The organism is Streptomyces yatensis, assembly GCF_018069625.1.
GTDB classification, from domain to species: Bacteria; Actinomycetota; Actinomycetes; order Streptomycetales; family Streptomycetaceae; genus Streptomyces; species Streptomyces yatensis.
Genome location: NZ_CP072941.1, coordinates 1 through 57,671, shown reverse-complemented (window position 1 = coordinate 57,671; position 57,671 = coordinate 1). Strand labels below are relative to the sequence as shown.

Below are 57,671 nucleotides of genomic sequence, written 5' to 3'. Positions count from 1 at the left end.
CCCGCGTGCTGATCTGCGGCAGCCGCCGTTGGCCCTGGCCCGACACCATCACCACCCTCCTGGACCGCGCGGCGGGCCGTCACGGCAACGACCTCGTGGTCATCGAAGGCGCTGGCACCGGCGCCGCGAGCGCCGCCCACCACTGGTGCACCCTCCACGATCTGCCCGCCTGGCGCCACCGCTGCCACCCCCTCGCCCCAGCCCCCGGCCGTCGCACCCGCACCCGCTGCTGGAGCGAAGCCGAACGCAACCAGCGGATACTCCACGACGAAGGCCCCCGCCTGGTCATCGCATTCCACGAGAACTTCCACCCCGCCCACCCCGGTAGCACCAACGACATGAGCCGCCGTGCCCTCACTCTCGGTGTCCCCGTCTGGCTCGTGCCCACCGCCGACCCCGACAAAGGCCTGTGGCTGCACCTCAGCCACTACACCTGCCCGCCCCCTCCCGCACCCAGACCCGACCAGATCGAGCCCACCGCCGTTCCCCCCGCCCTCCCCGGCGCCAACTCGGCTCGTACCCACGTTCAATCGTGTCCCGCACCGACGTCCTCCTGACCCCGACCACCCTCCGACGCCGCGCCGACACACCTCGAGAAAGGAAGAAGCCTTCTGTGACCGCGCTACCCACCGCACCGCCCGCGGCCGGTGACCGGATCGACGGAGTCGTCGACCACCTTGTCCATGTCACCTACGACCACCACACCGTGCTCCGCTTGACCGTCGCCGACGACACACCCGACCCGCAAACGGTCACCGCGGTCGGGAAAGCCCTGTTCGGCACGCAGCCAGGGGAGAGCCTTCGCCTGACCGGCACCTGGACCCGCCACCCCCGCTACGGACGCCAGTTCAAAGCCGAGGTCTGCGAGCGCACCTGGCCGGCGACCCGGCGCGCGATGCGTCTCTACCTGGCCTCCGGACTGATCCACGGCATCGGCGAAACACTAGCCACAGCGATCGTCGACCGCTTCGGCGACCGCACCCTCCACATCATCGACACCGAGCCCCAGCGCCTGCTGGACGTCCACGGCATCGGCCCCACCCGCCTGGAACGCATCACCCAGGCCTGGCACACCCAGAAGGCCATCGCCGAGATCATGGTCTTCCTCCAGGGCCTGGGCCTCTCCGCCCACCTGGCCATCAAGGTCTACCAGACCTACACCGACGACGACCGCAACCCCATGGACGCCGTCCGCAACACGCCCTACCAGCTGTCCCGCGACATCCACGGCATCGGATTCGAAACCGCCGACCGCATCGCCCTGGCCGTCGGCATCCCCAAACAAAGCGACCAACGCCTCCAAGCCGCCCTCCTCCACACCCTTAACGCAGCCCGCGCCCGAGGCGACTGCCACCTGCCCGAACGTACCCTCCTCGCCCGCACCCGCCACCTCCTCACCGACGACGATCCCACCATGACGGACATCCTCGAAGACCCGGTCCTGCGCCAGGCCCTGGATACCCTCCGCGCCCGCGGCGAGACCGTCATCGAATCCCTGCCCGTACCCGTCCTCGAAGACGCCGACGTCTACCGCGCCGTCACAGCTGTCAGCCTCACCTTCATGCACCGCGCCGAGACCGGACTGGCCCAGGACATCCAGCGCCTCCACCACGCCCCGCCCACCCTGGCCGAGCACACCGACTGGACTAGCCTCCTGGCCCAGGCCGCCCCCAAGGACCTGACCGACGAGCAGCAGCAGGCCGTCCTGACTGCGCTCACCACACCGGTGTCGGTCCTGACCGGAGGCCCCGGCTGCGGCAAAACCCACACCCTGCGCACCCTGGTCACCCTCGCCGACCAAGCGGGCCTCACCATCGCGCTGGCCGCCCCCACCGGCAAAGCCGCCAAGCGCATGGAGGAGACCACCGGACACCCGGCCACGACCGTCCACCGCCTGATCAGCTCCCCGCCCGCTCCGACCGACCAGTCTGAAGAGGCCACGAGGCTGGAAGCCGCCGACCTCATCGTCATCGACGAAGCCTCCATGCTCGACGTCCAACTCGCCGCCCGCCTCACCGTGGCCATCCGCACCGGATGCCACCTGCTCCTGGTCGGCGACACCGACCAACTCCCCAGCGTCGGCCCCGGCCGCGTCCTGCGCGACCTCCTCGCCGTCCCCGACATCCCCCGCACCCACCTCACCCACATCTTCCGCCAGGACGACCAAAGCGCCGCCATCATCGACAACGCCCACCGCATCCTGCGCGGCCTGCCGCCCCTCCCCGCACCAGGAGTCTTCGGCTGTCACCCCCTGGAAAACCCCGACACCATCGCCGAACACGTCGTAGAACTCGTCACCACCCACATCCCGCACCACTTCAACGCCGTACCCGACGACATCCAAGTCCTCTGCCCCGCCCGGCGCCACGCCACCGGCACCCTCGCGCTCAACGCCCGCCTGCAGGCCCGCCTCAACCCACCCGCGCCCGATAAGCCCCAGCACTACCACGAGGGGCACATCTTCCGCCTCGGCGACCGCGTCCTGCAGGTCCGCAACCAGCCCCACCGCGGCAAGAACGGCGTCTTCAACGGATCCACCGGCACCATCACCGCCATCGACCCCGAGATCCACCAGCTCACCGTCACCCTGACCGACGGCGAGTCCATCCCCTACCTCTTCGCCGACCTCGACGAACTCCTCCACGCCTACGCCCTGACCGTCCACCGATCCCAGGGCAGCGAATACCCCTACGTCGTCATCCCCATGACCACCTCCGCCGGCCAACTCCTCCAACGCAACCTGCTCTACACCGCCGTGACGCGCGCCAGCCGCGGCGTCGTGCTCACCGGACAAGCCACCGCCGTACACCGAGCCCTGACCAACACCCACACCCGACGCCGCTTCACCGCACTCGAACATCGCATCCGCCAGCAAACCGCAGCCACCCTCCAACCGCGCGTCATCCAGGCAGCGGGACAACTTGCCTTGAGCTAGGGGATCCGCCTCAGGAACAACGTGCATGTCGGGAGACATCCGCTGTGAGCCACAATGCTGCGCCATCGGTTCCCATGACCTGTCCGCACGGCTGCTGCCGCAGCGCACTACAGTCCAGGCATGGACCCTGATACCGAGCTGCCCCACGACCCCGGCGGGGAGGGACAGCTGCCCACGGGTATCAAGCGGGAAATCCGTAACCGGACTCTAGCGAAACAGATTGCCGAGAGAGGCCAACTGACGTTCGGGCGAGACCGGGTGCTGGACTGCCTCCTCGCGGTAAAGCTGCCCGCCTCAGCCCGCAAGGCCCTGACCGCGGCGGGGCCAGGACGGGCAGCCCATGTCGCGCTTTCGGGGATCGAAACGCCGCAGGAAGCCCGCATCCACCTGTCGGTGGAACCCGCCGAGACACCGAACCTCGACGACCTCCCCTTGTGCGCCCGCGAAGCGCTGGCACCCTTCCTCACCACCCTGGCGTTTCCGGTGAGCGGGCACGGCACCGTCGATGAGCGCCTGCTCAACACCGGGCCGGTGCCACTGACGAAAGCGCGGCCTCGCACATGACGCGCATGCCACCCCGAGCAGAGACACAGACCACGTCCCGCGACGTCGTCGCCCGCGGCCGCGTCGGCGCGCACGCTCTTCCTCCGCTGGTCCCATACGTGCCGCCGATGGCCCGCGAACCGGTGTACTGCCCGTGCGGCCGCTCGGGTCCCACCGCTGAGTCCCTGTGCCGGCCCTGCCGTCAGCGTGCTGTAGAGGAGCACGGCGCGCGCCTTGCCGGGCTCCTCGCGCATGTCACCTACGACCATCGTGCAGTCCGCCTGAGCTGGACCGGCCCCGACGACCACCCCAGCGCGTTCACCCCACGCGTGCACTTCACCGCTCCCGACGTCCTTGACCCGTATGGGGCGACCATCGCCTTGCGCTGGTTCGACCACTGGGCCGACGGCCAGCTCATCGCCGCGTGCGCGGCCGGAGCCGATGACGAGCATCTGCTGGCACTGTCCGTGGCCCAGGCCCACTACGCTCTGGCCACGCTCGCGGTGCACGAAGTGGGGGAGTGGTACACCTACCGCGGACACCAGGTGTATCCGCCCCACCGGCCCGACCCCTACCTGCCGCACGACGAGGACGGCGGCCCCGACGGCAACGGGCAGGTCGTCCTGTGGCTCACCTACGGCGGTGCTTCTGGTCCCACCGGCGACAAGCCCCGAGCCAGCGCCATCCCCTGCGTGGCTGGCCGACCCGTGAACCGGGACGATATCGGCACTCTGCCGGGACAGACCCTGATCCTCGCCCCACACGCGATCACCGTGACCCCACCGCGCACCACCCGCACGGCCCATACTCCCTGGACAAACCCCCGGGACAGCGAAGACCCAGTGGAACTGGCGCTGCGCGACATCCACCAAGCGATGGTGATGTCCGAGCTCTCCGTCGTTGCCGCACACTTGCACCTATCCGGCGCACCCGTGCTCGCCCAAAACCCCGACCCGCGCCAGGGCGGGGACGGTATCGCCTGGGCCGCCTTTCTCACCTACGACGGATGACTCCAGGCAGACTTCGACGCACGCAGTGGTACCCCCCCAGCGCACGGTTCGCCGCCCAGCAGCGGGGTGGTTCCAGTGTCTGTCTACCAGATGCCTTCGATGACCTCGTCGAGGATGAGGTTCCACTGTGATTGCTCGTTTTCAAACGGCAGTGTGTCGAAGGCTTCGATCTGCGCTCGCAGCTGGTCGGCTTGCTCTTCGATGTCGGCGTCGTCATCCCGCTCTTGTTCGTCGAACTTTTTGAACAGGTGCAGGGCGTAGACGAGGGACTCGACGTCGCGGTGGAGCTGTGTGTAGGAGTCCAGGGGTTCACCCTCGCCGAATGCGTACACCTTGCCGTTCTCGGGGTCGAGGGCGATGACGGAGGCGGAGAAGTAGCCGAGTACCAGCCATGCCTGGCACTCCTTGGGCAGGGTGCCGTCCTCAGGTCCGAACCACTCGGCCAGGCTGACCGACTCGTCCTGGCCGACGCTGGCCTTGGACTTGAACCACTCCTCATCCGGGAGGCCGACGCTGCTGAGGAAGCTGGCGGTCCGTGTGTTGAGGCGGTTGTGCGGTGACTCGTAGCGCGGGAAGTACACGACGCCCGACAAGCCGAACGTGCTGATGAGTTCGTCCGGGGAGACAGCGAAGCTCATGCGGGGACCTCAGTGTGTTTCGTTACGGGGGAGTGGAGGCCGATACTAGCGGCCGTGGGCTTTCTGGAGCTCCTCCATATATTTCTGGTGCTCCAGGTCACGGCGATGCCGGGGGACGGTCTGGTCGTAGTCGTTCGTGTGATGCACCGTCTTGGCCTGCGGGAAGTGACGGTCCAGCCACCGGTCGCAGCTGGGTTTGAGCTGACAGGGCTCGCGTTCGGTGAAGACTTCTTTGAGGCCTGATTGCTTCCCGTTGTGCAGGAGGGGATAGCCGATGGAGCGTTCGGAGTGCATGCTCTTCTCGCTGTAGCCGACGAGGATGCTCTCTCCTTTGCCGTCAGGGTCGATGTAGCGGCCTGCGGCGTAATTGTTCCCGCTGTAGTCGTTACGCGCATAACGGGCGGCTTGGGTGGTCTGCCCGAGTTCGTCCGTGTAGGGGTCGACCTTGGTGGAGCGGACCTTCCCGGTGTGGGTGTTGGGAACTTTGGTGTCGTCTTGATCGCGCCGTGTTTGGGGACGCCACACCTTGCCGTTGTCGAGGATGCCGCCGAGACGGTCCTTGTCGGTGCTGTCGAGGCGGTGCAGATCGCCGTCGGCGTCCAGACGCTGGACGGTTCCGTCGGTACTGAGCAGGTACATGCGCGTGTCGTTATCGCCCCTGCACCTGTCGATTTCCTCTTTGGTCTTCTCGTCGTTCTTCTTGTGCCCCTTCTTGCTCTCGTCGATCTTGCCGCCGTGCTTCTCCAGGACGTGGACGGTCTCGTCGGCCTTCTTGTCGACGGCGTCCTCGGCCTTGTCCATCACGGTGGCCAGCTTGTGGAAGCGGCTGTCTTTCTTCACCGAGCTGCGGCGCTTGGATCCGCCCGTCTTGTGAAGGCTCTTCTTCTTGTCGAAGTTGCGCTTGGTCTCGTCGTAGCCGCCTGAGGCCTTCTCGAACTCGTCGAACTCGATGACCAGGTCCTGCGCCATATCGGCGCTGCCGGCGGCGTAGCGGGAGAGGTCGTTGTCGTCGTGGGCGTCGAGCTGATCGGTGAACAGGGCCTCGATCTTGTCGAGGATTACCAGCTCGATCTTGTCGGTGACGATCGAGGCGATCTCGGAGATGGCGTGGTTGATTGCCTCGTGCAGGGCCAGGCGGCAGGCGGCGATGGCGCCGGCGCTGAGCAGGCCGCTCAGGCCGGCGGTGAAGAACATGCCGATGATGCCTGCGGTAGCGGTCGCAGCGGTGGCGCTCAGTTCGGCGATGCACGCGATCTTGCAGCCTTCGATGAAACCCGCGCAGTCGTCGAGAGCGTCGGCGAGAGCGTCGAGCGCTTTGACGAACGTGGACAGGTCCTTGGTGGTCAGCTTGCCCCAGCGCCGGTCGATGGCGTCGACGGTCTTGCCCTTGCTGCGGCCGGCGACGAGGTGGGAACAGGCCTTGTTGCCTTCCACGATGACATCGCGGATGCCGTCGGCCAGGTGGCGGTAGTCCTTCGCGGTGTCGCGGACTTCGTCTTCGTCGATATTGGGCCATGCGACGCCGACGAGGTCGAGCACCTCGACGAGGTCGTCGGGCAGCTTCTTCCCCACGTCCTGGTCCCCCCGTAAAGCCAACCAGCCCACACTTGTCATATAAATGACATGGCGTCAAGCAACTACCGCGCAGATCAAGCCCCTGCTCCCACACCAACGGGACGCAGACACACGACCATCTCGTCAGTGCCAACCACCAGCTGACCAGCGGCAGTTGCCGCGAGCGAAAGGACCGGCGGGCCGGGACGGAAAGTACGCACCTGCCCGGAGCCCGGAACGTGGTACTCAACCAGGCCATCCGCCCACGCGATGGCCAGTACGGCTCCGCCAGAGGTCCGCGTGGCAGTCAACGCCGTGACCGGAAACGGCCGGGCGGCAACAGGAGAATCCAGCGGCTCTCTGCCGGGGGACCAGGCACGCACCAGGCCATCCACCCCGCCGCTGTACAGCAACGGCACAGCTTCCTCGCCCTCGGACACCCCCAGCTCAAGGACGGCCAGTGCAGTCACCGGCCCCCGATGCAGAGAGGCCACACAGGGCTGAGGCACCGTGCTCTGCGGACCGAAAGCATGGACGGAGCCGGTGCTGTCACCAGCAGCCAGGCACGTGAAGGATGCTCCCAGGGCGCGGCCGGGATGCCGGGACAGATGCTCCCGCGCCGTCTCGGCCAACTGCTCGACAGGCGTTGGCTTACTGGACAAAAAGGCCTCGATCCCCGAGGGCCTCGGTGCCGAAGGGACGCGCTCAACGTCCAGATGGCCCTGCCGGTCCAGCGCGAGCACCGTCCCGTCCGGCAGCGTGGTCAGCGTGCCCGCCGAAGGAATGGGCCGCGGCAGGCGGCCTGAGGGGCTCCCGTCAGCCGCGCTGATCCTGCGCACGACACCCTTATGGTCGGCCACCAGGAGCTCGCCCTCAAGGCACTCCGTGCCCAGCCGCCAGCGCGAAGGCGGGACCGGGCCACGGAGGGCTGACATCGCCGCTGACCCGGCTCCAGACCATGCGCCAGGGAGCGTCGGCAGCAAGCGCCGACAGATCCTCTGACAGCCGCGGGTCGGCCCTGTCACCGAGGGCAGCCTGGAGGACCAGTGCACGGTGGGGTGGGCGTGACTCGTTGCTGAGGGACTGGCCGGCGCGCAGCCAGGCGGTACGCAGCCCTGCGTGATCCGTGTAGCTGGTCTCGTACCAGGTGGTCACCTTCAGCGGGTCTCCGCTGATGACCTGGGCGGGATCATCTAAATCCGGCTGGCTTCCTCCCTCAGTGGCTTCCGCGTCCGGCTCCGGAGACGGTGCGGTCATGGGCATAGCGGCCCGCCAGGCCGCCAAGCGCTCAAGATCGGTCCACTGACCATGATCGAGGTCCATCACGGCAGGCGCGCGCGAGCCCAACCGTAGGGCCGCGGGACTGCCGCTGACCGCTTCGACCAGCAGACGTACGTGCCCAAGCCCCACCAGCGCCACCGCGAGATCGCCAAGTTCCTCAGGGGCCGCGGAACCATCCAGATCCGGCAATACGATCGTGACCGCCCGCTCGTCGGCTGCCAGAGCTGCCACCAACTCCCCGGGAGCGCGTGCGACCACCCCCAGCTGATCAGCCAGCATCCACACTGCCCCTCGCACCCCAAGGCCCTGCAACGGGACCACCGCGTGCACCCGGCGCTCCGGCGGCGTACCGGGACGCGATCCATGCGCCACCAACCAGGCCAGCAAGGCGGACTTACCGCAGCCAGTGCTCCCCGTGACCAGGCACATCCGAGGTGCCGCCGGGTCGGCCAGCCACGCCAGCAAAGCAGCCGCCGCCGGCTCCCGCCCGGCCGCAGGACGCTCCCACTTCTGGTCGTTCACTGACGCTCTGCCTGCTGGGCGGCGAACGTGATCAGCCCCCTGAGACCCTCCTCACGCGAATCCGCGTCGGAGCCGTAGTCAAAGCTGTGCGTGAATTCCGCATGCGGAAAAGTACGCTGCAGCCACACCGCGCAATAGTGCCCCGGCATCATGCACGGCGCCAGCTCGCAGTACACCCGGCGCACCTGCTCGGGAGCAACGCCCTCGGCGGACAGGCGCTGCCACACCAACTCCTCCGGATGGGCACGCCCCGGCCCGGTCGCGTCCGTCACGATCTGCTTTCCGCCCGCAGCGTCGATGTACTCGAACGCCGACGAGAACGGGAAGTTGAGAGTGTGCCGCACATCGTCCAGGACCCGCCGCCACCAGCTCTCGCGCTCCACGAACGCGGCATCATCGAGCTGGCGCAACTCCGCGTTCAGCTCCCGAAAGGCCGCTGCGGCCACCCCCAGCCCAGGGGAGGCGGCGATCACCGGCATCCGGCGATCAAGCACCGCAAGCGCCGCAGTGAACGCGGCAACGTCAGAACTGACGAACACATCCTCCTCGTCATGTCCGAGAAGCACTGCCTGCACGGCGCCATCAGGCCGCACGCACAGCTGGGCATAGCCGTCCGTCCCGATCCGCACCCACCCCTCCATCTCGGCAGACGGCGCAGGCAGATTGTGGTGGCCGGCGAAGACGGCGAGGGAGATGGCGTCTGACGGGCTGGCGGCTGTGAAGTACGGGGCAACGTGCAACGGCACACCCGAGCCTTCAAGCCTCTCGAGGACAGCCTCGGGCAGCCGGGCCCCATACACACCGGAAACGCTGAACCGGCGCATCCCATCCGTCCCAAAATGAGCCACGGAAGGATCCGAGGCAGGCTCAGACATCAGATACCTCTCACAGCAGGCCAGCAGACGGCATAGACCCTAGTCGGCACGCATGCCGTATCAGAACCAGGCGATCGCCATAGAGGAACTCCACAACCTCACGTCGATGCGAGGAGAGGCCGTCGGCCTCAAGCTGCATGGCATGCACCGCCTGGAGCAACTGCGCCGGGGTGCGGATGAATTCCGATCAGAGGACCGGGAGGCTCCATCGCGCCGGTGCTCTCCGACCAGGTACCGCAGGCGCATGCCCGTCGGCTGGGCATGGTGCTTGCTGACTACTCCGTTCCGGGCCGACGGCACAGTGGTGACCCCGCTGCGTCGGCTGCGGAGGCACATGCCCGCGGTCCCGGTAACCGACGCGCCCCTGGAGCTGGACCGCGCTCTTGAGCCGATCGGGGCGGCGGATCTCGCTGACCGCGTCGTCAATAGTGCAAGGCGGACACGTCATCGCAGCAGCCCAGCTAGCGCTACATCTCGGTGAAGAGTGATGCCTGACTGCAGACGATGCCGTTTGTGACGAAGGACACAGAGTGACTGTTGGTAGTGGTTTAGACCTCATCTGCTGAGGTGATTTGTTGCGGTGGACCTCGCGGGGGCAGGTGTCGTTACCGTAGGTCACCAAAAGGCGGGCTGGCGTGGGTGGTCGTCGGTCGCCAGTCTTTTCGGAATCTCATTCGATCCGTAGTCTCAGGCCCGCCTTCAAGGGCTGCCGCGCGTCTGAACCGGGGGGTTCAAGCGAGTTTTCTTCGCGCAGTCCTGATTCTGTTTCACTTCATGGGAGGGGACACGTATGACCAGCAGCCGGAGGTCTGGCTTAGGCGCCGCTGTAGCAGCGGTTTCGATTGCTGCCCTGGGGCTGATTGCCCCGCAAGCAGTGGCCGCTGACACGTCGCAGCCCAGCGTCAAGGTTTCGGCTCAGGCCGACGCCACCACGCGTGCAATCGCTGCGCAAAATCCCGAGAAGGTCCAAGCGATGGCCGTTCTCTGCGGATCGGGCTACGAGCTCTACAGCGTCGATCTGCTGCCTGACGATCGGAGGTTCGGGACCCTTTTCAGCTATGTCAAGGGTGGTACCGGACCGAGCAACTACGCCTGTGCGCTCTTCGACAACAACCTCGAGGGCGCCAGGTACATGAAGCTCAAGATCTGCGAGAACAAGGTGTCCAGCCCCAGGTGCGACACCGATGAGGGAAACTTCACTCAGTACGCCGGTCCGGTACGCATGAACAACTGTCCCGAGATCACTGCGATCATGAAGAACAGCAGCGGCGTGGCGATCATCGACGCGGTACGCGGCCCCTTCTGCGGCTGAGAATTGACCCTGCGCACGAGAATTGTGCGTCGACCGCACGATAATCAGGTCCAAGTCACGTTGCCTAGCAGTGGAACGGAAACATGCACACACCGGCACAACACTCCGCCCTCACGCGCCGTCGGCCGGGAGCACGCGGTTCGGCACTCACTCTCACCGTGCTGATGTTGTCAGCCGGCGTCCTCACCACTGCGTGCGGCGCCGATGGGGATGACTCGAGCGCTGCCACGGCACCGCCCTCAAGGGCCTTGAACGCCCCAGAATCACCTTCCTCATCGGGCGCTGGCGACCCTTCCGCATCAGCGGCAGGAAGCTCCCCCACTCCTCAGACGGCTGAGCAGAGAGCCCAAGAGGAGGCAGGCAAAGAACGGGCCGCTGCGGCTCCAAGCGGCGTTCCGGTCACGCCGGGGGAGCCCAAGGAAGGCGAGCACTTCAGCCATCCTGTGACGAGGCAGGGGGATGTGACGGTCTTCAAGCCCGTACGCAGCGGATCCGCTTTAACGGTGCCGATAAAGATCACCAATCGTGGCGATCAACGTGCGTTCTACGAAGTCGCCGTCCGCGTTACCGGCGATCATGGCTTTGATGCGACGGTTCGCATGAAGAGCGAAGCGGTCGGCCTGTATCCCGGGACTTCGTGGCCCGCCGAACTCACCGCACGGGATTCTGGGAGCCCGGTTCCGAAGAACCCCCAGGTGACCATCGTAAAGAGCACCAAGTCAAAGCATCTCCGCTGATACCGAGGCGACTCCCGCGTCAATAAGACGCGGGAGTCGCCGCGTCGGTATCTCCACCATGTCCCACCGTGTATACATGCATGAGTGGGGCATGCCTGCACGCTCACCTACGTCGCGAGTCCGCAGAAAACCGTCCAACCAGTCGTCCAGGACCTCGGACGGATTCTCCCAATGCCCCGTCAGGCGAACCGAAAAACGGTAGACGCCTTGATCAGTGTTCCTCCCAGCCACCATCCGTGGCCGCGCGTGGAAAGACACGGGGACGGTAAAGCATCCATACGTATGGAGTTGAAGCATGAGACGAAGTAGACGCAGACGTGCTCGCTTATCGGTGACCACAGCCGTCACCCTGGCACTCGTCGCCGGCGCCACCACTGCCCAGGCGTTCGCGGCCGACGGCCCGGCCGTTCCGCGGAACGCCGCCAACGGCTGGAGCAACCCTGCCGCGGACGATGCGGACAGTGCCAGGCCGGGAGACCGGCCACAGTCGGTCCCGGTCAAGGACCGAACCGCGACACTCGGCAAGAACTACCGAACGTCGAATGACACAGCGTGGACGACCTCGGGAGACGGAACCGGATTCCATCTCCTGACCGCTGTGGAGAAGGACGGCTACCGCTGGCGGACCGCCGCTTCGCTGTCGGAGACCGGGTTCGACACGGACACATGGATCGGCAACGCCTGCGTGACCGCCTCCGGAAAGTACGCCGCCGTCGCCTACGCGCCGCGTACTTTCACGAACAAGCCCGAGATGATGACGCGCGGTGCGTTCACCGCGGTCGTCGACCTGGACAGCGGAACGATCACCAAACTGCCCTTCCAGGCAACTCTCGGCTACTTCTCTCCTGGCTGCGGTCACGGGGATGATGCGGTGTTCACCGCACTGACGGACGACTCGGCGAAGAGCGAGAAGACCCGCCTGGTCACCGTCGACGCCGCCACCGGCAAGGTGGAGACCAAAACTACCGTGCCCGGCCAGGTCACCTCCGCCATCCCCGTCAGCGGCGGCATCGCTGCGGCACGCGGTAACCACATCGTCAAGGTGAACGGCGACACGGTGCGTGAGGTCGCCACCACGAAGGCAACCCCGTTCGAGCTCAAGGCCGACGCCGACGGCGGCGTCACCTTCATCGACCGTACGCCACGCGATGCCAAGGCCCTCAAGAGTGCGCGCGCGGCCGCGGACGACACGGCGACCGTCTCCCGAGTGACGGCGGAGGAACTGCGCAACGGCGCCGCGAAGACTGAGCCGTCCTCCCTCGCCAAGGGCCGGCTGATGGAATTCGACCTGTCCGCAACTCCCGCGGGGCAGGTGTACGTCACCGGCAAGGCGACCTCTACCGGCCGTGCCGCCAAGACGCTGCACAACCCAGGCGGTCTGGCCAAGGACGCCCTCGTCTCCAGCCGCGGACAGGCAGCTGTCACCTCGCGCTGGGCAGACGGGAAGGACTCCCGCATCAGGCCCGAGGAGGCACTGACCGAGCGGACCGTCCGCACCACCCTGAAGACACTGGACACTGGCAGGACTGCGGTTCTGGACGCCATTCCGGGCGACCGAATCGGCGGAGCGAAGTCGGCACGTGCGGGCAATGAAACCTCCCCCGTGCTCGCAGCCGCGGGCTCCGACAGGCGACAGCGGATCGGCGGGACCGACGAGCCGGACCGCTACTGCTCCGTGCCACGCGGCAACGCGCAGAAGCAGGCGTTCCAGCCCACCCCGCGCCAGATCGAGTGGGCAGTGGACCAGGCTGTCGTCGGCAAGCTCAACAAGGGAGCCACGCGCGCGGCAAACTGGAAGAACACCGGCATGGCCGCCTACGCGCCGCAGACGCTGTTCCCCCTCACCACGCTCAAGGGCGGCTCGGGGGCGGACTGGCACGTTCCCGCGCAGGTGATGCTCGGCGTCACCGCGCAGGAGTCGAACATGTGGCAGGCCGCCCGCACCGTGGTTCCGGGCGTGACGGGCAACGCGTTGATCGGTAACTACTACGGCATCAAGTACTCGGCCAGCGGCGATCAGAAGGACCCATGGGCGATCAACTTCGCTGACGCCGACTGCGGTTACGGTGTCACCCAGGTCACCGACGGCATGCGCATGCACGGCAAGGAGAAGGATCACGAGAAGCCCAAGACGACCGTGCAGCAGGAGGCCGTCGCCCTGGACTACTCCGCGAACATCGCAGCGGGCGTGAACATCCTGATCGAGAAATGGAACGATACCCGCGCCGACGGACTCACCATCAACGGCGGTGACCCCAAGTACATCGAGAACTGGTTCTACGCGCTGTGGGCCTACAACGCCGGCTACTACCCCAAGTCGACGGCAGGCAGCAACTCCGGGAAATGGGGCGTGGGCTGGACGAACAACCCCGCCAACCCGCTGTGGAAGGCCAACCGCCCCCCGTTCCTGGAAGCAGGCGGCGGCAAGGACGACTACTCGCACGCCTCGCACCCCCAGGACTGGCCGTACGAGGAGAAGGTCATCGGCTGGGCCGCACGCCCGATCTCGGCCATGTTCGCTCCCGGTGACTTCCAGCCCGGATACCGCGCCGCTTGGTGGAACACCACCGAAGCCCGCACCCGGGCGAAGCCACCTCTCGGACAGTTCTGCAACGACTCCAACAACTGCGATCAGTTCAAAATCGGCACTGGCGCGTCCAACGACACCGGCAAGGGCCCCTGCACGTTGCCCGGCGACGTACCCGGCGACCCGGATGCCAGCAAGAACCCGCTGTATCTGAAGTGCTGGTACCACGAGCCCGCCTCGTGGAAAGACTGCAAGAACGCGGAGTGCGGCAACCCCATCCACCGGTTCGATGACACCTATCCCGAGCAGCCGGATGCGAACTCCTATCCGCCACGCTGCAACACCGGCCTCCCTGCCGGGGCGCTGATCGTGGACGACCTGCCCAACGGCACAGTCCCGGCGGGATCCTCGAGCCGGTGCGGCGCGGTCTCCTCACAGGGCTCATTCGCCCTCGACTTCGCCACGGCTTCAGGCCGGATCGACATGCACCAGATCGGCGCGGGAAACGGCAACCACTTCTGGTTCGCCCACACCCGATCCAAGATCGACGACAAAGACGGCGGGCGCCTGTACGTCAAGGGCACCTGGACCCTGAACTCCTCCAAGCGCGGCTGGATGCGCGTCTACGCCCACATGCCCGACCACGGCGCCCACACCCGTCAGGCCACCTATCTGATCGGCGGTACCGACTCGACCAGCCCCTACCGGGTACACCCCCAGCGAGTGCTGGAGAACAAGTGGGTCGACCTGGGCGTGTTCAACTTCACCGGCACCCCAACGGTCTCGCTGGACAGCGACACCCAAGACGGCACCGGAGATGAGGACATCGCCTGGGACTCCGTGGCATTCCAGCCGCTGTCCGCGAAGCCGAAGAACTTCGTCGTCGCGATGGGCGACTCGTACTCCTCAGGTGAGGGTGCGACCGAGCCGGGCGGCAAGGACTACTACGCCGAGTCGGACTACTACGACAAGACGGAACCGAAGTCGAAGAACTCCTGCCACAGATCCAAGATCGCCTGGTCGCGTCAGGCAACCCTGCCGGGCTACAGCAAGTCCATCGGCGCGCTGGCCGACAGCCTGGACGCCAACATGGACTACCACTTCATCGCCTGCTCCGGCGCCCGTACCTTCAATATCCTCAACACAGGCAGGAGCAGCGAACTCGCACAACTCAAGCAGGGCTACCTCGACCAGAACACCAGCCTGGTCACCCTGTCCGTCGGCGGCAACGACGCCCGGTTCACCGACATCGTCAAGAAGTGCGTCCTGTCCACCATATGGAACTGCCAGGCCGAGTCGCTGGACAACATCAACCCGGACAACGGCGAGAAGACCGGTGGCGACACCGGACGGCTGGAAGAATGGGCGCCGAAGTGGCTCCACGAACAGATCCGGCCACGCATCACCGCAACGTTGAAGACGATCCACGACAAGGCCCCCAACGCCGAGATCGTCCTCATGGGCTACCCCAGGCTTCTGGAGGACAACGGTTCGTGCGTCCTCGGCATGGAGAACGTTGAGGGTAAATGGCTCAACAGCGTCGCCGACATCCTCGCCGACGAGATGAAGGGCGCAGTAGACGACGCCAACTCACAGTACAAAGCCAAGGCGGTGTTCTCCGACCCGCGCGGAGTGTTCACCGGCAAAGCGATCTGTGGCGATCCGGAGTCGGTGCATGGCATCGTGATATCCGGCCAGGCGAAGGCGGACAACGACCTGCCCGAGCCGTCCATGCAGTCGTTCCATCCCAAGCCGGCGGGTGCCCGCCTGTACGCCGACTCCCTTGAGAAGACACTCAAGGACGAGTAACAACTGATCATGTGGAAACCGTGGGGTCCTGCGTACCGTACGCAGGACCCCACGGCCTATGGAAAGCGTGGAATAAAACATGTCCCGAGCGGTACAGCCCCTCAAGGGAGCGGCAGTCACGGCTGTGGCGGTACTCGTATGCCACCTCATCCTCAGCGCCGGTTACGCCGCCGCACGGGCCCAGAGCCGCGCAAACTCCGACGACTCATGGATACCCGACGAAATCCACCTGGTCACATTCGTACTGGGGATCTTACTCGTGATGCCGCTGCTGCTCTGGGCAGGAATGCGCATTCTCCGCGAAAGGGACAACTACCTGCTGATCATAGTCGGCAGTCTGCTCTGGTTGCTCGGAGCCGGATACAACCTCAACCACCTGAAGTACACGCCAGGCGCCCACCTACCCGTGCCGCTGCTCGCGGGCATGGTGGCCGCCGGGGCCCTCCTGGCCCCCGCCTCGCGGCTTTTCCGCTGACCACAGGAAGGCCGTATGGCCGTCATAGGTGTACCCCGGCAGGCACATCAGACCCGTGGGCATGAGCAGCCAGCCGAGCTTCCGGCGATACTCACCGCCTCGACCGCGAGCACACCGACATCCGCCGCAGTCCTGATCCCGACGCCGCCATCGGCACCTGGCTCTTCATCGCCACGGCCAGGCCCTGATGATGGCGACACGAGAAGGAGAGGACGGACAGCGACGGGACCCGAGCCGTCCACGCCAGCGCTGCGTCCGGCCGAGCTCAGGGCGCCCTCTACGCCGCCTGTGCGAGCAGGCGTCTGAGCTCGGTGACGGCCTGGGGAGAAAGGGTCCCGTACGCTTCCCTCTCCTCTCAGCGACGTGTGCCAGTTTGCCGGGCGGTGTATGCCGGCACTGGTTCTTCTCGAGTCAGGCGAGCTGTTCACATAACGGACCAGCCACGTGAGCATGGAGTCGAGATCGTCGGCGGCCGCGAGGACCTTGCCGACCACTTCAGGAGTGTGGAGCCACTCGTCGCAGCCGAGGGGTTGGGCAGCGATCAGTGAGCGGTGGCGCAGGAGGACCGTGCGGGAGTGGTCGGACGGATAACCTCGTGGGGGGCGCTTCATCACGTCCCCGGAGATGTCGTAGCCCTTCGCCTTCAAGTCCTCGACGATGGCTGAGAGTTCGTGGCCGCTTCCCTCGGCGGCGACGGCCTTGCGGAACATGGTGACCTGGCCAGGGTCGGGGTACCACCAGGCGCCCTGGATCCGCAGGCCGTCCAGGTCGGACCGCAGACCGATCTCGATCTTGCGGCCGAGCCGGATCACCGCGCCCTGGCGCTGCCACCACCAGGAGTTTGTGCGGTAGTGCCAGACGGAGAAGTCCTCGTACCGGGGATCGACGTCCGCCACATCATTCAGCAGGGCGATCATCGGCTGCCGGACGAGACGTTCGCGATCCGCGCGGTACTGCTCGCGCACCTCGCGTGACGGCTCGCCCTCCAGATGCAGCAACACGTCCATGGCGCGCTCCGGCCAGCCGGTGAACCGTCCGCTCATGCGGGCACCATAACCCACCAACCCACCCACGACTTTGACAAGGATGTAGTGCGACGGGGCAAGGAGGAGCAGCTCCACACGTGTGAGAGGTGTTGCCGTGGATCAGCGGCAGGGCAGTGCAGGAGAAGGCGCCCACCAGCCCTACGCATGCCCATCCCTCACAAGTTCCCGTCGAGGGTGGGGGCTTGTCGAGCCCTGTGCGATCGGCCTACAGCTCTCAGGAAGCAGAAGCCGCGCTGCGCTCAGCGGCACCAGCGACCGCGGCCGGGGCGGCAGCCGAATACAAGACGGACCTCTGCTGCTTGGTGCGGTGAGCTTCGCCCTTGGCGACGAGTGACTCGAGCGTGCTGCGCACGACCGTGGCCTTGATCTCGCGGTCCGGGAGGGCCTGGGTGAGGGCGGCGGTGACCTCGGCCGCGGAGCGCGGTTCACCGTGCTGGATGAGGTCACCGTGGATAAGGTCCCGGAGGGTGGGCGCACCCGCTTCTCGCACCCGCTTGGTGCGGTTCCCGCCCGACTCCGTTCCCTTCCGCTTGCCGCTGGCTGTGTCGGTCTTCTTCCTCGGCTTGCGCGTCGGCGACCGCTCCGCGGACTTCAGTGCAGCGGACGCACCATTCTCAGAGCCGCTGACGCCGGTGCTCTCCGGAACGTCACCGGTAGCTTCGTCGCCAAGGCTCTGCCGCATGCCGAGCAGCAGCGCCCGGTTGTTTTCCAGCACCAACAGCTGCTGCTGTAGTGCCGTGATCTCGGAGCTGAGACGTTCGTGGTCGGCGGAGTTGCGTTCGAGGTCGGCGGTGATCTGCGCCGCATATTGGGACTTCAGATTGGTGTTGTCGGCAGAAGTGTCCACCACAGGCTCCCTCGTCCGGGGCTTTTCCATGTTGGTGGTGGATGGTACCTCTACGCGATGGCTACGTGGCTACTGACTTCAGCGGGCAGGTGTGTAGGTGATGCGGGCATCGTGGCAGCTGTCCGCGAGGTCGGTGAGCGTGGTCACTTCGCCCGGGTCCGCCGACAGGCCCCAGCGGGACTTCACCACGGTCCACTCCTCGATGTACCGGCAGTGGGCTCCAGGGTTGGAGGGAAGCCACTGGTTGGGGTCCTGATCGGCCTTGGAGCGGTTCTCTCGAGCACTCACCGCGGCCAGGGACCTGGTGTCGCCGAGGTCGTTGGCGTAGTCCTGGCGTTTCTGCGCGGACCAGGTGGAGGCGCCGCTGTCCCAGGCTTCGGCGAGTGGCACCATGTGGTCGATGTCCAGGCTGCGGGCGCCTTGCACGTCGGTGTCGTCGTAGTACGAGTGCCAGATGCCGCCGCTGATGGTGCACCGGCCGGTGACCGTGGGCGGTTCGATCGCCTCGGCGAGCAGGACCTCGGCACGTGTGTTGCAGCCGTCTGTGTCCGCGTCCACCCAGTGCTTGAAGGCGATGCGTTCGTATCCGGTGCGGTCTTCCGCCGCAACGGGCAGTGCGGCAATGGCTTCGTGCAGCGTGGTGGTGACCGTCCCTACGGATGCCGCTGAGGCCGGCGCCACCGTACCGGCCAGAGCCGTGATGGCGGCAGCGAGCGTGAGAACGGTGGATCTGATGTGCAGCCGCATGGGCGTCGCCCCTCCTGTTTGAACCATCCGGTGCAACAACTACCGGGGCCGGGCAGAGCGACACGTGACAGACGCATCGAAGATTGCTTGAGAAGAGAGGTGGGCTCGTGCACGACGTTCACGGCTCACCGTCTGTCCTCTGCCATCACGCTGGCTTGCCCGCAGCGAGGTGAGCCATGGTGCGGTATAGGAGTGCCACCCGTACCGTCGCCAGAGCGCTCCCTGGAGCCCGACCCATTGGCTATCGCGAGCGCGGCGAACCGCCCTAGGCACTGGATAAGTGCAAAGGCTGCTTGGGCAAGCAGTCCCCGTGTGGCTTGCCGTCCGGCTGCGGACGGGACAGGAAGAAGGTGACAGGCAGTGCGGTACTTCGACGCCGGTGAGACAGTCGTGCGGCGCGATGTCTACCGGGGGCGGGTGTGGACTGAGAAGGCGCTTCGGGTTGTTGCCGACACGGGGGTGGCGCTGGTGACTGCCTGTTGTCCAGGGGCCGAAGCCCGTTGGCCGGTCCTTTACGTCAAAGCGCGTACGGAGAGCGACCGCGCGGTGCGGATGGAAGCGTTCGAGGCGATGGCGGCGGGGGAGTGGGAGCTTGCTCCCGGCGTGTGGCAGGACACCGAACTGTTGCGGTGGAAACCGCCGACGGCGTGGTTCAGCATCAATGCCTTCTTCGCCCCCTGCCCCGGCGGCACCTACCAGCTGAGGAACTGGTACGTGAACTTCGAGCACCCCATCACCCGCACCAACGGCGGCTTCGACACCTTCGACTTGGCCCTGGACCTGCTCATCGAACCCGATCTCACAGGCCGGCGATGGAAGGACGAAGATGAGTACGCACACGCACGTCGCCTCGGCATCGTCACCGACGCCCAGCACCAGGCCGTCGACGCCGCCCGCGTCCAAGTCATCGCGATGCTCGAGGAACGCCAGGGCCCGTTCGCCGAGGCCGTGGCGTGGACCGCCTGGCGGTGGACCCGGCCTGGCCACCGCCACGCCTGCCCCAGCACGACACCGTCGGCTGACGCATGGCGCCCAAGGACCTTCCCCGTGCCACGATGCCGTCGACTGGCCAGGGCTGGTCCAGCACGCTTCGGGCCAAGGTCACGACGCTTAGACCGGGTCGGAGGAGCCGGGGCGCCGGATGTCCGCGTACAGGCGGGCTCGCACTCCCGGCTCAGCCGCGACTCGCCGCACTGGTCCGATGCCGGATGTCGCCCACAGCTCATCCAGCCTGGACATCACCGCCACTGCGGTCTCCTCCTCCCGGGCTGTGATGTCCAGGACCACCAGGCCCGGCTCGCACACATGCACCTCGTCGATACTGTCCATGCTTTATGCGACGCTGCGGGTGCCGGGCCGGTTCACCGGCGGTATGCACATCACCCGTACGAGCACCCCCGTGCGAGTCGGTACTTACAGCCCGGAACGGCTTCGGCTTGCGAGGGTCTCGCGGCAGGTAGTTCCGCCGGTGCTGTCCGGAGGGTGCGGCTGCGTCTTGCAGGGCGCGGCTGTTGTCTGGACGCCACCGGCAGCCGCACGGCCGATGGTCCGGCAGCGTGCGGATGACCTGGAGGCCGGTGAGACGGGCGCGTCGAGGAGATCAGCTGACTTCTAGTGAGTGGCGCGGGGGTCTTACTGGCTGGTGAGCAGGTCGTGGCGGGCCGCCTGTTCATCCTCGAGTCGGTGGATACCGGCGCCTGTTCCAGTGCCTGACCAATGACGGTGGAGTCTTATCGGTGTGGCCGTCCGTGAGTCGTGGACGGCCACACCAAAGGTCGTCGCCGCTGCAACAGCTGACGACCGAATCCCCTGTTGCGTCGAGTGGCAACGGCCGGGGAAGCCTTGTGTGAAATGTTCGGGCCCGGGCGTCACACGCCCATGCGTGTGCGGGGCGCCGTATGCGCACGGCCGGGGCGGCGCGAAAGAGGGCCTGCTCGATCTCCCCCGTGGACGGCTGGGGTCATCTCCGCCTCCCCTCCGGATAGTTGCGCGGTGCCGTGACGACTTACCAGTACAGAAAAGCAGACGAGGGTGGGGGGCACGCAATGCTGATCAAGGCCGCTACGTCGGACAGATGCAGGTGCCGAACCCCGCATCGGTGGTACCGAAGCATCCGGTGACCTGCAGGCCTGCCTGATGGTGTTTCAACTCCAGCTGGGACAAGGTGAAATGGAAGCCCATTTACGCCTTGTCGCCGCGTCCCTTGACGGCCGACCATTTCGCTGAGGTCCCGCGTTCGCTGCGCTGCAACGCAGCGGATCCCGTGCCGGGGCCGAGTCGGGTGGCAACGAGCCGAGGGAGAAGAATTTGAACAACCAGATTCCGGTTCACCCGCTGTGTGTGGAGGGCCCCGGCCGGGCCGGCAGCACGCCGCTGCCGGCCCCTGCCGTGGCCGTCGTGATCGTGGTCGTGCTCGTCACTGCCGTGATGGTGGCCTGCCGGATGCCGCTGGAGACGGTCATCACCACCATCACCGCCGGTGGTCTCCTCGCGGTGGAGCTCCTGCGCCGCACTATCGCGGCCCTCGCGCCCCGTTCCCGGACCCTGTAGAAGGAGAACCGGAATGGGGCGCACCCCGAGCGCCCCCGCGGAGGCCGATCTCGCCGCCGAGCTGGCGCAGTGGCTGCGGTCACTGCGCCAACAGGCGGGACTGACCTACCAGCAGATGGCGCACAAGACACCTACAGCCGGCTTCGCACCGGCCACGCTCTGGCGGGCCGCCCGCGGTACCACCGTGCCGCGCTGGCCCGTCGTCGAGGCCTTCGCCACTGCCTGCGGTGGCGACCTGGAGCAGGCTCGCCGGATGTGGGCCGCTGCCACAGAGCAGCGCCGCTCCCTCCGCTCAGCCTCGCCGGGTATCCGCGGCGAGCCGGTCCTCCGTCCGGAATTCATCCACACCCCGGCGCAGCTGCTCCAGTCGATGCGCGCCATGCAGCTCGAGGCTGGCGGCCTGTCCTTGCGGGAACTGGAGGACAGGGCGATCTCCCACGGAGTGACACTCCTGCCGCACAGCACCGTGGGGGCGGTACTCCGCGGGGAGCGGATGCCCGCGAAGAGGCTGCTGATCCACTTTGTGGAGGCGTGCGGCGTCTCCCGCGCGCCCACCGGCGCCTGGGAGGACGCGTGGGACCGTGCTGACGCCTACCGCCAGTGGGCCACAGGCAATAGCCGCTCGGACCACCGCGGCGCGCCTGGCTCACGAGACGACCACCATCAGCACGTGAGAGCCGCCTGAATGCCCTGGTCAGGCGATTGGCCCCAGCCGCTCTCAGCAGCGGCTGGGGCCTTCGCTGAAGTCCCGGTTTCCTCGGCCCGGTCGACGCGCCGGAGTGAGCCCGGACGGACGGCCCTTCCCCGCCAGGAGGTGGCTGGTCAGTCGGTCAGGGCCCGGTAGCCGAGGTCCTTCCTTCGGGAACGGGGTGGTGCCCTCGAAGCGGCCGGGGGAGACGGTCACTTCACGTAATTGCAGTTGTAGTTGCCCTTGCTCGATGTGTATTCGCAGACGGCGAAATGGACATCCTTGACCTGGTAGAGGCTGTCGTGGGCCCAGTCGTTACCGTTACTCGTGGCGATGGTCTTCCAGGCATAAGGGGTGTCGTCCCAGCCGGTGCCGATCCACTCCCTGTACTGGATGCGGAGGTGGGCGATCACCGAACTGCTGCACCTGCCGGTGGTGCTGACACCGATGTTGTACGAGGCGCGGTACCGATCGGCGGTGTTTTCAATGAGGCTGTAGACGTAGTCCCCAGATGCCTCGGCACACTCCAAGTCGCTTACTCCACTGACCTCGTATTGGATGCCGGCCTCGACGGCGCCGGCAGGCGCCTGAGCGACGCCGATCGCAAGGGCTGCGGTGGCTCCGGCGGTCGCGAGGCGACTTTTCAGCTTCATATGGTCCTCCGGTGTCCGTGGCGGATGGAAGGAGTGCTGATCTGGGGTACGAACCAGATTGCACAGGAAGTCCGATGGACGAAATAGTTCCGTCGATACACCGAGTGTCAGAAGGCGTCCGGAAACCGTTGCCCCCGCGGGCACCGACGCGGACTTCAGGGAGCCGTCGGGCATGCGCGGTCACACCGGTCGACGGATCGCCCCACGTCTCCTGCTACCTCATCGCGGGCCTTATGCCGGGTGCGAGCGCCTTGAGCTCCATGCACGCGGCGCCTGCCCGGGCAGGGCCGTCAGGGCGTTCATCCTCGGCTGAGATGAGTCGATCGATAACCAAGCGCCACGTGCGGTAGACGGGCGCGCAGAAAGCTGGCGGGTACTGAAGGTTGATCGGCTCGAGGATGCCGACCGGAGCGTCCGACAACGGCTGCATCGACGAGTACGCCGCCAACCCGGATCACTGGGTTCGGGTTCGACATGCCGGGATTCACGAGGGTGTCGCTCGATGCTGGGAAACACTCGGGACGTGGAAGCGTCCGCCCATCTTGATCGACCGAAGGCTGCTCGACCCATCGGAGAGTGGTCTCCAGGTGGTGGAGGGCAGAACGCGCGTCGGCGTGCTGAAAGGTCGCCGCCGCCAAGGATCATTCGTCGCGATGCAGCACCAGGCCTGGGTCGGACGTCCATCCATGCTGAGGGCGAACTGCCGCGCAGAATCCTGACCATCTACACCCACGTCTCCTCCATCGGCTGGGCCGCCTGACCTGACCCACGCACAAACGGCCCGAAGTCACCGCAACGCGCCGAGGGCCGGCCCACGCCCGATTGACCGCCGCTCAGCCTCCCGGAGCACACGCCGACCGGGGCGGTGAACTGGCGACGCAGCTCGCCCGGGCGCCGGCTCAGAACAACGTGTCCTGATCAGAAGCTGTTCCGGGGGTCTGCGGATTCTCCAGCGGCGGCACGTCTTCGCCTCGCCACTGCGCCTCAAGGTGCTTGCGCCAACCCTGCGGCGGCGGCCACGGGACACCCCACTCGGCGAGCTGCCTCTTCGTCCAGCCGCCCTTCGGGGTCTGTGCGGCGGCGACTTCATCAGGAGAGGGCACGTACGTCGACATAGGGGAATGCCTGCCCACGCGGCCGCTCCGGGTATGCACGCGAAGACCAGCGACGCATGTTCATGCCGCCAGCCTTCGACAGGGATGGCGAATCGATCAGCCCCGACCGGGCTTGAACTTGGGGTACGGGTCGTCTAGGGCCCTTCTGAAGGATCTCCGCGGTGTCGCGATGCCTGGCACGCTCTCTCGCCGCACCGAACGCCGCTCCTACTCCCGCGAAGATCCGCTAATGACCCTAATTACGTATCCGCTTCTCGATCTTCCGCTGTACGCGGACGATCGCGGTGCGCGCGGCTTGGAGCCGGATGCCCTGCACGCGGGCGAGAGCAAGGTAGTCGTCCAGCAGGCTCTCGTCCCCGGCGAGCTTGGCGGCGTGGTTCTGCGGCAGTACGTTCGCCCGATAGCCCTCCAACTCCGCGACGATCACGCCGAACGGCAGGTCCGGGGAACGCTGTTCGGCGATCCTGAGCCTGCTGACCACGTCGACCAGCTCGCGCAGCTCGGCCGTGACGCCCTCGACGGCCGTCGTGAGCGACAGTCGGTTCAGCACGAGGAGCGCATCGCGCGCCGTGTCGTAGTCGGGCTGGTGCCACTGGACGGTCTGGTCGCGGTGGCGGTGGTTGACGACGAGCCAGGTACTGACGACCAGCGCGGCGAGGGCAATCACCGCCCCCCAGGTCCAGGAGGAGGAGAAATCGCCGGCGCCGGAAGAAGAAAGTGACAGCATGGTGTTGTCCTTCCTGAGGATGGATGCTCACCAGATCGCCTCTTCCACAAGGTCGGGTGAGCGTCGGTGTTCTCCACACCACTGCATGGTGTGTTCCGGCCGCGGCCTCGGCTCTCGCTCAGTCCGGGGCCGCGGTGTCCTAGGGGGCGCGGCGGCCGCGCATCATCGGCGGGTACAACAGGTCCGCCGTGCCCCGGCGGAACAGGGCAGGCGGCTTCCCGGGCCCTGACCTGCGCACTTTGTCGGTTCTGACCACGAAACCCGCGGTCTCCTCCACGACCTTGCGGTGGAAGTTCCCCGGATTGAGCTCGTATCCCCACACCGCTTCGTAGACCTTGCGCAGGTCAGTGATGGTGAAGAGGTCGTCACAGAAGGCGGTCGCGACCGTGGTGTGTTCCAGCCGGGTCCGGGTGTGCTCGAGCCCGTGCCGGAGGATCTCGCCGTGGTCGAAGGCAAGGCTGCTGTTGGGGCCCCACAGCGATTCCTCGACCTCGACCCAGTCGGCCTCGCGAGCGTCGCTCGCACCGGTCACCTCCGGCGGATCCGGCATGACCGCTAGAAAGGCGGTCGAGATGATGCGGCCCCGGGGATCACGCTCCGGACGGGAGTACGTGTGTAGTTGTTCCAGCCGGACCCCGGAGCCATTCAGCCCGGTCTCCTCCCGGAGTTCCCGCTTCGCCGTACCCTCCAAAGACTCTCCCGGCCGAACGAACCCGCCGGGCAGGGCGAGCATCCCGCGATACGGCTTTTTGCCGCGCCGCACGAGCAGGACCCGCAGTTGTTCCGAGCCGATCGTGAAGATCACGATGTCGGCCGTCGGCTGCGCCGAGACCCGTGGCCGCCTGACTGGAGCGGGTCCCGGATCGCTCCCGGCGATGATCTCCACCAAGCGGCGCGCATCGACGATTGTTCCCTCAGGGACGGCGATGGGCAGGTCCTTCGGTGGCTCCGCGTAGTAGACGGCCATGCCGCGTTCGTGGACGCACCCGAGTTCGTACGCGGTGGTGCGGCCGATGTATCCGCCGGGATTCACGACGTACACCAGGTCCGAGGTGAAGATCTTCTCCATGGTCGCCGCCTGGAGGTCGTGGTCCGAGGCCTCCGGAGGGTCGGACTCGAAGCGCACGAACTCACGCTCACGGTCGACGATCCGGCAGATCGGCGGGCTTTTCACGGTCAGTCCGGCGTCCGTGAAGGTCCGGGCGGCCGCCCGGACTTCGGGGTAGTGCTGCCGGAAGCTCCCGATGAGAGCGACGGAGCCCTTGGTGGAGATACGCATAACGGGACTGTGCCAGTCGAACGCCGCGGATCTGAACTCCGGATAGTGCCTTCCTGACAAGAACCCGGGTATTGTCCGAGGTGAGAGCGAGCTTGGCGACAACATGTCAGAATGAAAAGAACCAGGGCCGGTTGCTGGCCCCGGCCCGACGCGACACTAGGGTAGGGAGTCCTCGGGGTCAGTTGCCGACACCACCGCATGGCTCGTATCAGCGACGTGGATATCACGCAGATCCCCCAGGGGGATGACGACGAGGCCTCACAGCCTGCCAGGAGATGGCCGCCCAGCTGTTGATCGGGCGGCGCGCCGTCGAGCGGGACCTCAGGGTGCGGGTGTGTACGTCACGGTCGCGTCCTTACATCCTTTGGCGATCTTGTGGAGTGCTTTGATCTCGGCGCGGTCGGCGCTGAGGTTCCAGCGGAGTTTGGTGGCGACCCAGTCGGTGGCGTAGGTGCAGAGCGCGTCTGTGGCCGGCGGGAGCCATTCGGCGGGGTCTCGGTCGCCTTTGGCGCGGTTGGAGCTGAGGCTGACCGCGACCAGTGAGCGCTCGGCGTCGAGGTCGTTGGCGTAGGCCTCCCGCCGTTCCGCGGTCCACGTCGAGGCGCCCGAGTCCCATCCCTCGGCAAGGGGGACGACGTGGTCGATGTCCAGCTTGCGCGCGTCGGTGACGGTCTTGTCGTCGTAGTACGAGCGCCAGGTGCCGCCGGTCAGTCTGCAGTCCTCGCCCTGCCGAGGCTTCTTGACCGCTTCGGACAGGAGGACTTCCTTGCGGGTGTCGCAGCCATCGTGGTCCTCGTCGACCCACAGCTTGAACTTCTCCCGCTCATACCCCGCCCGGGACTCGCGGGCCACCTTCAGCTTCCCGACTTTCTCGGTCAGGGACAGCCCGCTGCCACCCTTGCTCTCGGACCAGCCGGAGCTCGCCGCAGAGACCTTGGCGTCCCCAGTGGAGGACCCGGGGTGGGTGCAGGCGGTTGCGGTCAGCAGCAAGCCGGAGCAAGCCAGGACCATCAGGCGGCGGGCGCGGTGCATGGAACTCCCGTCAGGTGATTCATCAGACCACTTGGACCTACCCACATCCCGCACGCCGGCCAACCAGAATTCACAGAATCCCGCCACTGCAGGCGCGCCAGCGTGTTCATGAGTGGCTGACCGTTGCTGCCGTCACTGTGCCGGGGGAGTGGGGATGACACGGGCGCCGGCCGGTCCGGCAGGGGCGCCGGCGCGGGGCAGGCAGAAGCCGTTAGTCGTTGGTCTCAGCTGGCCACCACCGGCTCGAGGTCAGTTTCGGGTCCAGACTGATGCGCTGCACCGCGAGTTGCAACCGGTCGGTGTCGCCGCCGCGTTCGGCCGATACCCCGGCAAGGAGGCCTCATCTGTGGGCTCTTGCCCGGGCGGAAGGCCCGCAGCGTGTACTCAGGCCGGTCGACGGGCTGCAGCAGCAGCGCGCGGACGCGCTGCTCGCTTTTGTCGGTGGTGACGACCTCGAGCACGTAGTCGGTGGAACTGTCCTGGTTCTCCGGATCCCGCGAGCCGGGCATCGCGTGCTGGGTGGAGTGGTTCACCCACCAGCTCAACGGTCGATGGAGGGTGTTGGTGGAGATGATGGCGACCACGCTGATGAGCGCCATGAGCAGCATCCCGGCGCCAGCGAGGGCGCTGATCCTTCCAGTCGGATGGAAACGTGATCGGTCTACCACGACGGGCTGGTCGTGCCGTCGGCCTCTAAGCCACAGCGCGTCAACTGGGTCTGCTCGGCCGGGGAGTCGGGATGCTGGAGCCGGGCGAGGTCGGCCAGCACGGTGTAGTCGCCTCCGTCGATGGCACTGCGGAAAAAATGCTCTGCCTGGGCCGTATCTCCGATGACCAGCGCGTGCTGGCCCAGCAGCCGGCGGGCTTCGGTCACATGCGCGGACGCCTGTTCCAGCAGCGTGAGGATGACCGGCGGCAGGGGCGTGCCTGCCGCGGGTTTGCTCTGCTGCCACTGCTCCAAGTGCCATGTGACCAGGATCATTTGCGCCGCGCTCGAGCCGTCCTGGGCCAGGCGGTTGAGGAGTTCCTCGGCCAGACGTGGGCCGGCAGGCCAGGGCTGTTTCAGCAACAGACGCGCAGCTGACAGCACGACCCGGATGCGACCGGTGCGCCAGCAGCGCTCCAGCAGGGACCGTGTCTGCTCGGGCTGGGACCGGTACCAGCGCGAGACCAGTTCGACGACAGCGTGATCGTTGCCGTTCTCCGCGGCAGTGGGCAGTAGTGATGCCGCTTCTTCGCCCCTGCCCTGCTCGTCCAGGAACCGCTCGAGCCTGGAGAGCGCGGAGTGCGAGTCGGTCTCGATCAGCGCGTGCAGCAGCTTCTCGACGAGGTCTGTCTCGCCGAGTTCGGCCAGACGGCTTTGCCAGTCCCAGGGGAGCAGCGTGGGTACTTTGGCGAGCCGGTGGGCGAGGAGGCGGATTTCGCCGGGTGTGGCTTCGATTCCCCGCCTGCCACTGCCTGTCGGTTGGTCGAGCACGTCCTGGATTTTCACCGCAAGGGTGGGCAGCGGGGCGGGCGTGGCGGAGGCGTCGGCTTCCGCCTGCCGCGCGTGCGCGATCAGCACGGAGGCTGCCTCATACATTCCCGTGGCCCTCCACAGGTCCGCCAACGGGTATGCGGCGTCGGTGTATCCCGCGGTGACCGAGTCGGCCAGCAGGTCAGCTGCCAGGACGCAGATCTCCTGATCCTGTGTGTCGAGCCCGATACTGGCCAGTGTGGAGCCGAGATACCACAGGCTGTAGCCGCCGTCGTTCACGGCCCGGGCCAGCTCGGCGAGCTCTTCGCGGCCGTGCGGGGCCAGGATGCGACCGGTTTCCGTGTAGTGGAAGCTCAGGCCTTCGACGGCATCTGCATTGCCCCGGCCAAGGGCCCGCAGATACAGATCGCGTGCAATCCGGTAGCGGCTGCGTGAGAACGCGTGCAGGGCCAGCCGCTCGAGATCCTCGCCGGCCGACAGATGATGCGCTGCCTCGAAGAACGTGGCTGGCGGAACCTGGTCCCAGCGCAAGGCACCGGCATGCTGCTCGAGATAGTCCGCCAGATCGACGATGCCCGGCACAGCGCCCATTCCGGCAGGCGGTGCAACGGACAGCAGCGCGCTGGTGACCTGCTTGATCGGGCGGCGAGCGTATTCCAGCGCCTGCGTGAACCAGGATGTGGGATCGGCGTCAGCCCGCTCACGCGGGGTGAGATATCCGGCGGCCGCCTCCCGCAAAAAGGACTCCGGTAGTGGTGAGCGCACGCCAAGCCGCCGCGCGTCGATAGCCGCGGTGATCACCGCCTTCCCGTAGACATGGGGGGCGCGCTGCCAGTGAGCCATCAACTCCGGTCCTGCCGCGAGTATCTGGGTGACAGCCCCGTCCTCCGCTGCCGCGACCGCCACCCCCAACAAAGACGCGTCCGAGGCAGCCCGCCGCTGGAATTCCTCCCATGCCCGGCCGGTGAACGCCTCGGGCACCTCCATCATCGAGCCGCAGGCAAGCAGAGCCCGTGCCTGAGCATGGTGATCATTCTGCCCGCCATACGGGGTGGCCTCGAGCGTTTGATAGTTCTGTGGCCACATCGTCGCCACCGCCGCAACCGGACCCGGCCGCTCAAGTAACTCCCGCAACAGGACTGCTGCCTGCTCGCCGTCCTGCTCCGCGAGCAGCCGGTGCAGATCATCCAGCCACACCACGGTTCGTGCGGGCACCGGCGGGCCAGACAGCAGATCCACCACCGCCCGCGCCGTCTTCGGGTACACCAGCTGCCAGTCAGGGACCACCTCGCGCACCGCTTCGAACGCAGTGCGCGTCTTGCCTGTGCACGACCCGCCGAGCAGCACCATCAGCTGCGTCCCGCCGTCCTGAGCAAGGCGCCCCAACCACTCGCGCACCTGTGCATCGTGTGCGCGCGGCACGTAGGCGGGCAACACGAACTCCCCGTGCCCGCTTTGGCGGCGCTCGCCCGTCACCGCGGCATGCACACGCAGTTGTCGCGCGGTCCACGACGACACGGTGCGGCCTGGCGCTGACTGCTGAAGCGGTGCGTCGCGGTGGGGCTGCACCCGCTGTGCCCGCCCGGCGCGAGCCGACCGGCTTCGCCCCTCGCCGCGTGCAGCCTGGACTGCGGCGTGTGCACGCGACCAGTCGACGTGGTCAAGGCGGACCATCAGGGAGGCGGTTGAGGCACCGGTGGGGCGGCGAGCCGCGGCCAGCAGCAGTCTGGCCGTCTTCTTCACCTGATCGACTTCGTCGGGGACCTTCCCGTCGCGCAGCCAGGACTCAAGGGTGCTCTTTGGCACGCCGACCTGTCCCGCCAGGTCCCGCCAGGAGACTTTGGTCAACCGCCGCAGTTCCCCCAGCGCGAGCAGGTGCGCACGGAAGTCCGCCTCCGCTTCGTCCTTCTGCCGTTCCGTCATCGCTGTGCCGGCCCTCCCGCACTGCGTGCGCGGAGATCAGAGGGTCGTTCGCCGTCGGACACCCAGCAGGTCGCAAAACCAGTCTGACCTGCACAGATGCCTGTCCGACGGTGCGGGTGTCCGACCAGCGTGCCGGACACCCGACACCACCGGCACGGTATTGCCATCACACCGCGCTCCACCGCGCGATCCGATTCAACCGAAAGAGAAAACGTGTCTCTTGCCGCCGTCGTAGCCTTCCTTATTCTGGCCGTCACCGCCTTGTGCGCCGCTGTCCTCGCCGGGGCGGCCGGGCTGTTGCACCGCCTGGACGGGGCCAGTTGGCCCACCGCGCTGACGAAGGCCGCCTCCACTTTCATCACGGTCCTCGCCACGAGTATCGCCCTGCTCACCTTCCTCACCGCGTGGATGCACAGATGACGAAGCGGACCTGCCCGCCATGCCCGCCGCCGCCCGCCCCGGTCGGCCGACAGCGGCGCCGGCCCTCCTGGGGGACGAGGCTCGGCGTGCTGTTGCTGACGCCCTGTGAGCCTAGGCACAGCAAGTCGCGTGGACACGTGGTGCGCTGCTGCTAGGGCTGGTGGTCATCCAGCTGATTGTGGCAGGCGTGGTCTATGTCGCCTACCGGCATCCGGCGCTGACCGGTCTGCTGAGCGTCGGCTGCGCGGCCGCTGCCGTTCTCGTGACCGGGCTCGGGTTCGCCGTTACACGGCGGTGACGCCACCTACCCCGCTCCCGGCAGCCGCGCGCAGCACATCAATCGAGGGATCAGCTTCTCGTTCAGACGACTGCACTGGGATGGCGCCTACTGGTTGGGGGCGGTGCCGAGGATGTCGTCGACGAAGAGTGAACGGGTGGTGGTGTGGGGTTCGCCCCAGCGGTCGGTGAAGAAGTTGCCGGTGATGAGGACGACTTCGGCGCGGGCGCGAGTGACGGCCACGTAGAAGTTGCGCCGCTGGGTGTGCAGTTCTGCCTCGGTGATTCCGTATCGGCCGTAGTAGGGGATGTGCTTGTTGATCAGGCCGGGCAGGATGACGACGTCGAATTCCCGGCCTTTGGCGCTGTGGTAGGTGGTCAAGGTGATACGGCCGGGGGCGCGGCCGCCGGCGAGTTCGGCCACGGTCAGACCGCTGGCGACGATCTGCCGGCAATCCTGGAGCGCGGTGTGGTCACGTTCGTCCGGACCGGCCGCGGCGAGGGTTTCCAGGTCCAGCGCGGCGCTCAACTCTTCCAGGAGCGGGGCGGCAGGTTCGTGGGGTGCGGGTCGTGGCTCGGCGTCAAGGAGGGCGGTAAGGGTGCGAGCCAGGCGTCGTGGGGCATCTTGCTCGATGGCGAGACTGGCGTCGATGCGGCGCCGGTGCCATGTCCCGGCGAGTTCCATCACTGTGCGGAGACGGGGGGTGTCGGCGGGATCGGAGGAGCCGGGCAAAGGGCCGGCCAGGCGGCGTCCGGCGCAGTCGGAGATGAAGTCCGCTATCGGTCCGGTGGGGATTTTGCGGGCTTTCTCAGCGTCGTAGGGCAGTTGGGCTTGCTCGAGCGTACTTTTGAGCTCGTTCAACATGGGGCCCTGACCGGGGTAGAGCAGGGCGATGTTCTCCGCCGGTGTGCCGGAGCTGATGCGCTGCTGCACCACTGCCACCGCTCGCGCGGCATGCTCGTCCAGATCGCCGATGACGGGCTCGAGGGTGATGAGGCCGGGTTCTTCTCTGTCAGGGGCTGCGCGATAGTCCCGCGCGGTGCCGAGCACACGCAGCCCAGCGGCAATCAGGTCGGTTCCGCTCCGCCAGTTGACGCTCAGACGCAGGGTAGTGAAACCGTCATTCTGCTCAAGCTGGCTGAGGTAGCGGCTATGGGCGCCCTGGAAGCCGAACATGCTCTGGTCCGGATCACCCACCGCGGTCACCTGCACGTCGGCAGCCAGCAGCTCCAGGACAATGGCATGCAGAACTGGGCCGAGGTCCTGATACTCGTCGATGACGAGATGCGGGAAGCGCGCGGCGAGCATACGCCGAGTCTCCGGGCTGCGGCGCAGGACGGACAGGGCTCGCTCGGGCATGGCGTCGAAGTCGATAGCAGAGTGCTCGGCCAAGAGGTCCTGATAGCGGCGGATCGTCTCACGATACACAGGGTTGAAGCGCGCCGGATCGTGACCGGCAGCCAGCATCCGGCGCTGCTTGCCCAGTTCCGTGCGCTCGTTACTGCGCAGCTCGCCCAGACCTGCCGCGAGCGCGGCCTCGTCCCACCACTCGCGTGCCTGCTTGTCCTCGCAGACCGTCACCCCCTCGGGGAAAGGGACATCGGTGAAGCGGGCATAGGGGCGCAGGATGTGCTGCAGGCAGAAGCTGTGGATGGTCATGCTGGCCACCCGACGGCCGCCGGGGACTCCCAGCCGCCGCAGCCGCGCGCTGACCTCGGCCGCAGCGGCGTCAGTGAAAGTGATGGCGGCCACCGAGCGGTGGCGGGACGTGGTGGCCAGCAGGTAACCGATCCGGGCGACCAGAGTGCGGGTCTTACCCGCACCGGGACCAGCCCTCAGCACCAGATTTCCGATGTGCTGTGCCGCGTCGCGCTGCTCGGGGTGCAGTCCGGCGATCTCCTTCGCCAGCGCGGCGGGAAGCCGCGGCTCGGCAATTGTGGGTACAGGCTCGTGCACGAGGAATCCCCTACAAGAAGCAGGCGGTCGGACGGATGGATGTCAGGCGGATTCGGGCTGCTCAACTGCCTGCTCGCCGGGCTTCTCGGATGCGGGGGCCAGCGGCCGGTCCAGACACATCCGGCACAGCTGGTCCACCAGCGCCAGCAGCGGCCCGCACCCGCCCAGATGCAGCAGATCCGCCTCCGAGACAGGTTTGTCCCCGGCACGCCCCAGTAGACGCCTCACGCGTGCGGCCAAGTCATCCACCGCCTCCACGTGCGCTGCCAGGCGCTGCGCGTAACGGCCCTTGCTGACCTCCTCTTTCTCGACCCGGGAGATCACCGCCCGGCGCTGTTCCGCGGTGGTGGCCCCGCGCGCGCACTCCAGCGCCTCGGTAAAGTTCTTCCGGGCCTGGACGCCCTCGACGAGTTCGTCGAACGCGGCCTGCATCTCCGCACCCAGCAGCGGGGCGATATCGACCTCAAGGGTGTGCTCGCCGACAAAAACGCGGCGCCCGGCTGCCGCCTCGACCAGACGAGCCCGCCCAGCCCGCGGGCTGCCGTCGGAAGGCAGTGGCAGCCGCCGCATCGTCTCCAGCGTCGTGCGCACAGCCGGTGCTTCCTCGGGGGCGAGCACCTCCAGCACGTCCAGGGCGCGGGTCAGACCGCCTTCCCGCTGGTTGAGGTAGTTCTCGTCATCCCGGTCTGTCTGATCTCCATCGGTGAGAATCCAAAACGACCTGTCCAGCCCACCTGGGCCCAGCAACCGCGCATACGGGGTGAAGGCGGTGCCTTCGACACTGGCCACCACGATGCCGTGGGCGTTCAGATCCAGGCCGGCCGCCTTGGCCACCGCAGGCACCAGATAGGTCTCGGCGATGCCCTCGACCAGGACAACGCCCCGCGCGAAGAGGATCTCCGCTCGGCTGACGTTGAGATACCGCTCCAGATCTTTGCGTTCCCGCTCGTCCAGCAGCCCGGCAGGTATCGAGCTGGCCTGCACCTGCCCCTCCGCCTCGTGCATCAGCACCAGACTGGTCAGCGGGGTGACCGCGGCGATGTGCGGACTGTGCGTCGTCAGCATCAGCCGACTCAGACTACGCAGCAGGTGGAAGAACAGATGCCGCTGCAGCGTCGGGTGTAGATGAGCCTCCGGTTCTTCCACCGCCAGCAGCGTGTCCTCCCCCTCTGCAGCGGCGCGCCGCAACTCCAGCCGCTCTAGGAGCAACGCGAGATACAGCACGTTCGCCATACCGGTAGAGGTGCGGTCGATCCCTCGGGCGCCGGCCGCGTCGATGTACAGTTGCACGCTGCGCAGCAGGTCCTCCTCGCGGCCGGCGAAGTTCAAGGACGGCGTCGGCCCCAGACGCGGTCCCGCCAGCGCCGTGATCCGCTCAGCGAGCAGGGTAGTGAGGCGCTGGACGTTATCGTCTTCGCCGAGCTTGTCGCGGGCCTCTTGCATCACGGCCAGGGTCCGGTCGAGGTTTTCCTGGGCCGGAGGGAGCTCGCGCAGCAGCCTGGTCAGCGGGCTGCGGTCCGAGCGCGCGAGATCCTTCTCGGTGTCCCGCAGAGCAGGCAGTACGGAGAAGGTGGCATAGCGTTTCACGTCCCGCATGCTGTTGCCCGGGTCGAAGCCGCCGAAGACGGTCCACTCATAGTCGGCCTCGGTCAGGAGCTCCTCCTCACCGGCATCATCCGCCCCTCCGGCCACCGATGCCTGGGCGGTTGCCGTGTCGGCCAGCCGCTGCCGGGGACGGAAGACGTAAGTCAAGCGGGCCGTCAGAGGATCAAGACTGACGATAGCTCCGTCCAGGACGCTACGTGCATCCAGATCCTCGTCGAAGCCCGACAACTCGATCTCCACGACGACCTCGACGCCCTGTGTAAAGGTGGGGCCGTTGTCATGGATATCGTCGGAAGACAACACTCGCTGCCGGTCGGGCAGATCCGGGTCCAGGACCAGACGCAGGGCGTACAGGAGGTTACTCTTGCCGACCCCATTCTCTCCGACGATCACAGCGGGGGAAGGGAACGGATCGATCGTCAGGTCCTTGAAATTCCGGAAGTTGCTGATCCGGACGCGGCTGAGCTGCATGACACTCCCGGCGATTCACGAACGCGCTGAACTCCCCTCGCACCGCTGGGCATCCGCACCACGGAGAAACCGGGAGAAGACAACCATCTTAGGCCATCATGCGATTGACGCACTAATCCAGCCAATTACCCTCTCCGCTACGTCCACCCGGCGCAGGCCGCTGCCAGGCGGCGCACTGGCCAAGGAGATGGTCGCCCATGCGTCCTGGCCGTGCCGAAGTCCGAGCACGTGCACGTGCACGTGCACGACCTGGGCGTATTGACTTCGCCACCGACCAGGCACCCGAAGCAGCCTAAGACCTGTCCCGTAACTGCTGCTCAGGGGTGAGATGATCTTGTCGTGTCTGGTGTGATCACGGCGTCGGAGCCCTCATGGATAGCCCGTTCAGCGGGTTGAGCTCGCGTCAGTTCGGCAAGCTGATCATCGCGCTCCGGAGCGAGGGGGCGGATCCGGTGCGCAAGGGCCGGCCGTGGAGTCTGCCGCTGGAGGACCGCGTGCTGTTGGTCGCCGCTTACTGGCGTACGAACCTGACCCTGCGGCAACTGGCGCCACTGTTCGGGGTGTCGAAGTCCGTGGCCGACCGCATCATCGACCACCTCGGGCCATCGCTCGCGCTCCAGCAACGCAAGCGGTTCCGCAAGGACACCGTGCTGATCGTGGACGGCACCTTGCCCCCCACCCGCGACCACAGTGTCGCCGAGGAGTCGAAGAACTACCGGTACTCCACCAATCACCAGGTCGTCATCGACGCGGACACCCGGCTGGTCGTCGCGGTCGGCCGCCCGCTGCCCGGCAACCGCAACGACTGCAAAGCGTGGGGGCTCTCCGGCGCGAAGGCCGCCGTCGGCCGTGCCACGGTGATCGCGGACGGCGGCTACCGGGGCACCGGACTGGTCATCCCACACCGCCGCGAGAAAGGCCAGGCCGAACTCCCCGCCTGGAAAGAGGAAGACAACACCTCCCACCGCAAGGTCCGCGCCCGCGTAGAGCACGCCTTCGCCCGCATGAAGACCTGGAAGATTCTCCGCGACTGCCGCCTCAAAGGAGACGGCGTCCACCACGCCATGCTCGGCATCGCCCGCCTGCACAACCTCACCCTCGCCGGGTGACGAAGGAACAAGCAGGTCAGCGAACACGCCGTAGATCATTTAGGGGACAACGCTTAGCAGAACTCGACGTCGACCTGCTGTGCACCTCCTACCTGTGGGACGGTGCACCGGGCGCATGGGACGGCATCGACGCACACGACCTCGAAGCAGGCGAGGACGGCACCGTCGTCGCCTTCCCTATGCTGGTCCGGGGACTGCAACCACTGCCCGGCGACACCGCCGACCCGGCCTTGGACGATGAGGATCCGGCATGACCTGCCCACTGTGTACCGGCGCCTGCGCCGACGCCGACCTCGGCCCCCTGCTGAACCTGGATCTCGCCTGGCTGTGGAGCGCACTCGCGGCAGTCGCCGACCGGCGTGGCGACCCGACCCTTACTGAGGGACCCGCGGTCACCGTGACCATTCCCGCCTCACCGGCCCAGCGCGCCGCCGCAGCCGGCCTGATCAGCGGGCGACCATTGGCCCCCGGCCAGCGCCGACGTATCGACTTGGGCGAACTGACCGCCGTGCTCGCCGCCCGGGGCCCGGCCCTCACACCGGGCGCGGTCGCCGCCCACGCCAGCGGGCGGCGCCTGGCGGACAAAGCCCGCGCTCGCGCCGCCCAGGAGCACTCCGTCGAACGGCTCCGTGCTCAGCTCGAAGCCGACGCCGCCGACCTCCCGCGCCACGTACGCGCGCTCGTGGACCCGGAGACCGTCTTCGCCCGGCTACGGAGCGCCGGCTGGATTGCCCGCATCCTCAACGTGCCGGACCCCGCAGCGCTGCTCGGCGCGGCGCTGCAGGTGGTCGGGCGGCTGCCGGAGCCCGGCGACCGCATCGACCGCCGTGTCCTGGTTCCCGGGGACCCTCACGCGCTCGACACGGGAATGCTGCCCGCTCTGGTACTCGCCCTGACCGGCAACTCCGCCACCGCTCCCCGCTCGGGCTGGGCGCATCTCGGAGTGGACTGCGACGATCTGCTCGGCGGGCTCATCATCACCGGAGTGGCTCCCTGCGGCTGGCAGGTTCCGCCCGGTGCCACCTTCACCCTGCCACCGAGAGAACTGACCCGAATCGTGTGGACGCCTCCTCCGGCGGCGGGCGTCTGGGTGTTTGTCACCGAGAACCCGTCGGTCCTCGCCGCGGCCAGCGCGCAAGCTCTCGCCGGTGACGCTGCCACGACGCCACGGGTGGTGTGCACGGCTGGCACGCCCTCACAAGTGGAGTGCGCGGCCATCGGCGCGCTGTCCGACGCCGGCTGGCGCGTGGCGGTGCGAGCCGACTTCGACCCAGCCGGACTGGCGCACATGCGGGCTCTCCTCGCCGCGGCGCCCGCAGCACTCCCGTGGCGGATGGGCGCCGGGGACTACCTCACCGTCGCCACCGAGGGCACCCTCGATCTGCACCTGGAAGAAGCCGACGCGCCCTGGGACCCACACCTGGCAGCGGCCATGAGTGCGCATTCCGCTCACGCCTACGAGGAGGACCTCCTGCCGATCCTGCTCGCGGACATCGCAGCGGGTACACCGGACCCTCCACCCACGGCACCGGCCTGAAACCCGCCCCGACTTCCCGCACACGGTGCGTCTGCCGTGCCTGACGCCACGCACCGCGTCCGCCCTTGCCCAGCAGCTGCGCACGACAGAGCACGTCCTCTACCAGGAACACGACGCCGCCCTCACGTGTCTGTTCGGCACGGCGCCCTCGCAGCGGAGCGTCTCCTGCTCAGGCCAGCAGCAGACGGGCGAGTAGGGCCATTCACTGATGACGCAGAGTGCCGACTGTTCCTCGCTCGATACGACACGTGAGGCCTGTGACTCGCCTGTGGCGACAGGAAGAGAGGTGCATTCAAGGCAAGGTTCACTTATTTTCAGTCATTCTGATGCTTGTGTGCATATCTTCCCGGTGAACGTCCTTCCCGCCATGCACAGACCGTTACGATGGCCCGCATCAGGTTGCTGACGCGAAATCAGTATCGCGTTCCGGAGCAGGGGTTTCCGCAGCAGGGCAGTTTCTGCCCGTCGGCTCCGGTACGGCAGGGACAAGCGGTTGATGCCACAGCCGGCCAGCGGCTGCTAAAAGATGTACGGGGTGGGTCATGCCGGGCGTATTTGCTCAACTCGTTGTCGACGAGGCCATCTTTCACCTGCTTCCGCAACGCAAGAAGGCGGATCCGGTGCCAGCACAGCCCCAGCTCAGTGAGGCAGTGTGCAAGCTCGGAGAAGACGTGCGCGGCAAGATCCAGGCCAACTTCCGCGGTGTCCTCGCCAAGCATGGACGCCCGATCATGGAAGAAGCCGAAGGCAAGAAATCGGCCCTGCCGGACCGCGTCTACGAGTACCTCATCGAGCAGCGTGGTCTGGTGGACGTCTCCCTCGACCTCGCCGAACTGCTCTGGGACAGCCAGAAGGGGAAGAACACTTCTGCCGGGCTCCTTCTCGTGGCATCCGCCCGTCTTGCCGGCAAGCGGGCACTGCTCATCGTCAAACTGGAGCAGGAGGGCGGACTGCGGGCCCAGGACGTCCAGGTCAACGGTCTGCGCACCTTCGACATGAGCTACTTCGCCGACCTTCTGATGACCGAGCACAACAAGATCTACAAGGCTGCGTTGTTCTGTGTCGACGGTGTTCCCGAAGACGGACCCATCGAGGGCTGGGCGGCCGACAAGCAACTGGCCGGCAAGATGGCACAGTTCTGGCTGCACACCTTCCTGGGCTGCAGGCCGAAGGAAGACCCCAAGCTCCTCACCCATAACTTCCACCAGGCGGCAGTCGACTGGGTCGACACGCATGTCGACGACCCCGAGAAAAGCATCGACTACCTGATGGCCGTCCTGGTCGAACTGCGCTCCAACGCAACCACCCTTGATCCCACCGCATTCGCCGCCGACCACCTCGACCTCTACGACCAGGACAATTTCCTCACCTACCTGGACAGCAAGGACGTGCCGACGGCCACCTTCGACAAGGACATCACCCGTGTGGCACCGCGTCTGAGCGAGCTGCAGATCGGCTTCGAGAGCGGCATCTCCATCGTCACCCCCGTCCAGCGGGTCCGTGAGGACATCAAGATCGAAGAACACTCCAACGGCACCTCCACGGTCACCGTCAAGGGAAAGATCACGTCCACACGCAGCCACTACAGTCCCCGCAAACCAGATATCGGGGACGCCGGCAGTCAGCCACCCCAGCCGGATCCTGCCGGGTGAGCGTCGTCAACGACGCCTTCCACCGGTACCAGGCGGAACTGCCCCGTATCCGGAAGGCGGCACAGCTCACCGGAGCCCTCCTGCGGCGCAAGACCGCCCGGGCCCAGATCACCTGCGAGGTAACCCATCGGGCCAAGGAGGTCGGCAGCTTCGTCACCAAGGCCTACCACAAGGACTACCCCGACCCCTGGAAGGAGATCACCGACAAGGCAGGAGTCCGCATCACGGTCCAGCACAAAGGCCTACTCGACGACGCCCTCAAGGTCGTCAAGGACAACCTGACACTCGTCGAAGATCCCCAGGACCACCGAGAACAAGAGGACATCGAGGGCAAGTACACCCTGCAGTACCCCCGTCTCCACGTCCAGGTCCTCGCCGCCGGCGGCCTCACGGACGGCGACGGCCGACCATACGAGTGCGAGATCCAAATCCGCACCGAAGCAACCGACTTGTGGGCCCGTATGTCCCACAGGCTGCTCTACAAAACAGGCACCACCGACGTACCCCGCGATGTCAGCAGGTCGCTGTACCGTTTGATCGCCCTGGTCGAACTGTACGACCTCGAAGTCGAACGGGGGGTACACGTCTTGGAACAGCACCCCGACTTCACTCGTAGCAACAGGCTCTTGGACCAAGCAGAGTTCCTCTACCGTACTTTCAACGACCATGAGTACCGCCGAGACCTGTCCGAAGACATTGTCGACGTCCTCGTCGAAACCGTCGAGCGCGAGACCGACTACCCCAACAAGTTAGCCCAGTTCGCAGAGCAGTATCGCGACGAGCTCGAAGCGACCTACCGCGACTATGGCCCTACCAGTGAGCTCTTCCTCACCCACGGCCGCTACGTACTGGCCAGCCAGCCGGAGAGCCTGATCATCTTCGAGCGGCTCACCACCGCCAAGATGCTGCTGAAAGGTATCTGGGCCGACCAACTATCCGACACACTGCTCACCGACATGGCAGAGATCTGGAGCGTCCACCTGTGACTCGACCACCAGAGCCCGAGCCGTCCGCTGTCGTGGCCGCCACCGCCATGTTCGTCGAGGTCCTCGTCGTCGGTATCGGCTTCCTCGCCGGCCTGGGCGTCCTCGCCGCGGCCCTCGCAGGTCCCGACAACAGCCGCCACCTGGCTCCGATGGCTGGCACATCCCTCGCGGCTGGAGCAGCCCTCGCATTCGCCTACGCGCTGGGCATCATCATCGACCGCGCCGCCGACACCGCCCTGGCCCCCACACGCCGCCGACTGCGCGCCCAGTCCTTCCCCACGTCCGCCGCCTACGCCCAGGCACGCCTCAAGCTCGCCGAGTTCCCCTCCCTGATGGCCCGCGCCGACTACGCTCGCTCCCGGCTGAGGATCTGCCGCGGCTGGGTCCTCAACAGCATCCTGCTCACCCTGGCAATCGACCTGGCTCTGTGGCGGTTCCCCGTCGAACACCGAGCCCTGTTGCTCGGCGCGGCAACTGTGCTAGGGATCCTGGCTGTTGTCGGCTTCTATCTGTCGTGGCGCGCCATCACCGCCACCGGCTACCGCAAACTGGCCGCGCAGACAGCACCCGCAGCCACGCAGTCCGTGCCCTCCCAGCCGCCGGTGCCCGCACCACAGACTCCCTGACCACAAGCCGGCACCCCGCATACATGGTGCGGCAGGGACGGCTGTGGCGACGGGGGAGGGCTGACAGAATCGGGAGACGCCCCGCCACTGGCCTGCCCCGTACCGTCCGGAGACCGCCTTGGACCCGCAGCCCCCGGCGGCTGATCCGCAGCCGCTCACCGCCCAGGACCTGCACAGCCTGGGGCTGGACCTGCCCTCCCGCCGTGGGCGGCAACCTCAACCCCTCCCTCTGCATGAGGACCAGCAAGAAGCTCTCGACAGTATCCTCAAGCACCTGCGTCGGCCCGGCACCCGCGGTCTGTACGTGGCGGCGACCGGCACCGGCAAGACACTGGTGGCCAGCCGCGCCGCCAGTCAGTTGGCTCGTCGGCTGCTGCTCGTCGTCCCCACCCTCGACCTCGCAGTCCAGACCGCGCTGGCACTGCGCCGCGACGGCCACCGCGAACCGCTCGTCATCGTCTCCTCAATGGACGCCGCCGCCCACGGCGCCCTGGCCGCCGCCCACGTCGGCTCCGTCACCGACTACCGCCTCCTGGCCTCCCTGCTCGCGGCCGTCGGCCAGCGACGCGACGCCCTGCCCGCTCTGGCAGTGGTGTGCACCTATGACTCGCTCGACAAGATCGAGGCGACGCAGCACACTCGCTACACCGTGCCTCCTTTCGATCTCGCTGTCCTGGACGAGGCCCACCGGATCGCCGGCCGGACGGACAAGAAATGGGCCATGATCAACGACGCGACGCGGATCCACGCTGACCGCCGCCTCTATATGACCGCCACCCCGCGCATCGTCGCCGCACCCGACCTAGCCGAATCCGCCAGCCTCTCCCGCCCCCGCGGCCGCCTGCCCGCAGCAGGGGAGGGCAGCGAAACCAACTCGATGGACAACGAGGCCGTCTACGGCAAGAAGATCTTCGAATACCCGCTCGCACAGGCCATCGCCGACAACCGGGCCGCAGACTACCGCATCGTGGTCCCCACCCTCACCGACGCCGACCTGCGCACCCGCCTGAACCTCCCCACCCCCGAAACCCTCCACCCAGGTGAGGACAACGGCGAGGTGCAGGACAGTGCGCTGCGCACCACCGCCCTGCACCTTGCGGTCCTGCGCTCTATGACCGAGTACGGCCTGAAGAAGGTGCTGGTCTACTTCAACCTCGTCTCTGACGCGCGCCGCTTCGCCCGCGAACTGCCCCACACCCTGCGCCGGCTGGCCAAGACAGCCCCCGACCTGAGCCCCGACATCACCCCTCAGCTGTTTTTCGCCCACGGCGAGCACACCCCCGCCCAGCGCGCCGGAATCTTCGACGGCTTCAGCACCGCCGAATGCGCGGTCCTGGCGAACTCGCGGCTGATCGCCGAGGGCGTTGACATCCCTGCCGTCGACGCGGTCGTTTTCGCCGACCCCACGCGCAGCGTCATCCGCTGCGTCCAGGCCCTCGGCCGCGCCCTGCGCCTGGACGTGAGCGGCAAGACGGCCAGTCTCATCGTCCCCGTCTATGTCCCGCCCGGCGCCGACGGCGAGAACATCCTCGGCACCGCCTACGAACCGGTGTGGGCCATCGCCACGGCGCTGGCCAGCCACGACCACCGCATCCTCGAGCGCCTGCCCGACAAAGCCAACCGCCTCCCCAAAGAGACCAGCGACGTCATCGAACGCCGCTGGCACTTCGACTTCACCGTCCACCCCGAGCGCATCGCCCGCGCCATGGACCTGGCCTCCTTCGACCCCCGCGACGCCGTAGTCTCCCGCTCCCGCCGCCTCGGCCTGGCCGCCGCCCAGTCCTACCGCGACGAACATGGCCACCTCGACGTCCCCGCCGACTACACCGACCCCACCGGATACGCGCTGGGCACCTTCATCACAACCATGCGCGACGCCGCGAAGGCCGACCGCCTGGACGCTGCCTGGGTCGCCGAACTCGACACGCTCGGCATGATCTGGGATAAGCACGACGCCGCCTGGCGCCGCCGCATGACCGCCGCCGCCGACTATCTGCGCACCCACGGCCACCTCGCCGCACCCGCCACCACCCCCGTCGGGGCCTGGCTCGCTGAACAACGCCACCTCGCGGCAAAGAACACGCTCGATACCGCCCGCGCCGACGCCCTGACCGCTCTCGCCCCTGACTGGCGCCTGCCCCACGGCGCCGACTGGCACCGCAAATACCACCTGCTCCGCGCCCACCTCGCCGACGGAGCCGACCCCGCAGCGCTGTCCCGCGACACGCTCCTGGGCGGCGTGAAGATCGGCTCCTGGCTGCACCGCCAGCTCACCACCTGGCACGCCCTCCACCCCGGCCAGCAGCAGCTGATGACCTCCCTCGGCCTGACCCCCGAAAGCAACCCGCTCACCCCCACCCGCCGCCCCCGCCGCACCTTCGAGCAGACCGTCCAGCTCCTGGAACTCTTCCTCCACCGCGAAGGCCGCACTCCCGCCGCCCGCGAGACGATCCGCGTCGACGGCGACACGGTCAAGATCGGCGCCTGGCTCGCCAAGGCCCGCACCAAGCACCGATCGGGCCACCTGTCAGAGGAACACGTGCGCTTGGTCGCCGCGCTCTTCGACGGTGAATGGACCGCCGAGGACGCCGTCCCGGCTGTCCTCGGCTAGCTCGAGGCGCTGCCCAACGCAGGGTGTTGCCGCCAGGACCGTTGCCCTGAACGTAAGACAGGCACGACACGCGCCTGGTGAGAAGGGAAGAGAGCGCCTGCCTTGGGCAAGGTCTGAGCCTGCGTCGCCCGGCGGTCCGCATAGCGCACCTGTCTGTCCGTAGGAAAGGGAAGCCAGCAGCGCGCTGGGCCACGGCCCCACGTGATCTCGTGAGGATAGGGCAGAGAGGAGGGAGAGACGGAGAACGGAGGCGGGAGTCAGTCACAGGCGTGGCTGCTGGTGACTGAGCTCGACAGATGGTCGGGACTGCTGCAGGGTTGGGTGACACCTGACCTGGCTTGCTGAGAGGCGGCCTGGAAGGATGTTGCAGTGCCCAAGCCGTATCCGAAGGAGTTCCGCGAGGACGTCGTGCGGGTCGCGCGCAACCGCGAGCCCGGCGTCACGCTGGAGCAGATCGCCGCTGACTTCGGGGTCCACCCGATCACGTTGTCGAAGTGGCTGCGCCGCGCCGAGACCGACGAGGGCGCCAGGCCCGCAACGACGTCGGGTGAGTCGGCCGAGCTGCGCGAGGCCCGCAAGCGGATCCGGCTGCTGGAGCAGGAGAACGAAGTGCTCAGGAGGGCTGCGGCGTATCTGTCGCAGGCGAACCTGCCGGCAAAATGATGTACCCGCTCGTCCGCGAGCTGGCCGCCGCCGATGCCCCTTACCGGGTGCCGGTGGCGGTGACGTGCCGGGTGCTCGGGCTGGCCCGCCAGCCCTACTACCGGTGGCTGGCCCAGCCTGCCACCGACACCGAACTGACCCAGGCATACCGGGCCAACGCCCTGTTCGACGCGCACCGCGACGATCCCGAGTTCGGGCACCGCTTCCTTCTCGACGAGGCCCACGCCGCCGGTGAGGCGATGGCTGAGCGGACCGCCTGGCGGATCTGCCGGGACAACGGCTGGTGGAGTGCCTTCGGCAAACGCAGGGGCCGCGGGAAGAACGCCAAAGCCGGGCCACCGGTCCACGATGACCTGGTGCGGCGGAACTTCACCGCGGACGGGCCGAACCGGTTGTGGCTCACGGACATCACCGAGCACGCGACCGCCGAGGGCAAGCTCTATCTGTGCGCCGTCAAGGACGTGTACTCCGGCCGCATCGTGGGCTATTCCATCGACGGCCGGATGAAGTCCCGCCTCGCGGCGGCCGCGCTGGGGTCCGCCGTCGCCCGCCGCGGCCCCGCTGCGGGATGCATCGTGCACTCCGACCGCGGATCGCAATTCCGGTCCCGCAAGGTCGCCGCCGTCCTCACCCGGCACGGCCTGGTCGGCTCAATGGGCCGGGTCGGGGCCGCAGGCGACAACGCCGCAATGGAGAGCTTCTTCGCACTGCTGCAGAAGAACGTCCTCGACCGCCGCGTCTGGGCCACCCGCCAGGAGTTGCGGATCGCGATCGTCACCTGGATCGAGCGGACCTACCACCGACGCCGGCGGCAACGACGCCTGGGCCGATTGACCCCCGTCGAGTACGAGACCATCATGACCCCACCCGCAGCTCTGGCTGCATAAACCCCGCTGTCACCCGATCGTGCAGCAGTCCCGTCCCGCAGTACACGCACGCTCAGCGCGAGGTCACCCATCGGCAGCCGCCGCATCGGCGCCTTGAGCGGTATAAGGCCTGTCCGCGGTCACCGAGGCAACGCTGCCTGACATCCAGTCCTCCGTGCGCTGGCCCACGTCCAGGGAGCAGAGCCTTACGTCGCCTGTCTCGCACCTTGTGTCGTGCGCTGCTGCCCGGGCCGTTGCCCATGGTGTGTGACGAGCGTCAGCCGTATTCCGCCGACGTGTCACCAGAGGTCTGTTCGTTCACCCACTGCTGAGCCTCTGAGAGATTCGCGGCAGTGCCTGCAGGTTCGTACGAAAACCCGTTCCACTGCTCCAGCACGCGGTTCATTGGGCCGGAGGTGTCCGCCTCCGCCGTGCAGCGGGCGGTGACGTCGGTGGATGTCGAGCGGCGGGCGGCGTCGCTTGTTGTATGAGGCGAGAGGGTTGGCCGCGTCGATGTACATGGCGGCGCGGGATGGCTGGTTCGGCGGTCCTGGTCGTGAGTGCCTGCCCATGGTCGCGATGGTCTCAGGCTGCGATCGTGGTCGGGCGGGCTGCTGCGAGATCCGCTGTCCTTGTGTGTACCTCGTGCACGGCGGTGGTCCGGTAGGGGCGGGCGGCGTCCAGCAGTGTATTGAGCCGGGAGGTCATGAGGGTGGAGTTGATCCGTACGGCTTCGGTGAGGGCTTGTTGGGCGGCTGCGGCGGCCTGTTCCGGTTCGCCTTCGTCGAACAGTGCGGCGGCCAGGCCGATGCGGTCCATGACGCGGACACGGTCGAAGCCGGGCTTGCGGAGGGCGAGCGCGTGAGTGAAGTGGAGGCTCGCGCGGCTGGGCTGGTCGATGCTGTTCAGGTCGCGGGCGGATACCGCGCGGGCGCCGGCGTGCTTGGCGGCGTCGAAGTACGCCACCCACTCCGGCACATCGTCCAGGCCGTCTGCGACCAGTTCGTCGGCGGTTCCCAGGTGCTGCTCGGCGCGGCGCTCGTTGCCGAGGGCGGCGTGGACACGGCTGGTCTGGGAGGCGGCCAGCGCTCTGGTGGCGGGGAGGATGGCCTTCTTCGCGGCGATGCCGAGGAGACCGAGGGCGTCGTTGGGGTGTCCGAGGTAGATCGTCTGGTGGGATATGCGGGTGACGATCTCGACCCCGCGGTCCGGCTGGCCGGCTTCGGAGGCGGCATAGATGCCGTAGGACCAGTACCGCTGGGCGGTGGCGTACCGGCCGCTGTCGTGGCTGACCCATCCCGCGAGTGCGGCCAGATCAGTGGTCGCGCGAAGAGCCGGGCCTTCAAGGAGGTGGGGACGCCGTCCTGGATGCGGCGGGCGACCTCGGCGAGCTGGGCGACGATCGCGGAGCGGTACAAGCCGCCGCCCTTGGCGGCGTCCGCCCTGGTGAAGAAGGCGGTGACTTTCTGCAGTGCGGTGGTGGTGTCGGTATCGAAGCCCTTGGCGGCGTGGTTGAGCCGGCGGGCGGTGCCGCCCAGCATCCGCTCGGCGGCCAGGATGAGCGGGGTGCCAAGGGCGAGCTTGAAGGTGTCGCGGCGGTTGAGGGCGAGGTCCATCTGGGTCCATCCGGCCAGGGTCTGGGCGGCTGCCTCGGTCAGCAGCGGGATCTGGATGCTATCCAGCGTGGGCCCTTGGGCTGTCAGTCCGAGGTCACCTTGAGTGAGTGGCTGGCCAATTGCGTCGGAGAGTACTGCGGTCAGCAGAGCGGGGACCGGCGGGCGGGGCCGCTCGCCGTCGAGCCAGCGGCGGATGCGGCTGGCGTAGGGGCAATCTGCTGGTGTCCTTGGGCATTTGCTTCTGCGGCGACGCGGCGGGCGATCTCGCCGTGCGACAGGCCGGTGGCCGCCTGCGGCCCCGACCGTGATTACTCGCGGCCCCACCGGAAGCGCAAGTGTCCGAAGCCGGCGTCGGCCTGGGTGAGAGCCCGTTCGGTGAAGGCGATCTGTGCGTCACCGGGCGGGAGTAGGACCCGCTTCATGGCCAGAGCCCGGGTCAGATGTCGCCGTCCGTGCCGCGGTCTGGCCAGCACCACCTCGGCGAGCCCGAGATTGTCCAGGGCGATGGCGAACGGCAGGCTGATCACGTCGATGCGCTCGAAAGCGGCCACTGCGCGCTTGGCCATCCGTCTCCCGGCCCGTCCCTGGCCCCGGACCAGCGCCACCACCGCGAGCCGCCCGTACAGCATCGCCTCCAGCAGGGCAGGGTGATGTGGCGTCTCGCGAAGGATCGTCAAGGCTTTCTCGAAGTGCGGCTGCGCCTGCTCGGGCCGATTTCCGTCGAGCAGCTCCTGCCCGAGGTCGAATTCCTCCTGCGCCTTCGCCACTTGCGAATTGCGCAGGTTGATCGAGACGAACCCGATCGGCGGACTCTGACCGGCATCAACCGCGAACTGCGGCACCAGTCTCGGGTCGAGGTCGGTCACGACCGGCTGGGAGCTCGGCACCTGCCGGTCGTAGAGCTGTGCCTCGGTGGGCAGAACGAACCGGTGACGCAACAGTTGGTCGAGATCGCCCTGCACCACGAAACCCGCCCACAGATCGGGACGGTTCGGCTCCTCGGCGTACAGCTCCATCTTGCTGTCCCGCAGCGCGACGCTCCGCGCGAAGCCGGCCAGCATCCGCCGGTAGAACAGCGTCATCAGCCGTGCAGTGGCCACATCGTCCACCCGCCACAGTGACCACACCACTGAGCGGGCGCCGGACAGCAGGAACGACCGCGCCACCCCCATTAGACCCTCCTCATTGTCGAGCGGTCCCAGGCCGCTCTCACACGCCGACAGCACGACGAGGTCGGTGCCGGCGAGCCCCATGCCGAGGACGTCCAGGGCGGTGACAAGACCCGATGCCCCGCAGTTCGCGCCGGCCAACGCGATGCCGCTGTCGAGCAACGGATGCCGTGCCGTCCGGTCCGCGCCGTCGGCCGGTACCGGGAGGTAGTAGCCATGGGTGGCTAGGTGCAGGATCTCCGGGTCGGCGCGGCTCAGCAGATAGTCGCGGGTGGCCGCGCCATCCGTCACGGCCGCCACGCCCAGTAGGTCGGCGATGGCTTCGCCCTCCGCGCGCGTCTCTTGCAACGGCATGAAGGTGTCCTGTGGCGTGCCGTAGTCCGGGGCAGCGATGACCACGGGCGGTGTGCCGCGCCGATTGGCGCGCGACCCCCCGCGTCCGGCGTCGCGTCCGGTTGCCAGCAGTGACAGCCGGTTCGTCGCCAGCAGCGGCAGCCCGTCGGCACCGATCAAGGCATCGAACGGCACCCGGCAGAGTGCCCCGTCTGGGGCTATGGCTATGACCCGCATGTCGTCGGCAGGCAGGGACGCCAGCAGCGGGTTCCAGATCAGCTCAGCCAGCCGACGGGAGTAAACACGCCACTGTGGCTCAGGAAGGTCAGCATCTGCGATGGCGCTCCAGAACATCTGTGCCGCTTCGTCGATCCGGGCTGCCTCGCCCAGATCCAGCAGGGCCATTTCTTCGGGGCGGCCGTTGGGCAGCACGAAGGCGGCGTACCACGCGGGACCGCCGATCGCTGAGGGGCCAGCATCTTCGGGCGGGTCGAAACCCGGGCACCGGACGTACTCTACGAGCGTTACGTTGGTGGGCAGGTGCGCGGCAACGTACTCGGCCGTCGAGTGATCGAGGAGTTCGAGCAAGACCTCCCGGGGTACCGCAAGCGAGAGCTGTCGTTCCACCTCGTCGAGTTGCTGCTGTTTGTCCTCCGTCGGTGCGCCGGTGGCTCCCCAGCCGCGGCGCAGGGCCGCCGCGAGATCCCGGGCTGGTAGCAGCCGGGTGAAGCCCCGCAGGATCAACTCGTTCTGCGCCAAGATCATCTCGGCGCTCAGCCGCTTGGTGCCGACCGCGGCACGGAACGCCAGCCGTCGGGCCTCGTCCTGATCGCGGAAGCGCCGTGCTACCAAGGTCAGCAGGAGCCGCTCAAGGTCGAATCGCTTGGCCGGACCGGGCTCGAAGGCCGAACGGACCCGCCAGGTCTCGGCGTGCTCGCGCTCCGCCTCGCCGAGGGCGCCGCGTAGGGATTCGAGCATCCCTACGGCATCGCCCTGCCGCCAGCGCAGCATGCCGAGTGAGCGCAGGACGCGCCGGCGGAGGTCCCGCGACTGGTGATCGTCCGCGCCCGCCACCTTCTCCAGGAGGGAACGGTAGACGGCCGCCGCCTCGTCGAGGGGCAGGAACCCGGCCGAGCTCCACCGGGCCAGCAGATAGGGCATGCTGTCCGCGCCGTTCTCGGCGAGGACACCGGCGACGGCGTTGCGGATCTCGTCCATATCAACCGAGCCCTGCTGCGACCGGGATCTCGCGCGGGCCCGGCTGAACACGATCTCCGCTTTCCGGGCGGCCGGCCGACCCGGTACCGACAGCGCCTCGGTAAAGACCGATTGCGCCCGGTCGAGGCGTCCGGTGTCCAGGAGGGCCACGCCGAGGTTTTTGAGGGCCGTGCAACGGAACTCCGGTGGGGCGTCGGCGCCCTGGCCGCGCAGGACGTCGGTGATCTCGGTGAGATCCCGGATCACGGTCTCGTTGTCGCCGGTCACCCGGGCGATCTCCGCAAGGTTGTACCGGTTCATCAACACGTCGACAGCCCCGGGTGGCAGCACCGCGGCGTAGTGGTCGAGGGCCCGCTGATACAAGAACCGGGCCAGGGCATAGTCGCCGAGACGGTCGGCGCAGAGCCCCGCCTGGGACAGGACACCTGCCCTGGCCTTGGCGTCCGGGGAATCGGGCTGGTCGCCGATGGCGAGGCCAGCCCGCCGCAGCAACCGGATGGCGGTCGGCTCATCCCCGAAGCGAGCCTCCAGCTCGCCGTCCGCCTCCAAAGCCTGTCCGGCGAGCAGGGTGTCCCCGGATGCCTCCGCGTGGCCGGTCAGCGCGTCCAGAACATTCCCGGCAGTGCCGAGCAGGCCATTGGCGGCCAAGATTCGGGCGGCAACTATCGCGGCGTGGGCCAGACTGGGGAGATCCGCTTCTTGGACGGCGGGATCGGCCGCTATGACCGCCCGCAGCAACTGCTCCCAGGCCGATTCGACCTCCCCGGCCCGCAGGGCGAGCACCCCCATTCGGCAGGCGGCCTCCAACCTAATGAGTGCGCACACCGGCTGGGAGCCCCAGCGCTGTTCCAGTGCGGCGCAGCGCTCGGTGGCAGTGGTGAGGTGGTGCCGGACGATGTGGTCCTCGTCCGCCTCCTGTGCCAACCGAGCCACCCACATGTCGCTGCCGGCGGCACGGACCTGGTCGTCCGCCGTGACTAGCCCCCCTAGCACGGTGGCAAGTTCCCGGTAGGCGGCGATCGCCTCATCGCGCCGGTCGGCCTCTCGGTAAGCGGTCGCGGCCTCGGCCAGCGCCCCGCGCAGATCGCCGCCGGCCCGCCGGGCGACCTGCAGGGCGGCTTCCGCGGCCGACACGCGATCGTCGGCGACAGTGGCCGGACCCGACTCCAGAGGTATCTTTTCCTCGGAGCCGTTCCACACATTCACACCACAATTTTTCCGGGCTAAGGGCTGTCCCGCAATCCCGGGCGGGCAGCCTCGGCGTCAGCTACGGCGACTCGATGCGTTGGCAAAACATCCGAATGGAATCACTCTGAGGATGCCTCGCCGCCTTGCGATTGACCGCATCTGACGCCGCTCGCTCATCCACCGGTGATTGTGGGGCAGCTCTTAAATACGGACGTGTCCAGAGTGGACTAAGAAAACATCGAAGGGCGAGATGGAATCAGGTCTGCGTGGTTACTTCGACCTTGTATTTCGTGAGTTCGACTGCTATGGAACCTGGTTGCCCGGGACAGGTGTCCAGCTTGGCGACATCGGCCGCCTCACGACCGGTGGCACTTTCGAGCGTTCCGGCAGCCTTGCGACGCGCGCACAAATGCCAGCAGTGCGAATTCTTGAGGAGCCTGATCAAACGGTCGCGACAACGGGCAGTGTGAATTTTGGAGCAGGAGTGCAGGTCAGCGCCGGCGATGCGCTGAATGTCTTGGCTGATGCCAATGCGAAATTGGAAATCAACTTTTCCCGGTCCGGCGCGGCAGCCATGGTTCTGGAACGCGTGCGCCGCCACGAGTTCGTCGACGAACGGCCGGTACGCTCGATCATGATGCGCCTCTTCGAGGCCAAGGAGATTGAAGTGGACGAGATCGTCGTCAGCTACGTGAAAGAGGCGACATCCGGCGTGATCGCGACGACACACAACGCCGAGAGGTCCGCGGAGGCCGACGTCGCCGGTCAGGCCAGCGGAGCCGCCATCACCCTGTCTCGGGTCGGCGGTCTGCTGAAGGCGACTGCCGCGATTAGCTCACAGACCGTGGTGGCCGCTGGCCGAGACCGGCCGCTGACGCCGATGTACCGGGCGCTCGTCTTCCGGCGCAACCGGGACTGGTGGCCGTTCTGGCGGTCCTACATCGACATCGGCTCCGCGATTCCCGCCAAGCACCGGAGCCGCAGCGAGGACGCGATGATCGCGGCGGCGCGGCCGTCGCTGGCCCGCCCGGTGGAGGACGACGGAGAGGCTCCACACTTGGATAGTTAACCCGAGGGGCGGAGTTGCCGGCGAGTCCCTTCCGCCATGCCCGGCCCTTACCATCTGGTCAACCGGCACCGGTCGCCACGGCAAACGCCCGCACCGTGGCCTTCGATCAGGGGCCCCATGCCGGGGACCATTGTCAAGCGTGGTTGGCCGGTCAAGGTTCTGAGTCAGCGCCGTTGCGCCAGTCGGATGACGTCGGGCTCCCGGCCGCTCGCGCAGATGGTGGTTCTCCGGTCGACCAGTCGTGCCCGATGAAGTGGGCGCCCTTGCGGTACGCCTGCACCGCGGCCAGCGTGTGGTGCCTTCTGACATTCGATCTCGGATGCGGGCCTCAATGAGTCGGTGCGCTCCTTACCCGATCGGGTGATAGCGCAACACCTGTTGCGCGCGGTACGGTCCTCCGCACTGCTACTGAGCTGCACCGATCCTCATCAGACCAGACTGAACGACGGTTGACCCCGCTGGAAGCCACTCCGCCGCTGAAGAACGCGTCAGCTCCACGCCCACCCCCGTCCTGATCCTCCAGGACATCGTCGGCCGTCGGCGACGCGGCCACCAGAGGCCGTCTCCCACGGTCCTTTCGCCGCCCTCCTCGCCGCCGTCCGTGCCCGTCGCGGTGGACGGTCTGAGTAGCCGCCCCGCACGACTGTCGCGCCGCCGAGACCACGTCCTGATCGTTCCCGTGCACCTGTGCCGCCACCGGCTCGGCAGTGCCTGTCACTCCTCGGTGCTTCTGGAGCGTTCGGGTCTGAGGTAGCGCACCGGCGGGAAGCGTTCGGTGAGGCGCAGCAAGACGGTGGCGTGTCCGTGCGCGGCGAGGTCGCGCCGGGCCTCCTGCATGTTCAGGATCTTGTCCATGGTGTAGATCTCGGTGCAGGGCCCGAGGTCGATCTCGTGATCGCCGAAGGTGAAGAGCGTCGACTCGCAGTCGTTGGTGACGCGGAGCATCCCGTTGTGGAAGAGGTCGCCCAGGTTGGTGAGGGCCTCGGCGCTGTGGGCGCCCACGGACACGGTGTCGCCCCGTAGCACGGCCTCTTCGCCGTCGAGCAGCGCGAGAGCATCCTTGACCTCCCGGGCTTCCCGTGTGCCGAAGTCGTCGGGGAGTGGGAAGAACTGGTGGGTGCGGGTCTGTAGTTGTGTTAGCTCGTCGAAGGCGTCGGCCCACAGTTGGGCCTCGCCGGGTTCCCAGCTGGCCGGCGTCATGCTCGTGGTGATAGGAGCCCGCAACCGGACGGTACCGGCTCCGGCGAAGCCGACCTCCAGGAAGCGTCCGGGGCGGCTGAGTGCGATCAGCCGGAGCACCGGCACCATGGCCTGCGGCAGGACCGACTCGGGCAGCTCGAAGGAGAACGTCAGCCGGGCGGAGCGGTTGCGGGGGTGGTAGCGCAGCCGCACCCGAAGCACTCCGGTGCCGTCGCGGCCGTGGAGTGTTCCGCCGTCGAGGCCGCTCACCCGGTGCGTGAACGCCACAGGCAGGGAGGCGAGCGGCACACCCGAAGACTGCTGGACGACGACCTGCCCCCGCAGCGGCGGTGTCATCTCCTGACGGGGCGAGGTGATGCGCACGCCACCGACCGCGATCCGCTCCAGCCCCAGCCCGGCGGGGCCCGACAGGGCGGCTTCGGCGAGGTTGTCCGCGGTCAGCTCCACCTCGCCTCCGAAGCGCAGGGCCTCCTCGAACCGCAGCCTTCGCCGGGTCTCCTGCGGGTCACCGCCGGCGAACCGGATTCGGGCGGTGAGCTGGATGGCGTTCTGCCCGTCCGGGTCGGGCCCCCGGGGCGTCAGGTGCACGATCGTCCGGCCGTCGGCGTCCAGAGAGGTGCGCACCGCGTGGTGCGGGGAGATCTCCTGGACCCGCTCATGCAGCGCGCGGACCCGCTCGGCGTAGTCGCTGATCCCGCCGGCCAGCACATCGCGCTCAGCACGCGCCTCGGCGATGCGCTCCAGGATGTAGTCGGCGGACTCCTGCAGCGCGTAGCGCACCAGATCGGGATGGGCCGCGAACTTCTCGTCCAGCCAGCTGCGCCCCCGCCACCGCCGCACGAACGGGAACCCTCCGCGCAGGCTGTCGAACCACCGCTGCTCGACCGGGTTCGGGTCGATCGGCACGAGGAGATCCCAGTGGTCTGGCTGATGACGGGCCGCCGACACCAGCGACCGCTCCACCTGCCTGCGGCGTCCCGCACTCATCCGGCCAGTGAACGACTTCGCCTCGTACACGATCAGTTCACCGTTGTCGGTGTACTCGAACAGGTCCCGGCCGCCGTCCCCGCCCGTCCCGTCGACCGGCTGCGCCCGCTTGCGCAGGCGCATTACCAGCAGCGTCACCAGGGACTCCGACAGCCTGGGGTTCTCGGCCAGCTTCTCCCACGGAACTCTCACCACACGCCCACCCTATGAACCCTCTCTGACATCCCGTCCCGCTCAGCACTCCGAACTCCTCGTCCTGGCACCGCCCGCCGGTCCCCGGCGAGCGGTGCCAGGGGCTGCCAACTGGCCACCGTCGCCCGCCGGTCGGTACCGGCCTGCCGGTGTATGCGGCAGGCCCGTACCGACCCAGGGCCCCCGGACCCCCGGGCGTTGATCAGGAGGAGACGCACACGGGCTCGGAGTAGGTGGTGAAGAACCGGTCGCCGGTGAGCTTGTGGTGTGCGAGCTGGTCGCGGACGGCCTGTTCGTCCGCCCAGCGGTCGGGGCTGCTGGCGAGCGCGGCCGCGTAGCTCGTCACGGCCTCCTTCAGCTTCTCGAACAGGGCCGGGGTGACGACGCGCATGCCGGGCACCGCGGTGGCCTTGGCGTCGCTGACACGGCTGGGGTGCACCATGACCGGCAGGGCCTCCACCTCCGGGTTGTGGTCGTTGAGCCAGCGGACGCTGCCGCCGAGCTGGTCCATGTCCTTCTTCGCGATCGTGTCGGTGGTGCACCCCGTCTTCAGCTCGGTGACGGCCTGCTGTGCGGCCGAGAGCGCCCAAAGGTTGTCCGGGCCCGTGCCGTACAGCTTCTCCGGGCGGCTGCTGGCGAACCCGAGATGCTCACCCAGGTTCTGCCAGGCCGCCTCGGCGTCGTCGGAGCGCTCGTCATCGCCCCAGACCACTTCCTCGAACAGCGCCTGCACCCCGAGCCTCAGGCTGACGCCGTCGCGGTAGCGGTCCGCGAGGAAGTCAGCGGCGGCACGGGACTGCACCGCGGCTGCCTTGAGCCGCACGGGGACGGCGCCGTGCACGGACCGCAGGACGAACGTGTTGTCGACCAGCGCGCCGGCCAGGGCCTGCTGGGCGGCCACAGGGTCGGTCAGGTGCAGGTAGGCGGCCTTTTGCTCCCGCAGCCATCCCCGCAGCGCCTTGTCGTTCTCGCCGAGGGCGTTGACCGCCTTCTGCACCCGCTCGGCTGCGGCCGAGGGGCGGCCGGTGGCTGCGAAGTCGAACGCCTCGCGCAGGGCGATGGCTTCCGGCCGCACCGTCCCGTGCTCGGCGTAGCGCACCTCCGCCAGCGCCCGCCGGCTGCGCTCTCGCCATTGCGGCGCCCGCCCCAGGCAGGCCCGCAGCGCTTGGCGTACATCGTTCAGCCCTTCGCCCTTGATCTGGCCCGCGATGTCCCGGCTCAGCTTCAGCTGCGCCTGGGTCGCGGGGGAGAACAGAGCCAGGTGGCGGGCGTCGTGGATCGCCGTGGCGAGCTTGGCGCCCAGCAGCAGGACCGCGCAGTAGTCCTCGCCGTCGCGCACGCCGCGGCCCATGCCCTGTTCGATCCGCTGGACCTCGCGGGCCAGGCGGACGGTGCTGTCGGCCAGTGCGACGGCCTCGCGTCGCTCCACCGAGTCCAGGGGCCGGGGAATCCCGTCGAGGACTAGCAGGCGGCACGCGCCGGCCGGGAGATTGACGCCGTCGTACTTGTTGACCAGTACCACCAGGCCCACGTGACCGGCCTGGAGCTCCTTCACGCCGGTCTCGAGGTCGCCGACTCGCCAGATGTGGTGGGCGTGGCGTGTCCAGGCCGCGGCGGCCCGTTCGCTGGGGACCAGCACGACGACGTTGACCGGTTCGGTCTCGGCCACGCCGTCGCCGTCCTGGTCCCCGTCGGCGAACTGGCGGGCCAGCACGCGTACGGCCTCGTCGTCCAGGTCCGGGTTGAGTGCCACCGGGGCCAGGATCATCCGCTCACCGAGGTCGGCGGCGCTGCCCGGCGTGACGGGCTTCGCGACGAGGTTGGGGTCGGCACTGAAGTCGGTGACCAGGGCGCTGTCGTCGGCGAGCGTCGCGGTCAGGTAGACCCGGCGGCGGGCGCGTACGAATGACGGGAGGCGGTCGATCGGCGGGCACGAGGGCCTGATCTCGATCGCCGCCGACGTCGCCGTCGCGGTGCACAGGTGCAGCACCTCGGCGAGCAGCGGCCACACGAACTTGAAGTTGTGCTCTTCGCGGTGCGGCCGCAGGATCTTGAGCACCTCGTGGCGCTTGTCGGCCCACGCCCAGAACGGGATCGGTGCCAACGCGGTGGGGTCCTTGTCCTCCAGTCCTGCCCAGGCGTTGGCCGACTGGTGACGCAGGTCGTCCGCGAACAGCTCCAGCAGCTTGCCGTGCGCCTCATGCGCAGCGGGCACCCGCAGCCGGAACTGGTCCTCGGTCCGCGCCAGCGCGGCATGCGCATCATCGACGATGACGATGCCCAGCTCGTCCGGTTCCTTGCCATCGCCGACGACACCGAACGCCGACTTGCCATTGATCAGCTTCTGGTAGTTCGTCACCAGCACAGCCTGGGCCGTAATGAACGCCTGGCTGTACGGATCGTCCGTGGTGGCGATGTTGAGCTTGGCGGCCTCCTGGCGGACCTGCTTGGCCAGGTAGTTGTCCGGCGTCAGGTACACGGCCTTGCCGATGCCCTCGTTCAGCGTGCTCTGCGCGATGAGCAGGCCGACGGCCGTCTTGCCCCCGCCGGTGTTCTGCTTGATCACCACGTCTGGCTGGTCACGCCGGTCGAACCACTTGTCCAGCACCTCGCCCTGCTCGTGGCGTAGATACGGCCACGGCCGGCTGGCCAACCCCGCGTAGATGTCCCGGGGCCGCAGCAGCGCCTCACTGTCCCCCGTGCCGATCAGATCCCAGTTCAGCGGCATCGTGCCGCCTCCTTCACCTCATCGGGCGGCCCCAAGCCGTCCCGAAATTTCTCGTTTTCCATGCGCCGCACACCGGCGGCCCCGTTGTTCTGCGAACAGCGACTCCTGGCCCGCCCGGCCAGTGCCTGCCAGAGCGGTTCCGAAACCCCGCCCCGGGGGCGCTCCCGGCCCGTCGCTGACGGCAGCCGGGAAGCGCCCCCGGGGGCGGTCCGTCAGGCCGGTGCCGCGGTCTGTTCCCCGGCGCCGCTCCTCTCCGATCGGGGACGGACGACCCGCCGAGCAGGCTGAGCGGTGACCAGGGCGAGCCACTGGGCCTGGGTGACCACCGGCCACGTACGCGGGCCCATCCGGCCGCGCAACCCGATGGCGTCGGCGGCTCGTCCCTCGGCCGCCTCGAGCGCCTTGCGGGGGCTGAATGGGTCGGCTTCGATGACGTACACCGCCGTGAAGGCCCGGGCCCGTTCGGGATGCCGCAAGTGATTCCGCAGCCGGGTGCCGACCCCGCCGACGCGGCGGGCCTTGCCCAGCCAGCGCAGCCGGCCGTCGGCGTCGACTACCAGATACAGCCCGGCGAGCACCCCGTCCAGCACCGCGAGCGTCTCCTGCCGGTGCCAGGGCTCGAGGCTGTACGGGGTGGGCCAGTCACCGCACCGCAGCGGGCCCAGCGCCGTCCACGCATGCCGCAGTACCCGCGCGTCGACCACCGGCCCGGCCGCCGGCTCCGCGCAGCAGTCCACACTCACAGCGACATCACCGCCAAGGTGGCCTTGTCCAGCAGCGGCCCGATCCTCCCGGCCTCCGTCTTGATCTTGCCGAACTCCTGCACGTACAGCTTCTGCACCTCAGCGGGCTCCTCCGGCGCGCCGGCGTCCTCACGGGCGCGCACGGCG

At 67.7% G+C, this 57,671-nt stretch carries 44 protein-coding genes and 2 pseudogenes (1 of these 46 running past the window's edge); 23 read left to right on the top strand and 23 right to left on the bottom strand.

Features of this window, described 5'->3' with window-relative positions; genetic code table 11:
• The 4 genes from J8403_RS00225 to J8403_RS00210 form a co-directional block, all read left to right on the top strand.
• Positions 1 to 557, top strand: the 3' portion of a protein-coding gene (locus tag J8403_RS00225) for a hypothetical protein (protein WP_211121263.1). 16 nt of this gene lie to the left of the window's left edge; only the last 557 of its 573 coding nucleotides appear in the window; the start codon falls outside the window, past its left edge; its stop codon occupies positions 555 to 557.
• 56 nt (positions 558 to 613) lie between these two features.
• On the top strand, positions 614 to 2,935 hold the full coding sequence (gene recD2 / locus J8403_RS00220; protein ID WP_211121262.1) for an SF1B family DNA helicase RecD2: 2,322 nt from the start codon (positions 614 to 616) through the stop codon (positions 2,933 to 2,935).
• 120 nt (positions 2,936 to 3,055) lie between these two features.
• Positions 3,056 to 3,499, top strand: coding sequence for a hypothetical protein (locus J8403_RS00215; protein WP_211121261.1), 444 nt, complete (start codon positions 3,056 to 3,058; stop codon positions 3,497 to 3,499).
• 107 nt (positions 3,500 to 3,606) lie between these two features.
• Complete coding sequence (locus tag J8403_RS00210) at positions 3,607 to 4,488, top strand: hypothetical protein (protein ID WP_211121260.1); 882 nt, start codon at positions 3,607 to 3,609, stop codon at positions 4,486 to 4,488.
• 83 nt (positions 4,489 to 4,571) lie between these two features.
• On the opposite strand, the gene J8403_RS00205 is transcribed toward J8403_RS00210, so the two are convergent.
• The 5 genes from J8403_RS00205 to J8403_RS00190 all read right to left on the bottom strand — a co-directional run bounded on the left by J8403_RS00205 (position 4,572) and on the right by J8403_RS00190 (position 9,358).
• A complete protein-coding gene (locus tag J8403_RS00205; protein ID WP_211121259.1) occupies positions 4,572 to 5,126 on the bottom strand; it encodes an SUKH-4 family immunity protein in 555 nt (184 codons plus the stop codon).
• A 45-nt stretch (positions 5,127 to 5,171) separates the two neighbouring features.
• Positions 5,172 to 6,698, bottom strand: coding sequence for a nucleic acid/nucleotide deaminase domain-containing protein (locus J8403_RS00200; RefSeq protein ID WP_211121258.1), 1,527 nt, complete (start codon positions 6,696 to 6,698; stop codon positions 5,172 to 5,174).
• A gap of 77 nt (positions 6,699 to 6,775) precedes the next feature.
• Positions 6,776 to 7,540: a WD40 repeat domain-containing protein gene (locus J8403_RS43275; protein ID WP_246585607.1), complete on the bottom strand. Its 765-nt coding sequence runs from the start codon at positions 7,538 to 7,540 to the stop codon at positions 6,776 to 6,778.
• Between the two features lie 13 nt (positions 7,541 to 7,553).
• Entirely contained in the window at positions 7,554 to 8,240 is a 687-nt protein-coding gene (locus J8403_RS43270) for a hypothetical protein (protein WP_246585606.1), read from the bottom strand.
• A gap of 239 nt (positions 8,241 to 8,479) precedes the next feature.
• The gene (locus tag J8403_RS00190; protein WP_211121257.1) at positions 8,480 to 9,358 is read right to left on the bottom strand and encodes a nucleic acid/nucleotide deaminase domain-containing protein; all 879 of its coding nucleotides are present in this window, start codon (positions 9,356 to 9,358) and stop codon (positions 8,480 to 8,482) included.
• 790 nt (positions 9,359 to 10,148) lie between these two features.
• On the opposite strand from J8403_RS00190, the gene J8403_RS00185 reads away from it, so the two are divergent.
• The 4 genes from J8403_RS00185 (at position 10,149) to J8403_RS00170 (ending at position 16,218) form a co-directional block, all read left to right on the top strand.
• Positions 10,149 to 10,670: a hypothetical protein gene (locus J8403_RS00185; RefSeq protein WP_211121256.1), complete on the top strand. Its 522-nt coding sequence runs from the start codon at positions 10,149 to 10,151 to the stop codon at positions 10,668 to 10,670.
• A gap of 461 nt (positions 10,671 to 11,131) precedes the next feature.
• Entirely contained in the window at positions 11,132 to 11,407 is a 276-nt protein-coding gene (locus J8403_RS00180) for a hypothetical protein (protein ID WP_211121255.1), read from the top strand.
• 295 nt (positions 11,408 to 11,702) lie between these two features.
• Positions 11,703 to 15,743: a GDSL-type esterase/lipase family protein gene (locus J8403_RS00175; protein WP_211121254.1), complete on the top strand. Its 4,041-nt coding sequence runs from the start codon at positions 11,703 to 11,705 to the stop codon at positions 15,741 to 15,743.
• Between the two features lie 262 nt (positions 15,744 to 16,005).
• The gene (locus J8403_RS00170) at positions 16,006 to 16,218 is read left to right on the top strand and encodes a hypothetical protein (RefSeq protein WP_211121253.1); all 213 of its coding nucleotides are present in this window, start codon (positions 16,006 to 16,008) and stop codon (positions 16,216 to 16,218) included.
• Between the two features lie 47 nt (positions 16,219 to 16,265).
• Here the strand turns inward: J8403_RS00170 and J8403_RS00165 are convergent, their stop codons facing one another.
• From J8403_RS00165 to J8403_RS00155, 3 genes are all read right to left on the bottom strand, one after another.
• A complete protein-coding gene (locus tag J8403_RS00165) occupies positions 16,266 to 17,261 on the bottom strand; it encodes a DUF2461 family protein (RefSeq protein ID WP_246585605.1) in 996 nt (331 codons plus the stop codon).
• A gap of 217 nt (positions 17,262 to 17,478) precedes the next feature.
• Positions 17,479 to 18,111 (bottom strand): hypothetical protein, encoded by a 633-nt coding sequence (locus tag J8403_RS00160; protein WP_237510411.1) that lies wholly within the window; start codon positions 18,109 to 18,111, stop codon positions 17,479 to 17,481.
• Between the two features lie 78 nt (positions 18,112 to 18,189).
• On the bottom strand, positions 18,190 to 18,858 hold the full coding sequence (locus J8403_RS00155; RefSeq protein WP_211121251.1) for an HNH endonuclease family protein: 669 nt from the start codon (positions 18,856 to 18,858) through the stop codon (positions 18,190 to 18,192).
• A gap of 552 nt (positions 18,859 to 19,410) precedes the next feature.
• Here J8403_RS00155 and J8403_RS43265 point away from each other — a divergent pair.
• Positions 19,411 to 19,728 (top strand): annotated as a pseudogene (locus J8403_RS43265) (ribonuclease FAU-1 family protein); the annotation flags it as partial.
• 240 nt (positions 19,729 to 19,968) lie between these two features.
• Here J8403_RS43265 and J8403_RS00145 read toward each other — a convergent pair.
• Entirely contained in the window at positions 19,969 to 20,187 is a 219-nt protein-coding gene (locus J8403_RS00145; protein WP_211121250.1) for a DUF6207 family protein, read from the bottom strand.
• Between the two features lie 978 nt (positions 20,188 to 21,165).
• On the opposite strand from J8403_RS00145, the gene J8403_RS00140 reads away from it, so the two are divergent.
• Both J8403_RS00140 and J8403_RS00135 read left to right on the top strand, forming a co-directional pair.
• Positions 21,166 to 21,408 (top strand): hypothetical protein, encoded by a 243-nt coding sequence (locus J8403_RS00140; RefSeq protein ID WP_211121249.1) that lies wholly within the window; start codon positions 21,166 to 21,168, stop codon positions 21,406 to 21,408.
• A 13-nt stretch (positions 21,409 to 21,421) separates the two neighbouring features.
• Positions 21,422 to 22,093 (top strand): helix-turn-helix domain-containing protein, encoded by a 672-nt coding sequence (locus tag J8403_RS00135; protein WP_211121248.1) that lies wholly within the window; start codon positions 21,422 to 21,424, stop codon positions 22,091 to 22,093.
• A gap of 215 nt (positions 22,094 to 22,308) precedes the next feature.
• On the opposite strand, the gene J8403_RS00130 is transcribed toward J8403_RS00135, so the two are convergent.
• The 7 genes from J8403_RS00130 to J8403_RS00100 form a co-directional block, all read right to left on the bottom strand.
• Entirely contained in the window at positions 22,309 to 22,749 is a 441-nt protein-coding gene (locus tag J8403_RS00130; RefSeq protein WP_211121247.1) for a hypothetical protein, read from the bottom strand.
• A gap of 899 nt (positions 22,750 to 23,648) precedes the next feature.
• Complete coding sequence (locus J8403_RS00125) at positions 23,649 to 23,864, bottom strand: hypothetical protein (protein ID WP_211121246.1); 216 nt, start codon at positions 23,862 to 23,864, stop codon at positions 23,649 to 23,651.
• Positions 23,865 to 24,099: 235 nt separating this feature from the next.
• Positions 24,100 to 24,591 carry a hypothetical protein gene (locus tag J8403_RS00120; protein WP_211121245.1) on the bottom strand — a complete coding sequence of 164 codons (492 nt, stop codon included), beginning with the start codon at positions 24,589 to 24,591 and terminating at the stop codon, positions 24,100 to 24,102.
• Positions 24,592 to 24,730: 139 nt separating this feature from the next.
• Positions 24,731 to 25,975, bottom strand: a complete 1,245-nt coding sequence (locus tag J8403_RS44520) for an NUDIX hydrolase (RefSeq protein ID WP_308295215.1) — start codon at positions 25,973 to 25,975, stop codon at positions 24,731 to 24,733.
• 216 nt (positions 25,976 to 26,191) lie between these two features.
• Positions 26,192 to 26,902, bottom strand: coding sequence for an HNH endonuclease family protein (locus J8403_RS00110; protein WP_211121244.1), 711 nt, complete (start codon positions 26,900 to 26,902; stop codon positions 26,192 to 26,194).
• A gap of 224 nt (positions 26,903 to 27,126) precedes the next feature.
• Entirely contained in the window at positions 27,127 to 27,501 is a 375-nt protein-coding gene (locus tag J8403_RS00105) for a hypothetical protein (RefSeq protein ID WP_211121243.1), read from the bottom strand.
• A gap of 62 nt (positions 27,502 to 27,563) precedes the next feature.
• Positions 27,564 to 30,302: a hypothetical protein gene (locus J8403_RS00100; RefSeq protein WP_211121242.1), complete on the bottom strand. Its 2,739-nt coding sequence runs from the start codon at positions 30,300 to 30,302 to the stop codon at positions 27,564 to 27,566.
• 213 nt (positions 30,303 to 30,515) lie between these two features.
• Here J8403_RS00100 and J8403_RS00095 point away from each other — a divergent pair, with 213 nt between their 5' ends.
• Positions 30,516 to 30,722 carry a hypothetical protein gene (locus J8403_RS00095; protein ID WP_211121241.1) on the top strand — a complete coding sequence of 69 codons (207 nt, stop codon included), beginning with the start codon at positions 30,516 to 30,518 and terminating at the stop codon, positions 30,720 to 30,722.
• 160 nt (positions 30,723 to 30,882) lie between these two features.
• Positions 30,883 to 31,020 carry a hypothetical protein gene (locus J8403_RS00090; protein ID WP_211121240.1) on the top strand — a complete coding sequence of 46 codons (138 nt, stop codon included), beginning with the start codon at positions 30,883 to 30,885 and terminating at the stop codon, positions 31,018 to 31,020.
• A gap of 87 nt (positions 31,021 to 31,107) precedes the next feature.
• Here the strand turns inward: J8403_RS00090 and J8403_RS00085 are convergent, their stop codons facing one another.
• Both J8403_RS00085 and J8403_RS00080 read right to left on the bottom strand, forming a co-directional pair.
• Positions 31,108 to 32,955 carry a UvrD-helicase domain-containing protein gene (locus J8403_RS00085; protein ID WP_211121239.1) on the bottom strand — a complete coding sequence of 616 codons (1,848 nt, stop codon included), beginning with the start codon at positions 32,953 to 32,955 and terminating at the stop codon, positions 31,108 to 31,110.
• Positions 32,956 to 32,997: 42 nt separating this feature from the next.
• Complete coding sequence (locus J8403_RS00080) at positions 32,998 to 35,031, bottom strand: ATP-dependent nuclease (RefSeq protein ID WP_211121238.1); 2,034 nt, start codon at positions 35,029 to 35,031, stop codon at positions 32,998 to 33,000.
• Between the two features lie 339 nt (positions 35,032 to 35,370).
• On the opposite strand from J8403_RS00080, the pseudogene J8403_RS00075 reads away from it, so the two are divergent.
• From J8403_RS00075 to J8403_RS00035, 9 genes and pseudogenes are all read left to right on the top strand, one after another.
• Positions 35,371 to 36,140: pseudogene (locus tag J8403_RS00075) on the top strand (transposase).
• Positions 36,137 to 36,394: a hypothetical protein gene (locus J8403_RS00070; protein ID WP_211121237.1), complete on the top strand. Its 258-nt coding sequence runs from the start codon at positions 36,137 to 36,139 to the stop codon at positions 36,392 to 36,394. The pseudogene J8403_RS00075 and the gene J8403_RS00070 overlap by 4 nt, the downstream one beginning before the upstream one ends.
• On the top strand, positions 36,391 to 37,677 hold the full coding sequence (locus tag J8403_RS00065; RefSeq protein WP_211121236.1) for a DUF2399 domain-containing protein: 1,287 nt from the start codon (positions 36,391 to 36,393) through the stop codon (positions 37,675 to 37,677). Before J8403_RS00070 ends, J8403_RS00065 begins: the two co-directional genes overlap by 4 nt.
• Before the next feature lie 25 nt (positions 37,678 to 37,702).
• On the top strand, positions 37,703 to 37,873 hold the full coding sequence (locus J8403_RS00060) for a hypothetical protein (protein ID WP_211121235.1): 171 nt from the start codon (positions 37,703 to 37,705) through the stop codon (positions 37,871 to 37,873).
• A gap of 346 nt (positions 37,874 to 38,219) precedes the next feature.
• Complete coding sequence (locus J8403_RS00055) at positions 38,220 to 39,329, top strand: nucleoid-associated protein (protein WP_211121234.1); 1,110 nt, start codon at positions 38,220 to 38,222, stop codon at positions 39,327 to 39,329.
• Positions 39,326 to 40,315 carry a nucleotidyltransferase family protein gene (locus tag J8403_RS00050; protein ID WP_211121233.1) on the top strand — a complete coding sequence of 330 codons (990 nt, stop codon included), beginning with the start codon at positions 39,326 to 39,328 and terminating at the stop codon, positions 40,313 to 40,315. Before J8403_RS00055 ends, J8403_RS00050 begins: the two co-directional genes overlap by 4 nt.
• Complete coding sequence (locus J8403_RS00045; RefSeq protein WP_237510415.1) at positions 40,312 to 40,941, top strand: hypothetical protein; 630 nt, start codon at positions 40,312 to 40,314, stop codon at positions 40,939 to 40,941. The genes J8403_RS00050 and J8403_RS00045 overlap by 4 nt, the downstream gene beginning before the upstream one ends.
• 118 nt (positions 40,942 to 41,059) lie before the next feature.
• A complete protein-coding gene (locus tag J8403_RS00040) occupies positions 41,060 to 43,552 on the top strand; it encodes a DEAD/DEAH box helicase (protein ID WP_237510416.1) in 2,493 nt (830 codons plus the stop codon).
• 369 nt (positions 43,553 to 43,921) lie between these two features.
• Positions 43,922 to 45,102, top strand: a protein-coding gene (locus J8403_RS00035) for an IS3 family transposase (RefSeq protein WP_211121232.1) whose coding sequence is annotated in 2 segments (ribosomal slippage) — positions 43,922 to 44,206 and positions 44,209 to 45,102 — 1,179 coding nt in all. Because the reading frame shifts where the segments join, the coding sequence is not laid out codon by codon here.
• Positions 45,103 to 45,666: 564 nt separating this feature from the next.
• Here the strand turns inward: J8403_RS00035 and J8403_RS44910 are convergent.
• Positions 45,667 to 46,707: an NsdA family TPR-like regulatory protein gene (locus tag J8403_RS44910; protein WP_485129824.1), complete on the bottom strand. Its 1,041-nt coding sequence runs from the start codon at positions 46,705 to 46,707 to the stop codon at positions 45,667 to 45,669.
• Positions 46,708 to 47,005: 298 nt separating this feature from the next.
• A complete protein-coding gene (locus tag J8403_RS00025) occupies positions 47,006 to 50,623 on the bottom strand; it encodes a CHAT domain-containing protein (RefSeq protein ID WP_211121231.1) in 3,618 nt (1,205 codons plus the stop codon).
• Between the two features lie 232 nt (positions 50,624 to 50,855).
• On the opposite strand from J8403_RS00025, the gene J8403_RS00020 reads away from it, so the two are divergent.
• Positions 50,856 to 51,674, top strand: a complete 819-nt coding sequence (locus J8403_RS00020; protein ID WP_211121230.1) for a hypothetical protein — start codon at positions 50,856 to 50,858, stop codon at positions 51,672 to 51,674.
• 714 nt (positions 51,675 to 52,388) lie between these two features.
• On the opposite strand, the gene J8403_RS00015 is transcribed toward J8403_RS00020, so the two are convergent.
• The 3 genes from J8403_RS00015 to J8403_RS00005 all read right to left on the bottom strand — a co-directional run bounded on the left by J8403_RS00015 (position 52,389) and on the right by J8403_RS00005 (position 57,524).
• A complete protein-coding gene (locus J8403_RS00015) occupies positions 52,389 to 54,056 on the bottom strand; it encodes a hypothetical protein (RefSeq protein WP_246585602.1) in 1,668 nt (555 codons plus the stop codon).
• Between the two features lie 199 nt (positions 54,057 to 54,255).
• Positions 54,256 to 56,781 carry a DEAD/DEAH box helicase family protein gene (locus tag J8403_RS00010; RefSeq protein WP_211121229.1) on the bottom strand — a complete coding sequence of 842 codons (2,526 nt, stop codon included), beginning with the start codon at positions 56,779 to 56,781 and terminating at the stop codon, positions 54,256 to 54,258.
• A gap of 212 nt (positions 56,782 to 56,993) precedes the next feature.
• On the bottom strand, positions 56,994 to 57,524 hold the full coding sequence (locus J8403_RS00005; protein WP_211121228.1) for a hypothetical protein: 531 nt from the start codon (positions 57,522 to 57,524) through the stop codon (positions 56,994 to 56,996).
• Positions 57,525 to 57,671 lie beyond the last annotated feature (147 nt).

Coding starts and splice junctions, on each gene's coding strand:
- J8403_RS00215 (WP_211121261.1), top strand. CDS start 3,056: ATGGACCCTGATACCGAGCTGCCCCACGACCCCGGCGGGGAGGGACAG.
- J8403_RS00210 (WP_211121260.1), top strand. CDS start 3,607: ATGGCCCGCGAACCGGTGTACTGCCCGTGCGGCCGCTCGGGTCCCACC.
- J8403_RS00205 (WP_211121259.1), bottom strand. CDS start 5,126: ATGAGCTTCGCTGTCTCCCCGGACGAACTCATCAGCACGTTCGGCTTG.
- J8403_RS43270 (WP_246585606.1), bottom strand. CDS start 8,240: ATGCTGGCTGATCAGCTGGGGGTGGTCGCACGCGCTCCCGGGGAGTTG.
- J8403_RS00190 (WP_211121257.1), bottom strand. CDS start 9,358: ATGTCTGAGCCTGCCTCGGATCCTTCCGTGGCTCATTTTGGGACGGAT.
- J8403_RS00185 (WP_211121256.1), top strand. CDS start 10,149: ATGACCAGCAGCCGGAGGTCTGGCTTAGGCGCCGCTGTAGCAGCGGTT.
- J8403_RS00175 (WP_211121254.1), top strand. CDS start 11,703: ATGAGACGAAGTAGACGCAGACGTGCTCGCTTATCGGTGACCACAGCC.
- J8403_RS00170 (WP_211121253.1), top strand. CDS start 16,006: ATGCCGCTGCTGCTCTGGGCAGGAATGCGCATTCTCCGCGAAAGGGAC.
- J8403_RS00165 (WP_246585605.1), bottom strand. CDS start 17,261: ATGAGCGGACGGTTCACCGGCTGGCCGGAGCGCGCCATGGACGTGTTG.
- J8403_RS00155 (WP_211121251.1), bottom strand. CDS start 18,858: ATGCGGCTGCACATCAGATCCACCGTTCTCACGCTCGCTGCCGCCATC.
- J8403_RS00145 (WP_211121250.1), bottom strand. CDS start 20,187: ATGGACAGTATCGACGAGGTGCATGTGTGCGAGCCGGGCCTGGTGGTC.
- J8403_RS00135 (WP_211121248.1), top strand. CDS start 21,422: ATGGGGCGCACCCCGAGCGCCCCCGCGGAGGCCGATCTCGCCGCCGAG.
- J8403_RS00130 (WP_211121247.1), bottom strand. CDS start 22,749: ATGAAGCTGAAAAGTCGCCTCGCGACCGCCGGAGCCACCGCAGCCCTT.
- J8403_RS00125 (WP_211121246.1), bottom strand. CDS start 23,864: ATGTCGACGTACGTGCCCTCTCCTGATGAAGTCGCCGCCGCACAGACC.
- J8403_RS00120 (WP_211121245.1), bottom strand. CDS start 24,591: ATGCTGTCACTTTCTTCTTCCGGCGCCGGCGATTTCTCCTCCTCCTGG.
- J8403_RS44520 (WP_308295215.1), bottom strand. CDS start 25,975: ATGTTGTCGCCAAGCTCGCTCTCACCTCGGACAATACCCGGGTTCTTG.
- J8403_RS00110 (WP_211121244.1), bottom strand. CDS start 26,902: ATGCACCGCGCCCGCCGCCTGATGGTCCTGGCTTGCTCCGGCTTGCTG.
- J8403_RS00105 (WP_211121243.1), bottom strand. CDS start 27,501: ATGGCGCTCATCAGCGTGGTCGCCATCATCTCCACCAACACCCTCCAT.
- J8403_RS00100 (WP_211121242.1), bottom strand. CDS start 30,302: ATGACGGAACGGCAGAAGGACGAAGCGGAGGCGGACTTCCGTGCGCAC.
- J8403_RS00080 (WP_211121238.1), bottom strand. CDS start 35,031: ATGCAGCTCAGCCGCGTCCGGATCAGCAACTTCCGGAATTTCAAGGAC.
- J8403_RS00065 (WP_211121236.1), top strand. CDS start 36,391: ATGACCTGCCCACTGTGTACCGGCGCCTGCGCCGACGCCGACCTCGGC.
- J8403_RS00055 (WP_211121234.1), top strand. CDS start 38,220: ATGCCGGGCGTATTTGCTCAACTCGTTGTCGACGAGGCCATCTTTCAC.
- J8403_RS44910 (WP_485129824.1), bottom strand. CDS start 46,707: ATGGACCCAGATGGACCTCGCCCTCAACCGCCGCGACACCTTCAAGCT.
- J8403_RS00020 (WP_211121230.1), top strand. CDS start 50,856: ATGGAATCAGGTCTGCGTGGTTACTTCGACCTTGTATTTCGTGAGTTC.
- J8403_RS00010 (WP_211121229.1), bottom strand. CDS start 56,781: ATGCCGCTGAACTGGGATCTGATCGGCACGGGGGACAGTGAGGCGCTG.